Raw genomic sequence first — 57,052 nt, forward strand, 5'->3', positions numbered from 1 at the left:
CATAAGTCCCGCGATAATTCAAGAACGCCGGTTCAGTGGAATAGAGAAGAAAATGCAGGATTTACGAAAGGCACTCCTTGGATTGGAGTGGCAAATAACTACAAAGAAATCAACGCTGAGACAGCTTTGAATGACGAAGATTCCGTTTTCTATCATTATAAAAAGTTAATTGAATTACGCAAGAACTATGATGTTATCACACATGGAGATTTTAAATTGATTTCAGGAGATCATCCGCAAATCTTTGCCTATATCCGTAATAGTGAAAATGAAAAACTTCTTGTGGTAAGCAATTATTATGGGAAGGAAAGTTCGTTTGTGCTACCAGAGGATGTTGATGTAGATGGCTACAAATCAGAAGTGCTGTTAAGCAACTATGAGGACTCTAGCAATCAATATAGTGAGTTGACTTTACGTCCATACGAATCCATCGTTTATCACCTGAAAAAGTAATGCTACAATAGCTGTAGGTGGTAGAAAATGAAAAATAACAAATATCATGCAATTTATCAGCAGCTGGTAATGAAAATAGAAAGACAAGACATCATGGCTGGAAGTAAGCTTCCGTCGGAGCATGATTTGATGGAACTTTTCGATACTTCAAGAGAAACGGTAAGAAAAGCTTTAAATCAACTTGCTCAGAACGGTTATATTCAAAAAGTCCGTGGAAAAGGCTCGATTGTGCTAGCACGTGATAAATTTGATTTTCCCATTTCAGGCTTGGTCAGCTTCAAGGAATTAGCAGAGAAAATGGGTAGACCTTGGGAAACAGTAGTGCACGAACTAGAATGCGTTGTTGGCTCCTCTGACTTAGAGTCTAAATTAGGAGAGAGGGACTTGTGGAAAGTGGTACGTTCTCGCAAGGTGGATAATGAAAGTATCATCTTGGATAAAGATTACTTCATCAAAAGCCAAGTGCCTTATCTAGACACAGAAATTTGCAGTTACTCCATCTATGATTACTTGGAATCGGAAAGAGGAATGCAAATAGCTTTTGCCGATAAAGAGGTAACAGTAGAGGAAGCAACGGATGAGGACAGACAGCTGTTGGACTTGAATGGTTTAACTCATGTCGTTGTGGTAAAAAGTATCGTCCACTTGGATGATGCAAGTCCTTTTCAATTTACGGAATCGCGTCACCGTTTGGACAAATTCCGATTTGTTGATTTTGCTAGAAGAATGAAGTAAGAACATGGAAAGGCACTCTTATTTAGTCGAGAGTGTCTTTTTTATTTCTGTAAATATTTTAATTTTCAAATATATCATTTAAATTCCTCCTTTCTTCTTATATAATGGGTATATAAAAGATTCGATTATCGAAATAAATGGAGGGGAAGTACATGGCACAGGTATTGAATAAAGCATTAAAAAGAGAGGAAGTTCCGGTAGAGCAAACTTGGAATCTTGAAGATTTGTTTGTTTCCACAGAAGAGTGGGAGCAGGAGTTGCAAGGGGTCCAAGAGGATCTTTCGACTGTCACTCGTTATAAAGGGAAAGTTGTGGAAGATGCGAAAACATTACTTATGTGTTTGAAGGATAAGGATTCATTGACAGAAAGAGTTGTGAGGGTGATGACATACGCATCCCTGAAGCAATCCGAAGATGGAACGAACCCTGTAAACCAAGCGAATTCGACTCGTGTTGGGGGCATGCTTTCCAAATTCAGCGCCAGTATATCATTTTTTGAATCTGAAATTCTTCAATTGGATGAAGATGCGTTAAATGCATACATAGTAGAAGAGCCGGAGTTGGAAGAATATAAAAAAACCTTGATGGACGTACTGGAAACAAAGCCACACAAACTTTCACCTGAGGCAGAAGAAGTACTTTCTGCCTTTGGAGAAGTGCATAATGCACCATATACTATCTATCAGAGAAGTTTAATTTCGGATATGAGATTTCCTTCATTTTTTACTAATGATGGACAGGAGCATCCGTTATCTTTTAATTCTTTTCCTAATTACGAAGGTTCTTCCAATACAGAATTACGTAGAAAAGCCTACCAAACTTTTATCGATACACTTAAACAATACAAGCATACGTATGCCGCTACTTATGCAACAGAAGTTAAAAAACAGGTGGTAGAAGCACGTCTGCGAAACTATGATTCTGTAACGGATATGCTTCTTCATGACCAACAGGTGACAAAAGAGATGTATCATAATCAGTTGGATACCATCCAAAATGAGTTGGCCCCACATATGCGCAGATATGCTGAATTGAAAAAGCGAGTGTTAGGTTTAGAGACTATGCATTTCTGTGACTTAAAGGCTCCACTAGATCCTGATTTTAACCCTGAGATCACCTATGAGGAAGCATCTAAATTAATTTTAGAGTCATTGGAAGTGATGGGACCTGAATATATGGAGATCATGGAAGAAGGGGTAAACAATCGTTGGGTTGACTTGGCTGATAACGTAGGGAAGGGTTCTGGTGCTTTTTGTTCTAGTCCGTATGGTGTTCATCCATACATTTTAATGACATGGAGTGACTCTATGAGGAATGCCTATACACTTGCCCATGAATTGGGTCATGCAGGGCACTTTCGCTTAGCGGGCAGATACCAGAAGCTTTCTAACACCCGTCCATCAAGGTATTTTGTAGAAGCGCCTTCCACTATGAATGAAATGCTCTTAAGTCAACACATTCTATCTCAGCCGAATGATGAAAGAATGCGCAGATGGGTAATCCTACAATCTTTAGGGACGTATTATCATAACTTTGTGACACATATTCTTGAAGGGGAACTTCAGCGCAGAGTATACGATCTAGCAGACAAAGGAACTCCTATCACCGCCAATGTTCTATGTGAACAAAAGACCGCTTTGCTTTCTGAATTCTGGGGAGATGCAGTGGAAATGGATGAAGGAGCTGGTTTGACCTGGATGCGACAGCCTCACTATTATATGGGGCTCTATCCTTACACCTACTCAGCGGGACTTACTGCTTCTACAGCTGCAGCCAAACAAATTCAGGAAGAAGGCCACACGGCTGTAGAACGTTGGCTATCGGCATTAAAAGCAGGAGGCACATTGAAACCACTAGAATTAATGCAATTGGGTGGAGTTGATATGACAACACCTGAACCAATTAAGACAGCTGTCGCTTATGTCGGTTCATTGATTGACGAACTAGAAAAGAGCTTTTCCTAAACCACTTCAACACCCTATCTCATTGCGGATAGGGTGTTTTTAGCCTTTTGCGAAATGACGAAGCTTTGTCTATCAACATTCCCGCTTTTAACCCGATAAAAAAAGAAGAGAAAAAATAGTTAAGAACGGAAGGGCGTATTATTTATGGAAAAAACAAGTGGTATACTATTAGACTCTGGTACAAATGAAGTGGAATTTCTTGAATTTCTTCTCGGAAGTACCAGCTTTGGCATAAATGTCTTAAAAGTAAGGGAAATCATTAAGCCTGTAGCAGTGACCAAAATCCCTCATTCCCATAATAACGTTGAAGGGATTATCGAACTGAGGGGAGAAGTTCTGCCAATCATAAATCTAAGAAGGGCATTACATATAAAAGAGAAAAACGAGTTTTTAGAAGAAAAATTCATTGTTACAGAATTCAATGGCATGAAAGTCATTTTACGAGTAGATCATGTAACTCAGATTCACCGTTTATCATGGGCTGAGATGGAGAAACCGGCTTCCTTACAGCATGGATTTGAAGATCATATCACTGGAATCATCAAACAACCGTCTCAGATGATCCTTCTGTTGGATGTGGAAAAGATTATGTTTGATATATATCCTAATCTGGATAAAGAAGCGTCCCGACTTCATGAAAATCTTAACCCTGCTCGGAGTGAAAAACGTATTATCATTGCTGAAGATTCCCCGATGTTGAGAAAACTTCTAGAAGAGACTTTGCTAAGTGCAGGATTTGAACATATTCAATTCTTTGAAAATGGCAAAAGTGCATGGGATTTCATGGAGACCGTAGTGAAAAGTGGAGAGCAAATCGTAGACTTGTTAATTACGGATATAGAGATGCCTCAAATGGATGGTCATCACCTCACGAAGAAAATCAAGGAAGATAGCGTTCTTTCAAAGATACCCGTTATCATATTCTCTTCCCTGATAACAAATCATCTCCGACATAAAGGGGATCAAGTAGGAGCGAATGCTCAAATCAGCAAACCTCAATTGACAAAGTTAGTTGAATTACTAGATGAGCAGCTATTAATTAACTGAGCTTTTTAAAGGAATGAAAAGCCCAATCTACTAAAAGATTGGGCTTTTGTCGTTCTTTGTTATAAGTAGCTCTCACCAAGCTTTTTAAATACAGGCTTTTGATACTGCCTCTTTGTATGATTTTTTTGTCCATCTGTCGGTTGGAAATTTGTGTACCGTTGAAGTAAACTTTTCGCTACAGATAAGGACATGTTAGCTTTGGGATTACGATAATGATCATTTAGCTCTCCAAGATGCGGCAATTCTGAGAAGTCTTCTTTTGTAGGTGGAAGATGAAAGTAATATTCCCCTGCCAATACAAGGACGTCAGATTGTTGGCGGCTGTTCTTTGGGTTTCTTGAAAAATGCAATCCTTTTTTAGTAGCTTTGCCTTCGGTGATAAGTTTCTCTAAGGCTTTTCTTTTTAAGGTATAGAGAAACTTTGGATCCGGCGCGGTTTTTGCATGCCGATTTACAGTAAAGATGGCACGTGAGAGGTTTTCGATAGAAGATTCAAGAGGGGAATCGGTTTTTCTTTGGTTTGAATAACTTTTATTATGCATAATAGGCTCCTTTCCTTTTCCTTATTATACTGTGCCTTCACGTAAAATGGAAGGGTTGCTCCAACTTCATCCATTATTGGGCTGAAGCTAGAGCATGTTCTGTGTCTTTTTTCATAAGTGAGGTGAAGATATCAACAAACTCCGGGTCCCATTGGGTGCCTCTTCCACTTTGCAAAATAGCCAAAGCTTTTTCTTTTTTCATCCCCAACCGATATGGACGATCTGATGTCATGGCGTCATAGGCGTCGGCGACCGCGATGATTCTGCCGAAAAGAGGAATCTCGTGACCAATTAATCTATCAGGGTACCCATTTCCATCAAAGCGTTCATGATGGTTTCTGACACCTGGTATTAATGGAGACATTGCCTCTTTAGGTTGTACTTGATCTAAGATTGTCGCCCCAAGCAAAGGGTGTCGTTTTATTTCTTCGAATTCTAATTCTGTAAGCTTTCCATCCTTTAATAATACCTCATCCTTCACTCCGATTTTGCCGATGTCATGAAGAAGGGCGGCGTTTTTTAGCAGCTCAAGTTGATGTGGAGGCATTCCCGCCTTTTGGCCAATTAATACAGAGTATCTGCTTACCCTTAATGAATGTCCTGCCGTATATGGGTCGCGTGCGTCAAGGGTGGTTGAAAGGGTTTGATAGAAACTTTCCATCAACAGCCTATTGGTTTCATTTCTCTCCTCAAGTCCTTGCACCATGGAGTTAAAGCCTTGAATTACTTGGGAAAATTCATCTGAATACAATTCCTTAGCGGGTGATAGATTGTTATTTTTTACGTTTTGCATTCCTTTTAACAGTTGAGTAATGGGTTGGATGATGTCTTTAAATAACAAAAAAGCACCAAAAGAAGAAAACGCGGCAGCAATGAGAAGAATCAATACTCCCCAATTCCAAAAATCTATTTCCAAAGTAAGGGTTTCAAAGCGAACTTCGGTTGCTAAACTAAATAAAAGTACGGGGAAAATTCCGATAAATAAGGTGCTTACTAAAAATTTTGTACGCAAGGAAACTATTATATCCCCATGTATGGATAAAGATAGGCGGTATAAATCCTGTGTAGTTTCCTGTAGATAATCCAAAACAGGCCTTATTGCTTTAACTGTAAGGAAATACTCTATAAACGCATGCATTCCAGCGATTAACACAGCACCAAGTGAAGCAAGAAGTACATACCGATATGGCATGTTTAAGAACCCGAACCGTATGCAGATTATCGCAAGGATGATGGCGGGAATGGAAAGTCCAAGCAGGTGGGGACCTATGATTCTTTTAACTGTTATTATAGGAAAACGCTGAATATGTAAAAAAGCTTTCTGGTAATCAGTATATGTATTATCTGTATTAGTAAGGATAACTTTGATGGGGTGCAGTTGCTTGTGAAAAGCATAAGATTCACAAAGGACCATGTTAAATGCAGAAGTTAGTAAAATGCTAATCATTATATTTATTTCAGAAAGGGATAGGTTTAAAGTAGAAAAGATAAGTATGCCCCCTACCCCGAGAACTGCAATGGAAGAACCAAGAATATAATTTATGATAAGTTGTTTAACAAAACGAGTATATGTTTGCTGATGCAAGAAATCCCTTCCTTTATCACTAAATATTTCTAGTACAATTATAATCAATCTTACCGGCATGTTCTAGTATATTTGTTGGATATGAAAAGGAAATATTATTGAGGGCGAATTAGAACTCTGGTCCCATTAGGTACTATTGAAGCAAGTTGAAGGACATCTTGGTTATTCATCCGAACACATCCGCGAGATACAGCTTTGCCAATAGAGCTTGGATCGTTCGTTCCATGAATTCCATAAGATAATTTGGACAGGGAGAGCCACATTGCACCAAAAGGGCCACCAGGGTTTGGTTGTCGGTTTACGATAATATAATTGCCAACAGGGGTTTCAAAGAGCATCCTGCCGACTGCAATTGGATATGTTTTGATGATGGTCCCATTTTCTTTCAGAACCAACTTCCTATTCGCGATGGATATTTCAATGGAATAGGGGATGGTATTTGCATCAGGCAGACCGGGGATGATAATTTGTTGACCCGGAAATATTACATTAGGGTTTGATATGGAATTTACAGCCAAAATTTCAGTTAATGGCCTTCGATAATCCAACGAAATAGAACTAAGCGTTTCTCCCGGCCTCACAACATGTACAGCCAACATACTAACCTCTTTCATAATAAATTTGTTGTTAAAAAGGTCGTTTAGCATGAAGAGTTTTATAGCTGTGGATTGGAGCAAAAGGTGAAGAATCCAGTGGGGGAGTAGCGACAATGTTGAGACCCCGCAGGCGAAGGCCGAGGAGGCTCAAGGTCGCCCCACGGAAAGCGAAGCCATTTGCGGAAATCAACAGCGGTGTGTAACAATCATTCTAAAAAGCCGATGCAGAGTGTGCAGCGGCTTTAGGTTCGACAATCCATTATCTATAATAAGGATAAGGTGGATACGGTCTTGGGTAAGGTCCATAATAAGGGTATGGTGGGTAAGGTGGATAATAAGGTCTAGGAGCTAAAAGAGTACCTACCGCCAATCCCCCTAAAAACGGAAAAAAAGGAAACCCGAAACCTAATCCTCCTATAAATCTGTTATTCGGGTAGTTTCGATACATAGACATATGCCTCCTTTATAGGGTCTCTATAAGGTATGGCAATGTTAAAGGGTGTGCGCTTGTCTAGGTTAGCCCATTTATTGACGTTCTAAAGTGAAAAATGTAATTTCAGGCGGCGCCAAAAAGCGGTAAGGCTCTCTGGTAGTACCTAAACCTTTATTCACATATAAAGTCAAATCATCCAATTGATAAAAACCTTCATAAAACTTAGATCCAAGAGGAGGAGTAATAAGCGGACCTAAGAAGGGAATCTGTACTTGTCCTCCATGGGAGTGTCCGGAAAGTTGAAGATTTACATGAAACTGCTCTGCTATAGAGTCAGCTGCGTCCCCTTCATGGGCCAATAATATTGTATAAGCGTCTTCAGGGATATCACGCAGGGTTTCATTAAAATCAGGTCTCCCCAGCATCAAATCATCCACACCAGCAATGAATATTTGACTTTTGTCTATTAACTCTATAGTCGTATTCTCATTTTTTAACACGGTGAAATCGGATGACTCCATAATTTCCTCATAGGTCTCTGTTCCATATCCTCCATGATCGTGGTTTCCGTAAATAGCAAATTTCCCAAGTGGAGCCTTAATTTGTTTCAAAATATTTATCAGGTTGTAGGAACCATCATACTCTAGCGGATTATCCATTAGATCTCCAGTAAAAAAGACAATATCAGGTTCCTCTTCATTGATTAAGCGTACTACTTTTTCTAATTCTGCCTGCCCGAAATGATGGCCAACATGCGTATCAGAAAATTGAGCAATCTTTATTCCGGAAAAACTTTTAGGAATACTAGGGTGCTTAACCGTATGCTTTAATAAGTTCATTTGTTTTGGTTCTATATATCTAGCATAAAAATAGCCTGCACCAGTTGTCAGCAAAGCGGTGAAGACTATTGTAAAGATGCGTTTAAAAAAGCCACGTCTCGTCATTTTACTCATATATATACCAACCTTACCTATTATAATATCAATCATTATAGCACCTTTTAGAGGTGAATTTCTCTTTCTATCTTTCTACTTTTATATGGAAACTTTTTGTATAAAATCAATAAAACATTTTAATTATTTTGAATATTAGGTTAGAATAGTATAGAGACATAGGATTGGGGGAGAATTTATGGGAGAAAAGAAAGTTGCCATCGTAACAGGTGGCTCTAGCGGTATGGGGAAATATATGGCTTTGAAGTTCGCTCAAGAAGGTTATAATGTGGTGATTACCGGTCGTGATCTTGATCGTCTTGAACAAGCTAAAGAGGAGATTGAGGGACATGATGGTGAAGTCTTGACCGTACAGATGGATGTAAGAGAGCCTGAGCATGTAGAGAGAATGGTGAAGTTGACGGACGAAGCATTTGGTAGAATTGATGTGCTGATCAACAATGCAGCAGGAAACTTTATCTGCCCAGCTGAAAAGTTATCTGTTAACGGGTGGAAGTCTGTCATTGACATCGTCTTGAATGGAACGTTTTATTGTAGCTCTGCCGTGGGCAATTATTGGATGCAAAGAAATTTTAAGGGCAGCATGATTAACATGGTAGCTACTTATGCTTGGAATGCCGGAGCAGGTGTGGTCCACTCTGCCGCAGCGAAAGCAGGGGTTCTATCTCTTACAAGAACCCTTGCGGTAGAGTGGGGAACAAAATACGGAATCCGCGTGAACGCAATTGCTCCAGGACCTATCGAAAGAACTGGTGGGGCAGACAAGTTGATGCAATCGGAAGAAGAAGCTAAAAAAGTTGCGGAAAGTGTCCCATTGAAGCGTTTTGGAACACCTGAAGAAATTGCAGAATTAGCATTTTTCCTTAGCTCCGAAAAAGCCGCCTACATAAATGGAGAATGCGTAACAATGGACGGCGGCCAATGGCTACAACCATTCCCGTTTTAAATAATAGAGATTTATAGTCGTCCCGTGGAAAGCGGAGCCGTTTGCGGAAATTAACAGCGGTTGTAAGAGAGAAGCTCGAGTAAAGCATTTTATTGCTTTACCGGGCTTTTTTTCATACTTGTATACATGTTTTGCTCATACTAAGCAAAAACAACAAGGAGGAAACCAATGAGCATCTATTACAAGTATGACTGGGACGAACAAAACAAAGAACTGACCGTCTATATAAACCCAACAGAAGCATTCTATGAATTTTCTGTTGAATACGCTGGTACCCATGAAAAATTATCTAAAAGAAAAAACCTTCTAGATGCAGCAAGAAAGTTGGCATCAGAAGTATTACCTAAAGGGAAAGAAGTCAAAAGTTACCGCGTGAAATTTCAACAGTTTCTCATAGCTGTACTCGATGAAAAGAATGGAGCTACAAGAGAATTTTTGGAAGGACCTGCTTGCGGAAGTTACAAAGTGAAGCAAAATGAAACGTTAAAAGATTTATCGCAAATGTTTTCGGTTGATGAAAATAGCTTAAGAAAGGTAAATCAGCTTGATCGTGATACCTTATTTGTTGGGATGAATCTAAAGGTGCCTTGTTATCTCCATACAGTGGTCACTTCCGACAGTTTAATGAAAATAGCTCAAAGATATGATATTTCACGTGAATCTATCCGGCAGTTAAACGACCTTCATACTGATTGTTTAAAAATCGGACAAGAACTTAAGGTCCCTAAAAGATTGCAATAAAATCCTTTCTCTTATATTTTCGCGTCATAAATTGCCCTATATCATGATATAATCGTTCCAAACAAGGCAAAGGGGAGAACGAGATGGATCCACTTGATATTATGACAAATATCGAAAAGGTCACCCCTTATTATCAAGCTATTTTCAGTGCCGATTCACAAGAAGTTATTGGGTATGAAGTGCTTGGAAGGTTCCAGATGGAAAACGGTGATGTAAAAAGTTTAGGGGCATTTTTTCTTGACAATACAGTGCCTGGGGAATACCAGCTTGAAGTGGATAAGGTTATCATAAATAAAGCTCTAAGCTATTATACCGAGCAAAATTGCTCGTTGAAGTTATTCTTTAATCAAAATGCAGAACTTCTCTTGGAAGATCAGGGTGAAACCTTGCTTGAACTCTTTTTGTCATATGTTCCAAAAGGGTTAGATCTTGAGAATATTGTTATTGAAGTAGATGAACATTCTTCTAAAGAAGGTGAAGAATTTCTTCAGCATCTTTTCAATTATTATAAGACATACGGAATCCAACTTTCTGTAGCAAATATCGGGGATGCCGGTACAAATATGGATCGAATTGGACGCTTGAACCCTAATATTCTAAAGGTTAATTTAGAAATTCTTCGTCAGTCACATGAAGTCACAGCTCATCAAGATATCTTGCATTCTTTATCCATCCTATCTAGAAAAATAGGAGCCGCATTGATGTATGAGAATATGGAGGCATCTTTTCAATTACAGTATGCTTGGAGAAATGGTGGAAGGTACTATCAAGGTTACTATTTGCACAAACCTGGACCGAGTTTTATTGACATTAACCATGCTAAAAAAATTCTTGTAGAAAAGTTTCAACAGTTTATTCGTTATGAAAAAAGGAAATTACATGCTATTCACCAATTTACCGGAATGCTTCAAACTAGACTTCAGCCACTTATTTTGAAAGGGCATAACCTTGAAGAATATGATGAATGGTTGCACTCTATTGCAGACGAACTTACAAAGATTAGCTTTCGTATGTATGTTTGTGATGAAGATGGATTCCAACTTTCCTCCAATCTATTAAAAAATAATGGAAAGTGGAGAGCAGATGGCAGTTATAAAGGGAAGAACTGGAGTTGGAGACCTTATTTTCTTGAGCATGTCATGAAAATGACCATGGAGAAAAAAGGGATAATATCGGATTTGTATAGTGATATCGAATCTGGCGAAAATGTTCGGACCTATTCTTGTCTGATTACTCAAAATCGGTTCCTGTATGTGGATATTTCTTATGAGTATCTATATGAAAACCAGGATCTTTTATAAGCAATGAATAGAATTTATCTGTTTGTTTACCTTAAGAGTATAATTTGCTCGGTGAGGTGATTGAAATGGGTTCTTTTGATTTTATTTTGGCAATTTTAGCATTAATTATTGTTGCTGGTGCGATGGTCTATACGTATAAAATTGGACGTCAAGCAGATACACAGGCAACAACCCAAGATTCTTCCATTAGTGGAAAAGTTCAAGATCATTATGTGATGAAAAACCCTGTTTTTGTAGCTTTGTTTATCGCAACGATATTGATACTGTTGTATATAGTATATGCTGCACTTCGGTCTAGCTGGTAACTACGCAAGCCCTTACAGAAATTGTAAGGGTTTTTTGTGTTTGGAGTTAAGCCAGGAGGGTAGTGGTAAAGAGAGTGAATAATTTGTCAGTTTTCAACGTAATTTTACGAACGGTTACAAACCCTTGTCCACTCTGTTCTTGATACAATTAGAACACATCATCTGAGGAGGAGAATGGATTGCTTAAAAATATGACAGGAATTATTGCCATCATAACTATACTATTTTTCGGTTCAAGCTATGCGAGTGCAGAACAATCCCCTTTAGACCAAGAAGTTTATTCCTTTTTGAAAGATGCGTTTCAATCTCAACTTTCCCTGGGAGAAACACATCATTCGTTAGAGGAAATTGATCAAATACTAGATCCATATTTTACAAAAGAGTATCAGGAATCCTTTCTTAAAGAGCACTTATTTAAGGAAGATGCAGGCTATATAACGTATGGAACCGACTTTCCCGCCTATTATATTCCATTCTTTACTTATGATGAAGAAACGAAGGTGATAGAAGGCGAAGTTGGTGAGAAGATCGTTTATGAATTTTTTGCTTCAGATGAGGATATGCCAAGCCTTTATGATGACCACTATGAGTATGTAAAGCTACGAGAAACCTCATCAGGCTGGATAGTGAAGGATTATGGGTTTGAATATGAGATTCCCGATTTTGTGAAAAGCAGTGAAAAAAAACAAGTGGAAACCATTATCAATACAACCACCAAAAATGAGGATAGTCTGAATAGAATTTTTCCATTTGGAATGTTTGCATATCCCTTTTTTCATACATTCCCAGTAACCATACCTATGTTGACATCTCATTTACTTCTTGATTTCAATCAGAATAGTTTCTTTGTGTCAAGATAACCCCACCAAAAAAGAGCGTCATTAAATACGCTCTTTTTTTGTTGGAGCAAATAAAAAGCTTTCTTCTACCATCCTATTAATGGTATGATGAATTCTCTTGCGATTGAAGCGTTGGACTTTATTCCTCTATGCCTAACAAATTTTGCAGCTTTGACAGGTCAAATCCTTTTACAACCTGCTCATCGACTGTTACAGTAGGAGTGGAATATGACTGTAATTCATGTACTAAATAATCTCTTGCTTCTAGATCCTCAGAGATGTCAATCACCTTATAGGAGATATTATGGTGTGTTAAAAATTGTTTTACCACCTGACACGGGGGACAATCTGGTTGAGTATAGACGGTTATATTCATGGATACAGCTCCTCGTAAGAAAAAATTCACAACTTCGCATGTTTTATTCGTCAATTTAGACTACAATAAAAGGGAAGTTATGTTCGAACACTATTATAAAATTGTATTCCTAGCTTTATTTTACCGGATATTGAAAGGTTTTGTAAAAAAAACGAATGGCCTTACAAAACAAGGTGAATGATATAGGTAGGAAGGAATAGAAGGAGAGTTGTTACATGTCACTATTAGTAGGGATTGTAAAAAGATTGAATGATTTAAAGGAAACATCAGAAGCAGGAAATGAACCAGCACAGCGTTTTTTTGAAGTAAACGGAGAAAAAGTGTGCAGCGTGAAATTCTTCGACAAGACCAATACATATGAATTAGAAGTATTTCTAAAAGGGGAAAGCCCTAAAACATATCAATTTGACAATATTGATATGATCGCTATTGAGATATTTGACCTAATCCACTAAGAATTCCAGGGAAACCCGGCATTTCAAAATGGAGGGAAGTTACATGGGGAAAAACATTGATGATTATATAGACAAAGGACTTAAGGGGACACCTGAAACAAAGCCAAGTGAGAGAAGGGAATATCTTTCACAACTCCGTGAGCGAATTATTCTTGCCTTGACAAATGGCCAAGTAATCCAGCAAAAACCTTATAAGCCTATTGCAGAGTTAATGAAAAGATACCCTTCTTCCAAACTGTATCTGGATGGGGATTTGGATTATATGCATCTATCCAAATATATTCGGATTGCTAATGAAAACAATATCCCATTTACCATTGTCGACGATAAAGCATCCTCTACCAATATCGGACTAGTCCTATCTAGTCCTACAGCAATTGATAAAGAAGATATCTTTGTTACAAAGGAAGAGTTTCAACGACATTCTTAATAGGAGTGGTTTACATGATGCCAACGGTTCACTGTCCAAAGTGCAATCGCGAAGAAGAAATGGATAAAGTACTTACTGCCCATTCAAATCAAAATGTCATGTATCGATGCCCACATTGTGCGTATTCGAAGTCACAAATCCAAACGAGTAAAGGTTAACCAGGCTGTGTCTCCGCAGCCTGGTTTTTTTAAATACCATGATTTCCGTTCCAGGCGCTTCGCTTGCCTGCGGGCGGTCCGTGAGCCTCCTCACAACGCTTCAGGGGTCTCACCACTCCATTCCTCCCGCGGACGTCGCGTCTTCCACTCCAATCAACTAGGGACTTCATTCATTTAAGGGTATATGAAAAAGCATCTAACTCAGTTAACTGGATAAGCATAAACGTAACATCTACCATTTACCCAATTTTCAGCTGTGTATTGGAGCAAATGGCGAAGACTCCAGCGGGGAAGTAACGGTAGGTTGAGACCCCGCAACGAAGTGAGGAGTCTCAAGGCACCGTCCCGCGGAAAGCGAAGCCCTTTGCGGAAAGGAACAGCGGTTGATCAATCAATAACCCCAGGAGGATTTTTTACCTGTTTTTTTGCGTTTATCTATTCTATTTTTTGCTGAAAATTCATTGGAATTCACGTATAAACTTCTGATAATCGCGACAATAATGTAGATATATTTGTCATCCAAACAGCATGAATGAAGAAAACACTACTTTTTTGGGAGAAAGGAACATATAAGTATAAGGGAAAGTACGGAAAAGGAAGTGGATAAATGGATAACCCCAGCAAGTTTATTAATATTACCCACGGCTACCTTACTTTTGAACAAGCTTATGAAAAGATCCTTTTGTTTATCCAAAAAGACGTGAGGGCCCCATACTTATTATCTATCGGTACCGATTCTCATGTTCATCAACAGGAAACGAAGTTCATGACAGCGGTGCATCTGCATCGGGTCGGTAAGGGTGCATGGGGTTGTGTAAGGCCATACATCGTCAATAGAGCCATTAGAAGCCTGCATGAAAAAATTTCGCTTGAGACTGCTTTAAGTCAGGAAATCGCGATGTTATTTACAATGGAAAAATTGGAAAAGATACAAAATCTTTTACTGCCGCATTTGGAGCACGGCGCGGATTTCCATTTTGAAATTCATCTCGATATTGGACAAAAAGGTGCTACAAAAGATTTCATTCAGGAAATGACAGGCAGGATTACTGCCATGGGCTTGGATGCCAAAATAAAGCCGGACGCATATACAGCTTTTTGTTATGCAAACCGCTATACAAAGTAAAACCAATCATGGAAAGGAGTGTACATGTTGCAATGGTGACTTTAACGCAAGAAGAAAAGGATTTGCTGGTAACTTTATTGATATCTACTGACGTGGCCAAAGAATTGGTAATCAGTGAAATAAATGATATAGAGGTAGGGCAAAAGGAACTTGAAACTAGAACCTATCAAAAACTGATTGAATTGTATGACAAAATTTCATAATGAGTTATCTACCTGTAGCTGCCTAATCTAGGGCAGTTTTTTTGTTGATTAGTTTTCAGTATCCGGGAGGAAGGTCCTCATCGCTGTAATGAGGACCTTAGTGAGGAGGAATTAAGTAGAGAGAAGTCTTCATCACTATGAGGACCTTAGTGGGGAGGGATTAGGTAGAGAGAAGTCTTCATAAGCGTTATGAAGACCTTAGTGGGAAGGAATTAGGTAGAAAGAAGTCTTCATAAGCGTTATGAAGACCTTAGTGGGTAGAAATTAGGTAGAAGAAAGTCTTCATAACCGTTATGAAGACCTTAGTGGAGAGGAATTAAGTAGAGAGAAGTCTTCATCGTTGTGGCCCGTCCAATATGGAAAGCGAACTCCACAAGCTGTATGTTTCTATAATTGTATATTTCTAATCTATCCTTTGTCGAAGGAAGACGATAATTTTATTTGGGTTAAAATTCGAGTCCAAGTCATATTTGTGCTACAATGATATTGGTCAATTACACAAAGTAGCATATAGTATTAGAGAGTAAATAAAGAGAGGAAGAACATTTATGATCAGCCTCCAAAGTAGTAAAGTATTAGGAGCAACTATTAAAGATTTGATTATTCCAGCCGAACGGGTGGCGCATGTACAAATAAAGAATAATTTGGAACACGCCTTACTAGTTCTAACTAAAACAGGTTATACTGCTGTACCTGTCCTAGATCCTAAATATAGGTTACATGGTCTTGTAAGTACTACCCACATTATGGATTCTATACTTGGTTTAGAGCGAATCGAATTTGATAAACTTGAGCATATGATTGTTGAAGATGTAATGAATAGAGAACTTCCTTGTTTAAAGGTATCGGATACCGTGGAAAAGGGCTTGGAACTTTTAATTGATCATCCTTTTGTCTGTGTGCAAGATGAGGAAGATGTATTTGAAGGTATACTGACCCGACGTACAATTTTAGACAGATTGAATACACATTTTCAAACGAATGAAACGGAAAAAGACCCGGAAGCATAGGGTCTTTTTTTATTACAGGAGTTTTGTCATGGAACGAGGCGAACGATGCCAGATTTGTTCAATAAAGTGTGGTTTTGTCATGGGACGAGGAGAACGATGCCAAAGTTGTTCAATAAAAAGTTGAAGGTTGCATTAATTCAGTTAAAAGGTACAATTTACATAGAGTCACGAAATATATGCAAGCATACAAAGGACTAGTGTTAAACAATTGAGAGAGAAGGGGAAGAAATGGGAACTGCTACGCTCGAGAGGCATGAAGTGAAACAAGCCTCACCAAACAAAACGAAGAAGCCATTGGTGTTAGCGGCAATTATGCTTGCAATGTTCATGGCTGCCATTGAAGCGACGATTGTATCCACAGCCATGCCGGCAATTGCTGCGGACCTTGGGGGATTCTCTTTATACAGTTGGGTATTCTCTTCCTACTTATTAATGAATGCTGTGACGGTTTTAATATATGGCAAACTCTCAGATTTGTTTGGTAGAAAACCAATACTTACATTTGGAATCATTGTCTTTTTAATTGGATCTTTACTATGCGGAATGGCGACTTCCATTGAAATGCTAATCGTGTTCAGGTTTATTCAAGGTTTCGGTGCAGGAGCAGTTATGCCAATTGCCTCCACTATTGTGGGAGATATGTATACAAAAGAGGAACGGGCAAAAATACAAGGGTATTTATCGAGTGTATGGGGCATCTCTGCAATCTTAGGACCTGCTATAGGTGGATTGCTTGTGCAGTATGTTAGCTGGAGATTTGTATTCTGGGTAAATATCCCATTAGGCATATTAGCTATTATTGGTCTGTATCTTTTTCTACATGAAGGGGTGGAAAAGAAGAAGCACTCCATTGATTATGCAGGTGCCGGCTTGTTATTTGTATCTGTGAGTTCATTTATGCTTGTTATGGTAGAGGGCGGTGTAAGGTGGGAGTGGATATCAGCTCCTGTATTTAGTCTTATTGCCTTATCTGTTATAACTTTTATCTTTTTTATCTTGCAAGAAAAGAGAGCGAAAGACCCAATGATGCCTTTTGATATCTGGCAGGAACGGTCTATCCTGATTGCCAATAGCACATCATTGACAACAGGTGTCATGTTGATAGGTATTTCCAGTTTCTTACCGGCCTTTGTACAAGGTGTCATGGAAAGGCCGCCGATTGTTGCCGGCTTCACATTAACTACCATGTCCATTGGGTGGCCGATCGCTGCCATGATAGCAGGAAGGCTTTTGTTAAAAATAGGTTTCAGGACCACTTCCATAATTGGGGGAGTTGCGCTGATACTTGGTAGCATCATTTTTATGACCTTGAGTCCTGATGATGGGCCAGTCTGGGCTGCATTTGGTTCGTTCATGATTGGGGTCGGAATGGGCTTTTCCACAACAGCGTTCATCGTCTCTATACAAAGCACGGTTCCTTGGCAAAAAAGAGGAGTCGCAACAGCTTCCAATATGTTTATGAGGACGTTGGGAAGCACTATAGGAGCAGCGTTGCTTGGTGGGATATTGAACTCAAGAATCCAGGAGCATTTACGGGAAAATGGAGCTTTGGATCAATTCTCTTTGGATTCGACGACACTACTTCTTAACGAGGAACAGCGCAATCAACTTTCAGAATCCATGAGAGTATTGCTTCAGGATGGACTAACCTCCGCACTACAGACAGTTTACCTTGTAGTAGCAGGATTTGCGGTCATCAGCTTTTTATTAATATTGCTCTTACCTAAGAAAAATGAAGAAAGCGGCAACTCTTAAGATAACTAACTTAAGAGCTGCCGTTTTTTATTTTATTACAAAAGAATTTTTACAGACAAATAGATTATGAGGAAAATAGAAAACCCGCTAAGTAACTTTTGCCACGGAAGAAATGCCAGTGTGTTAGCCAACCTTATCGCAGTTTGAGCACCTAGGAAAGAGCCTATCCCAAGCGTCACCCCAACCCTCCAATCGAAATAGCCCATGGAGAAGTAAACCCAAAATGAGACCGTGCAGCTTGCAAACGTTTGGAGCCTTGTAAGTCCGATGCTGGTTATAAAAGAATGTCCTGCATTTAAGAAAGAATGCATAAGTAGAGTGGCTTGCCCGGGACCAAACAATCCATCGAAGGCACCAATTCCTATATAAGTTGGATAAAAGAGCGGAATAGGATTTCCGGTATTTTCTTTTTTCTTTAATTTCGATTTTACGATATTAAGAATCGTTGCAATAATCAACAACACCAAAGCAATTTTAAGTAAAATTTCCTCTGTAAGAAAGGCTGCCAGTAATGCACCACTGATCCCTCCAACGATAGTAAAAGGCACAATGGATAAACCAAGCTTCAGCTGAACTTGTTGCTTCTTCCGTATCGTGTAAAAGCTAGTAAATGAACTAAAAGAATTTGAAAACTTGTTTGCGGCAATAGCGGTATGAATGGGGACTCCTAAAAGGAGCATAGAAGGTAAATTAATAAGACCGCCGCCGCCTCCAAGGGTTCCGACAAATGTAGCGATAAAACCAATCAATGTAAGATAGTAGTATGGTGTTTCCATTTTTGTCGCCTTCTTTCAACATTACGTCATGTTGCTACTTCATTTTATGCTTTTAAAAGCCATAATGAAATGACATTAAAATTAAGATATACTATAAGAAAAACTTATATTGAGGGTAGTTTATGAACACTTCAGAATTTCAAATTTTATCGGTAATGGCAAAAGAAAAAAATATGAGAAAGGCTTCTGAACGCTTATTTGTTTCCCAGCCTGCTTTATCCCAAAGACTGCAATCCATTGAGAAAAACTGGAATACCAAAATATTCATCCGAACGCAAAAGGGATTATTAATTACACCTGCTGGTGAGAAAATTGTGGAATTTGCTGAAGAAGTACTTACAAAAGAAGCAAAGGTAAGAGAAGAAATTACTTCACTGGATAAAGAAATATATGGGACCCTAAAGATTGCAGTGGCAACGATTATAGGGCAATATTGGCTTCCTAAAGTATTGAAGAGGTTCATTCAAAAATATCCGAATGCGAAAGTCTCTCTTGTAACAGGGTGGAGCAGTGATATTGTAAAAAGTTTATATGAAGATGAAGTTCACTTGGGGATTATCCGAGGAAATCCGGAATGGAAAGGGGTAAAGAAACACTTACTCAGAGACAAACTTTACCTGGTAGATACGGAAATAAAAGAGCTTTCTGAACTGGAGTTTACAGAACGCCCATTTATCCAATTTAAGAGTGACTCGACATATTATCAAGAAATCCAAGTCTGGTGGCATAAGAAATTTCAGGCACCGCCAAAGCGCACAATTGTAGTAGATCAAATTGAGACATGTAAGCAGATGGCGTTGAATGGAATCGGTTATGCAATTCTGCCGTCTATTACTTTGCAGGATGATTATGACAACATCAAAAAAATTCCGCTCGAAGAAGATGAAGTAACCAATTTGCACCGTGATACTTGGTTAATCGGATATGAGTCCTCCTTTAATTTAAAGCAGGTAGAGGCGTTTCTAGAAGTATTAGATGAATATCATCATGGAGGAAATTGATAATACTATTAAGATAATATTGGATTATATTTAAAAGAAATAGTAATATAAAGCTTTGAGGTACTAGACTGTATGCTAAGGTGGCACGATTTTATATGGAATGGAAAAATATTTTTCGCGGAATGTTAATGGGTATCAGTGATGTGATACCTGGTGTAAGTGGTGGAACGATTGCGTTTATTCTTGGAATATATGACCGTCTAATTGAGTCGATAAGTGGGATTTTCAGCAGAGATTGGTTAAAGCATCTTAAGTTTCTTATTCCTTTAGGTATTGGTATTGTAGGTGCATTATTAATTTTCAGTCATCTACTTGATTACTTGTTACATACCTATCCGCAACCGACCATGTTCTTGTTTTTAGGATTGATAATTGGAGTTTTACCTTTATTAGCAAAAGAATCGAATATGATACAGACATTTAAAGCGCAACATTATTTTGCACTTTTACTATCCCTCGCTTTGGTAGGGTCCATGGCATTCTTGCAGGAGTCCACGAGACCGGTTATCGAAACTTTAACTCTTGGGTCAGCAATCAGTTTGTTTTTTGCCGGCTGGATTGCTAGTATGACGATGCTTTTACCTGGTATAAGTGGCTCCATGGTATTATTGATTCTTGGTTTTTACACTACTGCAATTGCAGCACTGAAAGATATCAACATCCCGATTATTCTTACTATTGGTGCGGGTGTTATTGTCGGTTTTATCATTTCAAGTAAATTGATCAAATACGTTCTAGAGCATTTTCCGAAAATAACATTTGCAGCTATCATTGGACTTGTGATGGGGTCTACTCTAATTGTTTTTCCAGGCTTTTCCGAAAGTATACTTGCAAATGTGATTAGCATCATTACATTCATCATTGGTTTGATAGTTGTTCAATTTATCGCACGCACAAACGATAAAATGGTTGCCAAAAGAGAGACGGAATAAGTCTCTCTTTTTTTTAAGATAAGAAAGTATATAATTTCGGTGATCTTTATTCCAGCAGCTTCGCTTGCCTGCAGGCGGTCCGTGAGCCTCCTCAGGCTACGCCTTCCGGGGTCTCACCTGTCCCTTCTTCCCGCGGGCGTCTACGCTCCTTCCACTCCAATCACCAAGGGTACTTCATTCACCTTAAGTATAATGAAGTTTTTCTAATAGAATAACTGATCATCCAATAAGATTTCTATACCGTAACTTCTAGCTGTGGATTGAAGCAAATGGCGAAGACTCCTGAGGGAGATAGCGCTAGGTGGAGACCCCGCAGGCTTACCGAGGAGACTCCAACAGGGCCCCTAGGAAAGCGAAGCCATTTGCGGAAAAAAACAGCGGCGACCCACAAAATACTGAAGTTCTATGTAAACGAAGACCGGACGGTTTTTGCCAGGTACTTCTTACATGAAAAATGTATAATTTTTTTACTTGTCACACTTTTCTTTGTTTGATAGAGTAAAGGGATAAAGACTTATTGTTTTAGGAGGAATTACATAATGAAAATGATGGATGCAAACGAGATTATTTCTTTTATTCAAAACAGTACAAAATCCACACCTGTAAAGGTTTATGTGAAAGGTGATGTGGAAGGCATCGACTTTGGTGCTTCCTCAAAAACTTTCTTAAATGGCAATAGCGGAGTTGTATTTGGGGAGTGGGCTGAAATCGAAGTGGCTCTTAAAGAAAACGAAGCGAAAATTGAAGACTATGTGGTAGAAAACGACCGTCGCAATTCTGCCATTCCTCTTCTAGATATGAAGGGTGTGAAAGCTCGTATCGAGCCAGGCGCAATTATCCGTGACCAAGTGGAAATCGGGGACAATGCTGTCATCATGATGGGAGCTTCCATCAATATTGGATCTGTAGTTGGAGAAGGTACAATGATTGATATGAATGTTGTACTTGGTGGACGCGCTACAGTAGGTAAAAACTGCCACATTGGTGCGGGAACTGTTCTTGCTGGTGTTATCGAGCCACCTTCTGCTAAGCCTGTTGTGATCGAAGACGATGTAGTAATTGGTGCAAATGCAGTAGTTCTAGAAGGCGTTACTGTTGGGAAAGGTGCGGTTGTAGCAGCTGGAGCTATCGTTATCGATGATGTGGCACCATACACAGTGGTTGCTGGAACACCTGCAAGAAAAATTAAAGATATTGATGAAAAAACGAAGTCCAAAACGGAAATTAAGCAAGAACTTCGTCAATTATAATAAAGATGAAAAGAAAAGGCGTGGGTGCTTAACTCCACGTCTTTTTCTTAGAAAGAGAGGAATTGTCGTGTCAAACTTAATCAATCCCTTTATTCAAATAAGAAGAGACCTACATCAAATTCCGGAAAAGGGATTCAAAGAATCAAAAACTCAAGGATATTTGCTTCATTATATACAAAGCCTTCCTCAGGATCATATAGAAATTAAAACTTGGGAAACTGGTATTTTTGTAAGAGTCCAGGGGAGCAATCCCACTAAAACAATTGGTTACAGAGCGGACATAGACGGACTGCCTATCACGGAGGAAACAGATCTTGCTTTTCATTCTTTACATGAAGGAATGATGCATGCATGCGGTCATGATATGCATATGAGTATTGCCCTGGGAATCCTAACACATTTTTCTCAGCATCCTCCCAAAGACAATTTATTATTTATGTTTCAACCGGCTGAAGAGGGACCGGGCGGAGCGCTGCCTATGATTCGATCTGATATTTTTAAAGCCTGGAAACCGGATATGATAGTGGCTTTGCATATCGCTCCTGAGTATCCAGTAGGGACGATTGCTACCAAGCAGGGACTTCTATTTGCCAATACTTCTGAGTTATTCATCGATCTTAAAGGCCGTGGAGGTCATGCAGCGTACCCACATCAGACAAATGATATGGTAGTTGCTGCATGTTCGTTGGTAACACAATTACAGACGGTTATTGCCCGTAATGTGGATCCACTCGACAGCGCGGTAATTACGGTTGGGAAGATTACAGGTGGTACCGTTCAAAATATCATAGCAGAGCGAGCGCGGCTTGAAGGGACCATTCGTACTCTTTCTGTAGAAAGTATGAAAAAAGTGAAAGAGCGTATAGAAGCACTTGTTCATGGTGTGGAAGTGGGTTATAACTGCCAAACAACCATCGATTACGGCAGCATGTATCATCAGGTGGATAATGATTCTGCACTGACAGAAGAGTTCATGCAATATGTATCGGAAAACACGAATGTTCGTGTAGTGGAATGTAAAGAGGCAATGACAGGGGAGGATTATGGATACATGATTCAGAACATCCCTGGGTTCATGTTCTGGCTCGGGGCAGAGTCCCCATATGGGTTGCATCATTCGAAATTGAACCCTAACGAAGATGCTATTGGTGTAGCGATTAGTACCATCATTTCTTATATCAATTTTAAAGCAAACTAACATTTTTATTTTCCTCCATTGTATAATTTGGCGCTTGAAAGCCAAATTAACAAAGAGGAGGTGGATTACATATGCCAAAAATCGGTGTAGAACAATCCTTAACAGATGTTCAACAAGCGTTGCAACAAAAAGGTTACGATGTTGTTCAATTAACGAATGAAAACGACGCAAAAGGCTGTGACTGTTGCGTTGTTACGGGAATCGACAATAATGTAATGGGTATCTCCAATAGTGTCACTGCTGGGTCTGTAATTGAAGCTAGCGGAATGACTGCTGATCAGATTTGCCAACAGGTGGAAAGCAGAATCAACCATTAAAAAAAGAGCCGCGATGGCTCTTTTTTTTGATGGAGAAACCGTTGATTTCCGTTCCAGGCGCTTCGCTTGCCTGCGGGCGGTCCGTGAGCCTCCTCAGGCTTCGCCTTCCACTTCAATCAACAAGGTAGTTTCATTTCAATTAAGTAGTTTAATTCTTTTTCTCAATATACACTTGATGAGGAAACGGGATTTCGATTCCATTTGCATCAAGTGCTTCTTTAAGGGTTTTGCGTAACTTACGCTCGACTGCCCATTGTTGCATGTTTTCGGTTTTTGCGATGATGCGGATCACAACATCCGAAGCACCAAGGCCTTGAACACCGATTACATTTGGACCTTCAATAATTGTTTCATCTTCAACTGCAACCTGTTCGCATACTTTTTGCAACACTTCAATTGCCTGATCGATATTATCATCATAGGAGATGCCGATATCAACCAACGCTCTCATGTTTCCACGAGAATGGTTGGTTAAATTGGAGATTTCACGGTTTGGTACATAATGCAAGGAACCATCGAAATCCCTGATTTTTGTGGTTCGGAGCCCAACTTCTTCTACAATTCCAGAAAAACCGGCAGTTGTAACATAATCATCTACATCGACTTGTTTTTCTAATAGAAGAAAGAAGCCAGTAACAACATCGCTGACAATTCCCTGCGCCCCAAAGCCAATGGCAAGGCCAACTACCCCTGCACCTGCTAAAATTGCCGTAGTTTCCACGGCAAATACATTTTCAAGTACCATGATGACGAGGAAAAAGATTAAAGCATATGTAAAAATGTTTACAGTCAGCTTCTCAAGTGTCTTTGCCCTTCCAGGCGAAATTCCTTGTTTGTCTGTAGCTCTAGCAAATGCACGTGTAATTATTTTGGTCCCGATGGATTTTACAATTGCGTATACGATCAGTATAACAACAAGCTTAAGAACAAGAATGCCTAGAGCTGTTAATATTGCGTAGAAATCAATATCTGATAAGTCAAATACCATTTAATTATTACTCCCTTCTTATTAAGTTATGTATGCTCTAATAAGGCATTATAAAGGATTCGCTTACGAAAACCAAATGATTTACGTAAAACGAATGATTAAGCTTATTATTTTGTTCTCTAAGGAAAGAATGGTAGTATAAGATGTGAGAAAAAATTCCCATTTATCATCATGCTTTAGAAAGGGAATACCAAAAAGGTGAAATTTGATAAATGTACATTTTATTAAATCCTTATTTAAATTAATTATCATTTAATATTGACTAAAAATATAGAGTGATTTATAATAGTTGATGTTGATTAAATAACTAAATGAGAATTATTTATTAATATTCTCATTTGAAATTACAACTTGGAGGGATTTACAAATGGCAGAACGCATGGTAGGTAAACAAGCTCCACGTTTTGAAATGGACGCTGTATTACCAAACAAAGAATTTGGAAAAGTAAGCTTAGAAGAAAATATGAAAAACGATAAGTGGACAGTACTTTTCTTCTACCCAATGGATTTCACGTTTGTTTGCCCGACTGAAATCACTGCAATGTCTGATCGTTACGAAGAGTTCGAAGACTTAGATGCAGAAATCATTGGAGTATCTACTGATACTATCCACACTCACTTAGCATGGATCAATACAGATCGCAAAGACAACGGTCTTGGCGAATTAAGATATCCTTTAGCTGCTGACACTAATCACGTTGTATCTCGCGACTATGGTGTTCTTATCGAAGACGAAGGTATCGCACTACGTGGATTATACATCATCAGCCCTGAAGGCGAACTACAATACCAAACAGTATTCCACAACAACATCGGCCGTGATGTAGAAGAAACACTTCGTGTACTTCAAGCATTACAAACTGGTGGACTTTGCCCAGCTAACTGGAAGCCTGGACAAGCTACATTATAATTTGATCCAACGTAGAATAAGGTCTAACGTTTTCGTTAGGCCTTTTCTTTGCACTATATACCTATAATAGGAGGTTGTTACGATGAAATTACGCTCCCCAATGCCTGAATTGACAGGCGCAACAGAATGGTTAAACGGACAGGTAACGAGAGAAGATCTAATTGGAGAAAAGCCAACTCTAATTCATTTTTGGTCTGTTAGCTGCCACTTATGTAAAGAGGCAATGCCGCAAGTGAATGAGTTTCGCGACAATTACAAGGATAAGTTAAATGTAATAGCTGTTCACATGCCACGTTCTGAGGACGATTTAAACCTTGATTCTATTAAGAAAACGGCTAGTGAGCATGATATCACTCAACCCATTTTTGTAGACAGTGAACATAAACTAACAGATGCATTTGAAAATCAGTATGTTCCAGCATACTATGTATTTGATGCAGAAGGTAATCTTCGTCACTTCCAAGCTGGAGGCAGTGGAATGAAGATGCTAGAGAAACGTGTAAACCGGGTATTAGGTGAAATGGAAAAATAGGATAGTGAGAATGTAACAAAGGATTGCCTTTCCGGGCGATTCTTTTTTTATGTCTGCAGATTATATTCTCGGTTACATGTTCATATACTCTAAAGTTGTTCACTTTTCTCCGACTAAAGACGTAGAAAACATCCGTCTTCCTGTCACTTACCATGTCTTAAGTAACCTAATAAAATAATAGTATAAATAATTTAAATTTTTCCAAAAAAGACTGGATAAATATTTCGAAACTCGATATATTAGATACTATCTTATATTTTCCAGCATGAGTTAACAAAGGGAGGGAATAAATGTGGAGACTTTTAAGAAGCTTAAAGAGTTTTATTGGCCTTATCGCAAAAATTTCTATATTTCATTGATATTTTTGCTTTTAGTAACGGTTATCACCGTCATTTATCCTGTTATTTTACAGGTGACTATCGATGAAGTTATTGAAAAACGACAATTCCAATACGTACCATATATTGCACTTGGATTCATTGGAATCATGGCATTAAAGGGGTTATTTACGTATTTCAATCAGTTCTTGGGTGATTTGTTCGGTATACGTTCGGTGTATCGCTTAAGAAATGAACTATACGAAAAACTGCAATTCCTGCCGTTTCGTTATTATGATAACGCGAAAACAGGTGACTTGATGTCAAGGCTGACAGCGGATGTGGAAGGGTTCAGGTTTTTCCTATCATTTGGATTTGCCGAATTGATTCGATTCGTGTTGTTAGTAACGATTAGTTTAGGTTTAATGTTCTATTATTCCGTAGCTTTAACTTTTGTCACATTGCTGGCTATGCCTTTTCTGGCGTTTGTCACGTATCGTTTCGATAAGAGAGTTCACCCGGCATTCCGTGGAATACGAAAATCATTCGGTAAACTCAACACGAATGTACAAGAGAACATCAGCGGAATCAATACGGTAAAATCTTTATCTCGTGAAGATTACCAAATTAATAAGTTCAATGATTCCAATGTGGACTATAAGGATAAATATATATCTACTTCAAATGTTTGGGCAAAGTTCTTCCCGCTAATGGAGTTTATCGGGAATGCCTGTGTGGTGGGGCTTCTTGGGTTTGGAGGATATTTAGTAATCAATGGTCAATTATCTGAAGGTTCACTTGTAGCGTTCTTCAGCTTGGTCTGGTATATTGTTTGGCCGATTGCGAATTTAGGATTTGTCATCAATCAGTTCTCCCAAGCTAAAGCATCAGGAGAACGTTTATTAGAGATTTTAGAAGCAGAAGAGGACATTCAAGATTCACCAGATGCAAAAGATGTCCCGAATTTAAAAGGACATGTAACGTTTGAGGATGTTACATTCAGTTATCCAAATGAGGATAAAACGGCACTTGAAAATGTATCTTTTGACGCGCCTCCAGGAAAGCAGATTGGACTGATTGGTGCGACAGGGTCCGGGAAAACAAGTATCACACAACTTATCACAAGGTTTTATGAACCGCAGTCCGGCCGTATTTTAATTGATGGGGAAGAAGTAAATAAGTACTCATTGTACTCCCTTCGAAATCAAATCGGATTTGTGCTTCAGGAATCCTTTTTATTTTCTTCTTCTATTAAATCTAATATTGCTTACGGTCGACCGAATGCTTCTATGGAAGAAATCGTTCGAGCGGCTAAAATGGCGCAGGCTCATGATTTTATCATGGAACTTCCTGACGGCTATGACACAATGCTTGGAGAACGTGGAATGGGGCTTTCTGGCGGTCAGAAACAACGTATTGCAATTGCTCGTGCGTTGATCCTAGATCCGAGTATCCTAGTGTTGGATGATGCAACAAGTGCAGTAGATATGCAAACCGAGTTTAATATACAAAGAGAATTAAAGGCAGCATTGGCTGGCAGAACAACGTTTATCATTGCGCACCGTATTTCCTCACTTAAACACGCTGATGAAATTCTCGTGTTAGACGAAGGAAAAGTAGTGGAGCGCGGTACACATGACGAGCTTGTCCAAAAGAATGGTGCATATCGTAGAATCTATGATATCCAATACAAGGACCAAAAAACGGTTTTGGAAGCTCAGACTAACTGAAGGCAGGTGAAACAGAATGCGTAAAAAGCAGAAAATTGAATTGAATGATAATGTGAAAAAGAGATTCTACTACTCTACTGATAATGCGATAGAGAAGCCTTTTAACTGGCAGCAGATGTGGCGGCTATTTTCTTATATGAAACCTTACTCCAAAACTTTGCTTCCTTTAGCTGTGATTACCATGCTAATTGCAACAGCAGTAAGGTTAGCCATTCCAATCATCATTGGTAAATACTTATATGATGTTGCTATTAAGCAAAAAGATATGGATATGCTTGTCCAGCTAGCAGTGATTGTTTCCGTATTATATGTTGTATCCTATGTGGCTAATGCATTGAGGATACGATGGATGAACATGCTTGGACAGAACGTCATTTATGATCTAAGGAAGCATCTATTCACACATGTACAAGGACTTTCCCACCGCTTCTTTGATCAACGTTCGGCTGGGTCCATACTGGTTCGAATCATGAATGACATAAACTCCTTGCAAGAATTGTTTACAAACGGTGTTATCAACTTGTTAATGGACTTTATTTTACTAATTGGTATCGTAGTAATCCTCTTTTCATTAAGTCCAGAGTTGGCTACCGCCATTTTAATTATCTTGCCGATTATGTTCTTCATTTCCACAAGCTTGCGCAGAAAGATCAGAAGAGCATGGCAGGATGTACGTATAAAGCAGTCCATGTTGAATTCTCATTTAAATGAAAGTATTCAAGGTGTCCGTGTTACTCAATCTTTTACACAAGAAAGAGAAAACATGGGATTCTTTGACCGTATCAATACAGAAAACTTTGAGTCTTGGAAAAATGCAACTAGACAGAATGCCATTTTCCGTCCATTTGTTGAGATGACCAATGCTGTTGGTACCGCCATTCTTATTTGGTATGGAGCTTACCTTATTCAACAAAGTTTGACTGGTGGCACAAGTACATTAACTGTCGGTATTTTCATTTCCTTTGCTTTTTACTTAGGAATGTTTTGGGAGCCAATCTCAAGACTAGGCCAGTTATATAATATGCTGTTAGTCGGTATGGCTTCTTCTGAACGTATCTTTGAATTTCTGGATGAAAAGCCAATTGTGGATGAGAAGGACAACGCCATACAATTGGATTCCATTCGAGGGGAAATTGAGTTTAAGGATGTAGAGTTCTCCTATGACAGCAAACGTACCGCATTAAACCGTATTTCATTGAAAATGGAAGCAGGTCAAACGGTGGCACTGGTTGGTCATACCGGATCCGGGAAAACGACGATAGCCAATTTGATTTCTCGTTTCTATGATGCAACAGGAGGAGAAGTAAAGATTGACGGACATAATATCCGTGACATCTCTCTTCAAAGCCTGCGTTCTCAAATCAGTGTGGTATTGCAGGATACCTTTATTTTCTCTGGAACTATTAATGATAATATCCGCTTCGGCAGACCTACTGCCACTGACGAAGAAGTTAGAGCCGCTGCTGAGGCGGTTGGTGCGAATGAGTTCATTGAACGTCTGAAAAACGGCTATGAAACGGAAGTAGAGGAGAGAGGTAATGTCCTTTCTGTCGGGGAAAGACAATTGATTTCCTTTGCCAGAGCATTGTTAGCAGACCCTAGCATCATCATTTTAGATGAAGCAACTGCCAGCATAGATACGGAAACGGAAGTGAAGATCCAGACTGCTCTTAAACAGCTTCTGAAAGGTCGTACGGCTATCATTATCGCTCACCGTCTATCTACTATTCGGGAAGCAGATAACATCATTGTCCTTGACCATGGGAATATTATGGAGCAAGGCAATCATGATAAACTGATGGAGCATGGTGGCATCTATTATCATTTGGTAAAAGCGCAGTTTACGATGCAGGATGTAAGCTGATAATAAGAAAAGACATCGGTTGTTGGCCGATGTCTTTTTGTGTCAATGATACTCTAGTTTTTCAGTAATATAGCAAGCAGCCAGAAAAATAGGGCAGAGGACAGCAATCAGAACAACAATATTGACATCCATTCACTCATTCTCCTTTCTTTTGTGCTGATAGCTCATTCAATCTGTGTAGCGCATCCTCTTTTTCAAAAGAGCTGTACCAGCGAAAGTCCATTTCATCAAGAATTCTATAATGCTGACTGATGACATTTTGCTGAAGACGGAATTGCCCTAGCATTTTTATTTCTTTCCACCAAACTTTTCCGCCCATTGTCTTGTCTATTGGGGTATCTATTTTCTGGTGAGCAATTGTTTCCATAACTTCTAATGGATCAGCTCCAAGCACAGAGGATAATACTTGGCTTTCCCTGAATAGAGCGCAAGTAGCTGCACAAACGGTCCAGCCGGCTGTAGTACGGCCTTTTTCGATTTGTACTAGTGTCTTCTTGGATATCCCTAAAATTTCCGCCATCTTATCTTGTGTGTAGTTATGTTCCGTTCGAATGAGCTTGAGTTTATTTGATATTAAAGTGATAGCTTCGTCTTGAGTCATCATAGGTTTCAGAATGCTCCTTTTTATATTATAAGTGTAATTTTACACTTTGTTGGCGGGGAGTTCAATAATTTTCTGAAAACTTTTTTTCAGAGGAATCATATTCACCTCAAGAAAATGTGGGATTATGGTACAATAGTATCTATACATACCAGAGTAAATGGGGGAAACTAGGTTGAAAAGAAAAGAGTTTGCCGTTATTGGATTAGGGCGTTTTGGAGGAAGTATGGTTCAGGCATTGAGTGACGAGGGAGTAGAGGTCCTTGCGATTGATAATGATGAAGAGAAAGTGAACCAGTTTGCAAATATAGCATCACATGCCGTTGTCGGCGATACGACGGATGAGGCTGTGCTCAAAAGTATCGGGATCCGTAATTTTGATCATGTAATCGTTGCCATTGGTGATAATATTCAAGCAAGTATTTTGACCACCTTGATTCTAAAAGAACTGGGAGTTAAACATATAACGGTCAAGGCGACTAATGATTATCATGAAAAAGTATTGAGTCGCATTGGTGCCGATCAAGTAGTGCATCCTGAGCGTGACATGGGAAGACGTATTGCCCATAATATTGTCTCTAATAACGTTCTGGATTATCTGGAGCTTTCGGATGAGCATAGTATCGTAGAGATAGTTGCTAGTCGGCGTTTGGATGGAAACTCGTTGATTGATCTGGATATTCGTGCTAAATACGGAATTAACATTGTTGCGATTAAGCGTGGGAGAGATATCATTGTCTCACCTCAGGCAACTGATGCCATTAGGCAAGGGGATATTCTCATTGTAATCGGAGCAGATACGGATATAACACGTTTTGAGAAGAATGTGGTGGAAGAATAGTTTAGTTAGGACCAGTGAGGGGAGGAGACCTTGCTGGTTTTTTGTTGTTCCTATTAGAGATTGTGTTTAGATTTCCGAAATGTCACAATAACCTCTAAAAAAGTCACAATAAACCTTCAAAAAGTTACAATCACCTCCACTGTGCCTCAAAATCGCATCATCAGGTTTATGAAATCCCTAAATTAGCCCCATACCTACCCCCTGAATAACGATATACAACGAAAAAACTCCCCCAGACCACAAAGGTCTGGGGGAGTTCCAACTATTTCACCTTATAATTAAACTTCCATAATGATAGGAAGGATCATTGGACGGCGTTTTGTTTTTTCGTATAAGAACGGAGCAAGTGTGTCCGTAATTTCATTCTTGATTTCAGACCATTGTGTTGTGCGGCGTTCCATGATTTTATTCAGGTGTTTGGAAATTAAGGACTGTGCGTCATTGATCAAGTCACCGGATTCTCTCATATAAACGAAACCGCGTGAAATGATGTCTGGGCCTGAAGCAATACGGAAGTCTTTCATGTTAATGCTAACTACGACAACCACTAGACCTTCTTCAGAAAGGATGCGGCGGTCACGTAGAACGATGTTACCGATATCTCCGATACCATTTCCGTCAATGTAGACATTACCGGATGGTATCTTACCAGCTACAGAAGCCTCATCTTCGCTAAGTGCAAGAACTTCACCATTGTCCATGATAAAGCAGTTCTCTTCCGGTACTCCACAATCAATCGCAAGCTGTTTGTGTGTAATTTGCATGCGGTATTCACCGTGAATAGGCATGAAATATTTTGGTTTGATCAAGCGAAGCATAAGTTTTTGTTCTTGCTGTCCACCATGACCAGAAGTATGAATGTCGCTTAATGAACCGTGGATTACATCAGCACCTGCGCGGAACAACATGTTGATGGTACGGTTTACACTTAATGTGTTTCCTGGGATAGGAGAGGATGAGAATACAACCGTGTCTCCAGGAATGATTTGAATTTGACGGTGAGTACCGTTGGCAATTCTTGAAAGAGCGGCCATTGGTTCCCCTTGGCTTCCGGTACAAAGGATAGTGACTTTGTTTGCCGGCATGCGGTTAATTTGGTTTGTTTCGATAAATGTATCTTTAGGTGCTTGGATATAACCAAGTTCCTGACCTATATTGATTGCTGCTTCCATGCTGCGTCCGAAGACAGCGACTTTTCTGCCGTGAGCTACAGCAGCTTCCACTACTTGTTGCAGACGGTGGATGTTAGATGCGAATGTAGCGAAAATCACACGACCATCTACTTTGCGGAAGATGTCCTGGATGCTCTCACCAACGCGGCGCTCTGACATAGTGAAGTCAGGGATCTCACTGTTTGTACTGTCGGATAATAAGCAAAGGACGCCTTCTTTTCCGATTTCGGCCATTTTCGTTAAGTTTGCAGGCTCTCCAACTGGAGTGAAGTCAAACTTGAAGTCACCAGTATGAACAATATTCCCTTGAGGAGTTTTCACAACAACTCCGTATGAGTCTGGGATACTGTGAGTGGTGCGGAAGAATGTTACCGAAGTTTTACGGAACTTGATGATATCATCTTCTTGGATTTCAATAAGTTTTGCCTTACGAAGAAGACCATGCTCTTCTAATTTGTTTTTAATCAGGCCAAGAGCAAGTTTGCCGCCATATACCGGAATGTCTACTTCACGAAGCAGGTAAGGAATTCCACCGATGTGGTCTTCGTGCCCGTGAGTGACGAAAAGGCCTTTAATTTTCTCTTGGTTCTTTACTAAATACGTATAATCTGGAATAACATAATCGATTCCTAGTAGTTCGTCTTCAGGAAATTTAATACCGGCATCAATTAAGATGATTTCATCTTGAAATTGGACTGCATAGGTGTTTTTCCCGATCTCACCTAGCCCGCCTAAAGCGAAAACCGCTGCTTGATTGTTCTTTACAAATTTCATTGTCTATCAGATCTCCAATACTTTAAAGTTTTCGGATTGCTTTTCATACTCATAGAAATCTCCTGATACAGGCTGGATAAACTCTATGTTATATGGCTTGTCCTTAAGTTTTCTACGGACTTCAAACACTGCAGATGCTTCCACATAAAGAGATTCCGTCTTTTCTCTCACTGGTGCTTCAGCTACATCTTCTTGATAATACACTTTAAATAACATTGCTATCTCTCCTTAAAAAAATCTTCCAGCCCTTCGCCTCTCCTTAGTCAGTAAGGGAAGGAACCAGTATATATAGTTATTTTATGTAAGGGAAAAAGGCGGAAGTGTCCGTCGACCCACTATCTTGCGTCAAGCTACAATGCTTTTTTCCTTACAAAAAGACAACGCGAATTTTAATAATGCTTCCTAGTAATATCCATATAGCATAACCGGTCATTGGCCAAAAAGCCATTATTACCCTATATTATATACGATACATGATGAAATTTCATGTTTTTCCCTAAAAGAAGTGCTTTTCTATTTTCTCCAATAGCTAAAGATTAAAAACAGAGGGAGGGAAATTCATGGATAAATAATATGTAAGAGTCCTCCAATAAAGAAGGACTCATTAATAACATGTACTAGGCAATAGTTTTTCGTTTAAGAATATTGTTCATTCTACGCAGTATTTTCTTTCTTAGCCTTCTTAGCATAAGCGTTTCACTCCTTGTACTTAAGGTACGTTCTGTTTGTTAGTAGTTAATATGCGTCAAACAGAGTAATTAGTTGCTGGTAAATATACGAAATTTCAGTACATGAGGAAATGGCTTTAACATCTAAACAATATACGTAGAATTTAGTATGGTTATCCTCAGAGTAACATATAAATGGTCTATTGGGAATAAGGCCTTTGGTTGACTTTTATTACATATGAAATGATGAACAAATTTTCATTGACAGCAAACGTTTTCTTCGTGTAGGTTAAAATAAATATTTATTTCGTTACCCTAAAAGTTAAGGTGGTAAGTTGAATGAAGCGACTGTATGCAGCATTATTTACATTAAGTTTGATTTGGGGCATGTCCTTTCTATTTATAAAGTTGCTTGTAGTGGATTTAGGTGTTTGGGGAGTTGTGTTTTGGAGATGTATGTTTGGGGCAGGAACACTATTTATTCTGCTTCTTATTCAAAATAAATTAAAGTTACTCCGGAACCTCCCACTACTTCCTATTGTCTTGATAGCAATATTAAATAATGCCCTTCCTTGGGCGCTTATTGCAGTTAGTGTAACATCGATCAGCAGCAGTCTTGCTTCGGTTGTCAATGCTACGACACCGATCTGGACAATCTTGATTGGCTTTTCCATCTTCTCGAGTAAAATGGAAAAGATGCAGTGGATTGGTGTCAGTGTCGGATTTCTTGGGATCATTGTTTTACTGGAATTAAATATTCTCCAATTGTTTCAGGATAATCTTCTCGGTGTAGGGACGATGTTGGGAGCGACCATTTGTTATGGTTTCGGTGCGCACCTTAGCAAGAGACATTTACAGAATACCCCAATTACTGTTATTTCTTTTAGTACGTTAGCAGTCGCTGGGATTTTGTCCGGGATAATGCTGGCATTTGTGCAACCAACGGGGTTTTTAGCAGTAGGAAGTTTGTCTATTTTGGTATCTTTGATTGGTTTAGGGGTCTTTGGGTCCGGTGTTGCGTATCTTCTTTACTATTACATGGTAAAGGAAGGGAGCGCGGAATTTGCCTCCCTTGTCACGTATATTGTACCGATTACAGCCATGTTATGGGGAAGTATATTATTAGGTGAAAAAATTACACCTCATATGCTTTTTGGTTTGATTCTTATCTTTAGTGGTGTATATTTATCTTCGTATAAAACTAAGGAAAAAAAACAAAAAGTGATAAAAAATGTCACAGTCTAAAGAAGTAAGGTGATTAAAATGGAAAAGAAGATAGTATTTTTCGATATAGACGGAACGTTGCTCAATCATCAAAAAGAACTGCCTGCCTCTACAAAGCAGGCTATTAAAGAACTTAAGGAACAAGGGGTTTATGTAGCAATTGCAACAGGAAGGGCTCCGTTCATGTTTGAAGATTTACGCAAGGAATTGGAGATAGATACCTTTGTGAGCTTTAACGGTCAGTATGTCGTTTTTGAAGGGGAAGTAATTTATAAAAACCCTTTAAATGCAGAAAAATTACATTTGCTTCGTGAATATTCCGAAAAAGTTTCTCATCCACTGGTTTATTTAAACCACCAAACAATGAAGGCGAACGTTGAAAATCATCCATTTATTAATGAAAGTATGGGAAGCCTCAAGTTTGTCCATCCAGAGTATGGTCCAAGCTTTCTTGATGAGACGGAGATCTATCAAGCATTATTGTTCATAGAGGATGAGCACCAGCAAAGTTATGTGGAAGCATATGAAGATTTCGATTTCATCCGCTGGCATCAGTACTCCACAGATATCCTTCCGAAAGGCGGTTCGAAAGCAATCGGGATTCAAAGGATGCTAGAAAGATTACCATTTAAGAAAGAGAACGTATTCGCTTTTGGAGATGGGTTGAATGATATTGAAATGATTGATTTTGTCGGAACAGGTGTTGCGATGGGAAATGCGCATCCGGAATTATTAAAAGTAGCCAACCATGTTACAAAAGATGTGGGGGAAGATGGAATTCTTCATGGGCTCGAGCAAGTTGGATTATTAAAACAGAAAATACGTTAAGGAAAAACAAGAAGCCTGATCGACACACAATCGATCAGGCTTTCTTGTTTTTAAAATAATAAGATCCGGTTGATTTCCGTTACTTATGTTTTTAAAATTAAAAAATCATCTCTCTACCGGTATCGCTCCTTCTGGAGGTTGGAAAGGATTTTCTTTGTTTATGTGGTCATAGAACATGATGCCGTTCAGGTGGTCAATTTCATGTTGAAATACAATGGCTACTAGCCCTTTTAATCTTAGTTTAACTTCTTCACCTTGCAGTGTGGTGGCTTTAACCGTTACCCGAGCATATCTCGGTACAAGACCTGGAACGTCCCTATCTACAGAAAGACAACCTTCACCTGAGGTTAGAAAACTTTTTTCAACAGAATGGCTAACAATCCTCGGGTTGAAAAGTGCATAGCTATGTAGTGTCCCGTTTTCATCTCTAATATGAACGGCAATCATCTTTTTAGGAACATTGATCTGTGGAGCTGCCAATCCCACTCCTGGGCGTAAATTGTATTGTTGAGAAATATCAGGGTTTTGACTGTTCTGAAGGTACTCCATCATCTTTTGTAGAATAGTGGAATCTTCCTGAGATGGGGGAAGGGATACGTCACTTGCTTCTGCGCGTAATGTTGGATGCCCTTCTTTAATGATGTCTTTCGCTGTAAGCATGATTTCACTCCTATCTTTTATACTTTTATACTATACTCCAATTTAATGTAAATAGGGTAGTGACAAACTATCTCATTATATAGTACCAAAAGCTAGATGGTACTTGAAACAATTCGTTTTGCTTTATTTATTTTTATGCTTAACACATGAATTTAATATTGTAAAAATTAGCAATAAAATTTATAGTTAAAGAGAAGATACGTTAGGGGGATTTAAATTGCGTTTTTGGAAAAGGACTGTATATACGGGTACTCTGGCTATTTCCCTATTACTGACAGGTTGTGTGAATGGAGAATCACCTGAACAGGAGATATTTCAGACATTAGAGGAAGTAGTAGAACTTGAAGCCAGCTTTGAAGAGCAACAAGGACCTTTGTTGGAATTAGAAAAAGAGGAATCTGCTATTTATGAAGAGATTCTTACTCTTGGGATGAAAGAGTTTGATCAGATTGTTAAACTTTCTCAAGAAGGGCTGGCTTTAGTGGAACAAAAAGAAACTGCCATGAAAAGTGAAAAAGAGAGCATTGAAGCAGCACGTAAGCAATTTGAAGAAGTAAAAACTTCAATCGAATCATTAGAAGATGAAGAACTTAAAAAAGAGGCACAAGCGTTATATCAACTAATGGAACAACGTTATGAAGCCTATATGACTTTATCGAATCATTATATGAAGTCAATGGAAGTCGAAAAAGAAATGTACGAGCTTTTTCAAACGGAAGATTTGACATTGGAGCAACTCCAAGTGCAGATAAATGATTTGAATGAGAAGTATGAAAAAATCAATGAAGCAAACAAAGCTTTCAATGAATATACGGACCAGTATAATAAAGCTAAATTGGATTTTTATAAAAAAGCTGGACTTAATGTCAGCTATGATAATTAAGTGGAAAAAGACACGTTGGAGGTAGCCTCCTCGGGTCTTTTTTTGTGTGGGAATATGTATTTTTCTTATCGCAAAATAGTCAATATACAGCCGATGATTAAGATTGAGATATATCGGGAATGGAAACTATAGCGTTTTTTTATTATTACAACATAACAAGAAGTCGACCTGTTCTGTATTGTAATACAGTTTTTGAAGTTGTGTTAGTACAGTAAGAGATTCAGAATAATTTTTTTACTTTTTTTGGTTTTGAAATCCAATACAAGCAAAGAGATTGACGGGATTGCGGAGTGTGTTGTAAACTTGACCTTGGTGAAAAGTTGTATTAATATTTTCTTCGGAAAGATTAATACAGTATAAATTTGAGTGTTTATCATGCATATTGCAGAAGACACTAAAAGAGGAAAGATACGTTTTTGCATCACAAACAGAAAAATGTCTTTTAAAACACGTTTTTGGGTAACCTATTTTTGTATGTAATGATGTATTAAATAGTTCTCTTAATAGAAAGGAAGAGGTGACGTAGATGGCTGCAAAAACTAAAAATGCTAAATTTGATCCAAAGCAGCAGAAAGCAAAAGTGGAAGAACAATTCCAAACGTTCCAAATCTTAAATGAAGAAGGCGAAGTAGTAAATGAAGCTGCAATGCCTGAACTTAGCGATGACCAATTAAAAGAATTAATGCGCCGTATGGTATATACACGCGTACTTGATCAACGTTCCATCAGCTTAAACAGACAAGGACGCCTAGGGTTCTATGCTCCAACAGCTGGACAGGAAGCTTCCCAATTGGCTTCTCAGTTTGCACTAGAAGCAGATGATTTCATTTTACCAGGATACCGTGATGTGCCACAGATGATCTGGCATGGTCTTCCTTTATATCAAGCATTCTTATTCTCTCGTGGTCACTTCCACGGCAACCAGATGCCGGAGGGTGTTAACTTATTGCCACCTCAAATCATCATTGGAGCACAAATCATCCAAACTGCAGGTGTTGCACTTGGACTGAAGAAAAAAGGGAAAAAGACGGTAGCAATTACATACACTGGAGACGGTGGAGCTTCCCAAGGTGACTTCTACGAGGGTATCAACTTCGCAGGGGCTTACCAAGCACCAGCAATCTTTGTTGTACAAAACAACCGTTTTGCTATTTCTACGCCTGTTGAAAAGCAATCTGCAGCAGGTACAATTGCTCAAAAAGCAGTAGCAGCAGGTATTCCTGGTATCCAGGTAGACGGAATGGACGCACTAGCAGTTTACGCAGCAACTCGTGACGCTCGTGAGCGTGCAGTGAATGGTGAAGGTCCTACTTTAATCGAGACATTAACATATCGTTATGGTCCACATACAATGGCTGGAGACGACCCAACTCGTTACCGTACTTCTGAACTTGATGATGAGTGGGAAAAGAAAGATCCGTTAGTACGCTTCCGTAAATTCCTTGAAAACAAAGGGATCTGGAGCGAAGACGAAGAGAATAAAGTAATTGAAGAAGCGAAAGAAGATATCAAGGTTGCTATCAAGAAAGCAGATGACCAACCTAAACAGAAAGTCACAGACTTAATCTCTTTCATGTATGAAGAGCTTCCTCATAACCTTAAAGAGCAAAATGAAATCTACAAAGAGAAGGAGTCGAAGTAAGCCATGGCGCAAATGACAATGATTCAAGCGATCACTGATGCGTTACGCACAGAATTGAAAAATGACGAAAACGTCTTACTTTTCGGTGAAGACGTTGGTCAAAACGGTGGGGTTTTCCGTGCAACTGAAGGCCTTCAAGCTGAGTTCGGGGAAGATCGCGTGTTTGATACACCACTTGCAGAATCAGGAATCGGTGGACTTGCTGTCGGCTTCGGTGTAACCGGCTTCCGTCCTGTAATGGAAATCCAATTCTTCGGTTTCGTTTACGAAGTAATGGACTCTGTTAGTGGACAACTTGCTCGTATGCGTTACCGTACAGGTGGACGCTGGAACGCTCCAGTAACAATCCGTTCCCCGTTTGGTGGAGGGGTTCACACACCTGAACTTCATGCAGACAGCCTAGAAGGACTAGTTGCACAGCAACCAGGACTTAAAGTAGTTATCCCTGCAACACCTTATGATGCGAAAGGTCTTCTAATTTCTGCAATCCGTGATAACGATCCTGTTATTTTCTTGGAGCACATGAAATTATACCGTTCTTTCCGTCAAGAGGTTCCAGAAGAAGAGTACACAATTGAGATCGGTAAAGCAGACGTTAAACGTGAAGGTACCGACATCACAATGGTTACTTACGGAGCAATGGTACATGAGTGCTTAAAAGCAGCTGACCAACTTGAAAAAGACGGAGTATCTGCAGAAGTAATCGACTTGCGTACAATCAGCCCATTGGATATCGAAACAATCATTTCATCTGTTGAAAAAACAGGCCGTGCAATTGTTGTCCAAGAAGCACAAAAACAAGCTGGTATCGGAGCAAACATCGTAGCAGAAATCAATGACCGTGCAATTCTAAGCCTAGAAGCACCGGTATTACGTGTTGCTGCACCAGATACGGTATTCCCATTCTCTCAAGCAGAGAGCGTATGGTTGCCAAATCATAAAGATGTTCTAGAAACAGCGAAAAAAGTTCTGAACTTCTAATATAAAAGTTCTTCAACAGAACTACCATACGGAAGTCCATTCTTCGCCTAGCCAAGAGTGGGCTCTCCATTTTATACAAAAGTAAGCAGAAGAAGGCAATCTCGTATACTAATTCATCTGTAGATTGTAGTGCAAGGTGTGAGACTCCTGCGGGAAGTACCGGTATGTTGAGACCCCTGAAGCGTTGTGAGGAGGCTCAAGCACCGACCCGCGGAAAGCGAACACCTAGAACGGAAATCTACAGACGTAAACAGATTCCTTAAAAGCTATCTATCATAGGAGGTTGAATACTGTGGCATTCGAATTTAAACTGCCAGATATCGGTGAAGGTATCCATGAAGGTGAAATCGTAAAGTGGTTCGTAAAACCAGGTGACGAAATCGAAGAAGATGACGTACTTTGTGAAGTACAAAACGATAAAGCAGTCGTAGAAATTCCATCTCCTGTTAAAGGGAAAGTTACGGAATTGAAAGTGGAAGAAGGTACTGTCTGTACTGTTGGACAAACCATCATCACACTAGACGCACCAGGTTATGAAGACCTTAAATTTAAAGGTGACGACCACGGAAGCGACGATTCAAAAGCGGAAGAAAAAACAGAAGGACAAGTTCAAGCAACAGCTGAAGCTGGTCAAGATGTGAAAAAAGAAGAAGCTCCAAAAGAAGAGCCAAAAGCTGAAACAGGCGCTGGCGCTCAAGAACAAGCAGAAGTAGATCCAAACAGACGCGTAATCGCAATGCCTTCCGTACGTAAATATGCTCGTGAAAAAGGCGTTGAAATCCGTCAAGTTGCTGGTTCCGGCGACAATGGCCGTGTGTTAAAAAGCGATATCGATGCATTCTTAAGCGGAGGAGGCGCTAAAGCAGAAGAAACTACTACTGAAACGGCTCCTGCAGCTAAAGAAGAAACAAAAACAGAAGCAAAACAAGAAAAACAAGCAATTCCTGCTGGTCAATACCCAGAGACTCGTGAGAAAATGAGTGGTATGCGCCGTGCAATCTCAAAAGCGATGGTTAACTCCAAGCACACTGCACCACACGTAACATTGATGGACGAGATTGATGTGACAGAGCTTGTTGCACACCGCAAGAAATTCAAATCAGTTGCAGCGGATAAAGGTATTAAGTTAACATTCTTACCATACGTAGTTAAAGCACTTACATCTGCGTTACGTGAGTACCCTGTACTTAACACATCTCTTGATGATGCAACAGATGAGATTGTTCACAAGCACTATTACAACATCGGAATCGCTGCTGATACAGAAAAAGGCTTGTTAGTTCCTGTTGTGAAAGATGCAGATAGAAAGTCTATCTTCTCTATTTCCAATGAGATCAACGAACTTGCTGGAAAAGCACGTGACGGTAAATTGGCATCTGATGAAATGAAAGGCGCTTCTTGCACAATCACAAACATCGGTTCTGCTGGTGGACAATGGTTCACACCGGTTATTAACCATCCAGAAGTTGCGATTCTAGGTATCGGCCGTATCGCAGAAAAACCTGTAGTGAAAGATGGAGAAATTGTAGTGGCTCCAGTTCTTGCATTATCACTAAGCTTTGACCATCGTATGATTGATGGCGCTACTGCTCAAAATGCGCTTAACCATATCAAGCGCCTATTGAACGATCCACAATTATTGTTAATGGAGGGTTAATAAATGGTAGTAGGAGATTTCGCAATTGATGTAGATACGCTTGTCATCGGTTCGGGCCCTGGCGGATATGTTGCTGCAATCCGCGCGGCTCAACTGGGACAAAAGGTAACAATCGTAGAAAAGAATACGCTTGGTGGAGTATGTTTAAACGTTGGATGTATCCCTTCCAAAGCGTTAATTTCTGCAGGTCACCGCTTTGAAACAGCACAACATTCTGAAGACATGGGAATCAAAGCTGAGAACGTAACAGTTGATTTCTCAAAAGTTCAAGAATGGAAAGCAGGAGTTGTGAAGAAATTGACTGGCGGAGTAGAAGGTCTACTTAAGGGGAATAAAGTAGACATCGTTTCTGGAGAAGCATACTTCGTAGACGGAAACACAGTTCGTATCATGGACGAAAACTCAGCGCAAACATACAAGTTCAATAACTGTATCATTGCAACAGGTTCTCGCCCAATCGAAATTCCGACTTTCAAGTACTCTAAACGTGTTCTTGATTCTACAGGTGCATTGGCACTTAAAGAAATTCCAAAGAAACTAGTTGTTATCGGTGGAGGTTACATCGGTACGGAGCTAGGTACAGCTTATGCAAACTTTGGAACAGAAGTTGTTATTGTGGAAGCTGCAGATGAGATCTTGGCTGGATTTGAAAAGCAAATGAGCTCACTTGTAAAACGTAACCTAAAGAAAAAAGGTAACGTAGAAATCTTCACAAAAGCAATGGCTAAAGGTGTAGAAGAAACAGAAGATGGTGTCAAAGTAACAATTGAAGTAAAAGGCGAGGAGCAAACAATCGACGCTGATTACGTATTGGTTACTGTAGGTCGCCGTCCTAACACAGATGAGCTTGGCCTTGAGCAAGTTGGTGTGGAAATGACAGATCGTGGCGTTGTCAAAATTGATAAGCAGTGCCGCACTAGCGTTTCTAACATCTATGCAATCGGAGACATCGTTGATGGACCACCACTTGCACATAAAGCTTCTTACGAAGGTAAGATTGCTGCAGAAGCAATTGCTGGTGAGCCAGCTGAGATTGACTACTTAGGTATTCCAGCGGTAGTATTCTCTGAGCCAGAACTTGCGTCTGTAGGTTACACAGAAGCTCAAGCAAAAGAAGAAGGAATCGAAGTAACAGCTGCTAAATTCCCTTTTGCTGCGAACGGCCGTGCATTGGCATTGAACGCAACAGACGGATTCTTAAAGCTTGTAACTCGTAAAGAAGATGGACTAATCATCGGTGCTCAAATTGCTGGTTCTAGTGCATCTGACATGATCGCTGAACTTGGTCTTGCTATTGAAGCTGGTATGACAGCTGAAGATATCGCCATGACAATCCACGCGCACCCAACATTGGGAGAAATCACAATGGAAGCTGCAGAAGTGGCAATGGGAAGCCCTATTCATATCGTGAAGTAATAGAACAAACTAAGGAGCCTCCGCTAATGTGGAGGCTCTTACTTTTGCTTATATCACACAAAAAAGGGATTCCTCCTACTAATAGGTGGAATCCCCAACTTGATTTAATGCTTGTTCAATGGAAACAACAATATCTTTTTTTGGCTTTGAGCCTTCTATCTGCGTGACTACTTCATTGTCATGAACCACAATTAAAGAAGGGGTTGCTTTCACATTAAACTGCTTATATAAGAGTTTTTCATTTTCAGAATGGACAACTTTTAAATTTGCAACTTCATCCGGAAATGAATTTTTCAAATCAATGATCGCATCATAATATGTACTCTCATCCTGTAAATTAGATTCGTCCGTAAAGAAAACAAGCGTACGAGAATCATCAGGAAATTGAATGTGAGTTATCGATTGATTTTCTTGACAGGAAGATAAAATGAAAAAAGACAACATGAAAAAGATAACAGCGCCTCTAATCATGGCAATCCTCACTTTCTAACAACATATATTATCATGAATAGTTACTTTTTTATTCTACTATTTGGTGCTATTCTACCATTAAATTTTATGTAAAAAGGCCTTGTCACGTAAATGTTACATAATTGAAAAATAGATAGCTCCTTTCTGGCATATTAATTATAAAGGTTTCCAATCATGAAAAATCGGTTAAATAATTAGAAATATGCAGTAAGGAGCTGCTTTTATGAAAAATTATGTGGTATTTTTAATACAAAATATTTTTTGGGGGACATATAGTCTGATAGAATGGTTTTCGGTCAGAGATAAAATGCAGGCCAAAGTTATTTTGTTAGGTATATTTATCTATCTCTGTTATACCCTCGCCATGTCAATCATTCATAAAAAGAAGCATGCGGCGATGACAACTGCCATCAGTTTTATTTTCTATTTTAGTTTCCAGAGTCTATTTTACTATTTTGTCTTTGGTGGCTGATTTTTCTTGTTAAAATTTAATAACTGGAAAAAGATTGCCTTCATATAGTAAATGCTAGTATGATAAAAGGTGAAACTTACGTATGGAGGAAAGAATATGAAAAAATGGATACTATCAGCATCATTATTGCTCCTCCTTGTAGCTTGCGGGCAAAATGGACAAGTTGAAAATAATGAGCAAGAAACCTCTGCTTCAGAAAACCAGACCGAAGAAAATGATTCTGTAGTGGAAGAGGAAGAAAAAGATGTCCCTGCATCAAAAACAGAAGACATGAGTGAAGAACCTGCAGAAGATGAAGTAGTGAACTCCGACGAAGGTGAGAATGAAGAAGAACAAGAATCAGATAACGAGGACCAAGTAGAAGTAACTTCCCCTCCAGAACCCCAATATATCGTAAACCCTACTACTTCTGCTATAGAACCCTCAGATGATGCAAACTCCGAGGTGGTTCTATTAACAATAGATGACGCTCCTGATAGGTATGCATTAGAAATGGCTACGGTTTTAAAAGAATTGGGAGTAAAAGCTATTTTCTTTGTAAATGGTCATTTTCTTGAGACGGATGAAGAGCAGCAAGTACTAAAAAACATATATGAGATGGGCTTTCCAATTGGAAATCATACCATGACGCATAAGTCCTTAAGGCAGCTTACTGAAGAAGAACAGTATGAAGAAATTGTATTGCTTAGTGATCGAGTAGAAGAAATTACAGGAGAACGCCCACGCTTTTTTCGTGCCCCATTTGGTACTAATACAGATTATGCAATAGAACTGGTAAAGCAAGAGGGAATGATTCCTATGAATTGGACATATGGTTATGATTGGGAAACAGAATATATGGATGCTGATGCACTTGCAGATATAATGGTTAATACGGAATATCTGAACAGTGGAGCCAATCTGTTAATGCATGACCGGGAATGGACCAAAGATGCGTTAGCCGATATTGTAAAAGGGCTTCAAGAAAAGGGATACGAGATACTTGACCCAGAGCTAATTGGGACTGAAGATGCTAGCGTAGAAACGGAATGAAAAAAGAAAGCCCGCTCGGTTGTGAGCGGGCTTTTTCTATTTAACGTTTATAATAGTACATGATGCTGCCTGTAAATAGCTTAAGCTCTGCTTCTAGCTTCTTTGCGAGAAATTTACATAGTTCATTAGCTTTTGCTTTATCACCGTGGGTGCTTTGGTCGTGTAAAGTAACTTGTATGTAGGAGAGAGGTTCAGTCGCGTCTGAAGTGGCTAGCTGTGTGCCAACACCGATAAGGATCATCTTATACCGATCCTCCGTACCCTTTAAGTAAAACCACTGTCCTTTTCCTTCAGGCTTTTCTTTTAACTCATAGGGAAAAGCGGCCTGGCTGTATTCCCAGCCTAATTGTTTTCCGGTTTTAGATGTAATGTCTTTATAGTAGTTTAATAACTCTTTTACATGTTCAACGGTAAGCGTTTTCTCTTTTGATTTGGGAACTAAATTAATGTAAGCGCTACTGGCCATCGAATTCACTCCTAAGATTACTATTCCATTATATATATTCTAGCATTATAGGAAATCTGCTGACAATCACTAAGTGAAAATTCTTGCAAATCAAGCAATTTATAAGTTATAATAATATTCTGAATAACCAAAAAATAAAAAGGAGGTACCTTATGAACTTATTTGACAAGCTTTATGATAACAATGAGAATGTTCCTGTTCGCTTTGTTGGTTTTACAACTAAAGATGTTAGATATGATTTTGGTATCGTGTACACGAATATGTTTTTTGGTAAGCCCCTTGTCATCTGTATGCAAACCGGCCGTTCCACCCTCCTCGACCCTAAAGACATTACCGACCTTAACCACCTTCAGCATGTATTCCGAATTGATTCACAAGAGCAAGCAGAAGATCTCGCTGAGTTTTTCACTGAGGCTATACCTGTAAGTCCGTTTCAAGAACAATACGAATAAAAGTTAATCTCTTTCGAGGCCAGTGTCCTGTTTTTAGGGCATTGGCCTTTCGAATTGAAAGTGAATTAGAACCTATACACCAGAGTTGAAGGAAATCCTGGTGAACGGTCTAATGGAATGGAGTAAATGGAAACTATAAGCCCAAACAGACCGTAAATTGATGAGAACGGTCATATAGAAGCGTCCTATAATCCCGATCAAAAGACAAGTCGGCTTTTATTGTCCAATAGCAGGAAAAAATGGAACAGCCTAAATACTAAAATCTAATGTGTTATACAATTTAGTTATTGACATAACACATTAGAGGCTTTATGATGTAAGTAAGACAACATAAAGCGCTTTCATTAAAGGCGGCTTTGCAAAAAAAATTTCTTTTAGGAAAGAGGTTGAAGGGTATGGGTACAATCATTTGTCAAACTTGTAACAGCGCGGTGGATCACTTTGAGGATGAAAAAGTTACGACTTATTATGCAAAATGTGCAGATTGTCAGTGCTCTGAAAAAAGCGAAGATCTAGCCTAGAATCATATATTAATAGAAAGAGCAGGTCCCCTGATTTTGAGGGAACCTGCTCTTTGTTCATTTTATCGAATTGCTTTATGTTCTTTTATGACTCTTAATGTCTTTAGTTCATAATCTTCCGGACCTTGTACAGGAAGTCCTACTTCTAGTGTTTTGGTAATGTAGGACAAGTTTTCTTCCGTTATAATCTCACCAGGAGTGAAAATAGGAATACCTGGAGGATACACCATGATAAACTCTGCGATAATTCGGCCAGCGGATTTTTCAAATGGAACAACTTCCGTCTCAGAGTAGAAGGCATCCCGTGGTGCGATAGCTAACACTGGAATGTCTGGAAGTAGAACCTTTACTTTTTCGCCAGAATCTCCAGCCTGGTGATGAAACTCTGCTGATAAGTCTTTAAGGGCTTCTAGTAACGTTCCTGTTTCCACTTCCGAGTCACCAGGTGTGATAATACAAAGAATGTTATAGAGATCGGAAAGCTCCACTTCAATGTTATATTTTTGACGTAGCCATTTCTCGACATCATATCCTGTAAGGTTTAAGTTTTTAACAGAAATAATCAGTTTTGTCGGGTCATAGTCAAAAGTTGCTTTTCTGCCTAAAATTTCAGGTCCTACACAATGTAAATGCTCAATTTCATTAATAGCATCCCGTGTTTTATTAGCAAGTTGGATTGTCTTTTCTATTAGCAAGTGTCCTTCGGTGGCAAGGCGTTTTCTTGCAACATCCAATGAAGCTAATAACAGGTAAGAAGTGGATGTAGTGGTTAGCATACTTAAAATGCTTTGGATGCGATTTACATTCACCAATCCTTCTCGTACATTCAATATAGAACTTTGTGTCATAGAACCTCCAAGCTTATGGACACTCGTCGCAGCCATATCAGCTCCGGCTTGCATAGCTGATAAAGGAAGTTCTTCATGGAAATGTATATGAACCCCGTGCGCTTCATCTACAAGTACAGGCACGTTAAATGAATGAGCAATTTCAACAATCTGACTTAAATCAGCTGAAAAACCAAAATAAGTAGGGTTTATAACCAGAACGCCTTTTGCATCAGGATGTTGCTGAAGCGCCTTTTCAACAGAGTCTGTCGTGATGCCGTGAGAGATTCCTAGGTCTTTGTCCACTTCTGGGTGAATAAAGATTGGTACAGCTCCTGAAAAAACAATGGCAGACATGACGGACTTATGAACATTCCTAGGCACGATGATTTTCTCTCCAGGCCCGCAAACTGCCATCACCATTGTCATGATGGCTCCACTTGTACCCTGTACTGAGAAAAATGTGTGGTCAGCTCCAAAAGCTTTTGCTGCAAGGTCTTGTGCTTCTTTGATCATTCCCTTTGGCTGATGAAGATCATCAAGTGGACCAATGTTAATTAGATCTATGGAAAGAGCATTTTCACCGATAAATTCTCGGAATTCAGGGTCAATGCCGGCTCCTTTTTTATGTCCGGGAATATGGAATTGAACGGGGTTCCCTTTGGCATGATTTAAAAGTCCAGTAAATAATGGCGTATCGTTTTGAGAATATGTCAACTTACTTATGCACCTCTTTAATTTAACTTAGTTTCGGTTTCGTTTATCTTAACGCATCTAATTACGCAGAACAAACATTCACATAAAACAAATGAAATTATAGCATTTATCCCCTACATTGCATAGCAGGAATTTGTCATATTATAAAGAAACATATAAAGAGAGATAGAAAGGGGAAGATGAACATGAAATGGGAGACAAGAGTATCGAAACTATTAGATATTAAATATCCGATTATACAAGGTGGACTTGCATATTTAGCGTACGCAGATCTGGCTGCAGCGGTTTCAAATGCAGGAGGTCTTGGCCAGATAACGGCCATGAGTTTAGAAAGTCCAGAATTATTAAGAGAAGAGATTCGGAAAGTTAGAAAAATGACAGATAAGCCATTTGGAGTGAACTATGCAATTGGCCAACATGGGAGACCTTTTGAGCATATGTTGGATATTGCTTTAGAAGAAGATGTTCCAGTCATCTCCATGACAGGTGGTAATCCTTCACCAATTTTCAAAAGGCTGGAGGGTTCAACATGCAAAAAATTAGTTCTTGTTGCTGCTCGCAGACAAGCAGAAAAAGCTGAAGAACTAGGTGCTGATGCCGTAATGGTCGTAGGACAGGAGGGAGGCGGTCATCTAGGTAAAAACGACCTGGGTACCATGGTATTAGTCCCTAAAGTTGTAGACGCCTTAAACATCCCTGTAATCGCTTCAGGAGGCATTGGTGATGGGAGAGGCTTGATGGCGGCATTAGCACTTGGTGCGGAAGGGATAGAAATGGGGACAAGGTTTATCGCAACCAAGGAGTGCATGCATGCTCATCCTACATATAAAGAAAGACTTGTAGACGGAACGGAAAATGATACAGTGGTCATAAAAAGAAGTCTTGGTGCACCTGCAAGAGCCATTCAAAACAAATGGACCGATCAAATATTGCAGCTAGAACAGGAAGCAAAAGGTTATGAAGGATTAAGAGACTATATTAGTGGCACAGCGAACAAACGGTATATCTATAATGGCGATACGAGTACTGGTTATGCGTGGGCTGGCCAGGTAATGGGCTTGATTGAGGATGTGCCCACTGTGGAGCAGCTCTTGTCGAGAATGGTGAAGGAAGCGGAAAATATTAGAGAGAAGTGGACAAACTAGAGAAGGAAAATGATATACTTTACTTTTCCACTATACATATAATGAGGTGAAATTATGGATTTCTCTTATCCCATTTCCTATGATTGGTCTACAGACGAGATTGTAGATGTTATTGCACTTTATGAAGCGGTTGAACTCACTTATAGCAAAGGTGTAGAACGTGACCAGCTTTTATCCTTATATCGCAGGTTTAAAGAGATCGTGCCAGGCAAGGCAGAAGAACGTAACCTTGCAAATGAATATGAGGAACTTAGTGGTTTCTCTGTCTATCGTACAATTAAAAAAGCAAAAGACATGAAACCAGGCGAACAGGTGAAAATGTCAAAGTAAAAAATCTCAGAACCTTGATGGTTCTGAGATTTTTTTGTTTAAGCTTCCACCGTCTGCTTCGTTAAGTTGTACAACCCTTTAACTGTTTGAACAGCTTCTTCGATACGCGCAACAGTTTCATCTCCAGAAAGTTTAACTGCCTCTTCTTTAGGAATTTGAATACCGCAAAGTATTTCCGCTTTTTTAACATTAATCAAACGTTCGAAGAGCTCCTTGTGAGCTTCCTCATTCATATCAGATTGACGGATAACCTCAGGCTTTGTATGATCCTTGGACCAGACATAGTCAGAAGGAATCTTCTCTCGGATAGAGGATACATTCTTAAGCAGAACTTCGCCAAATGCTTCTTTCATCGGTGCTTCGTAAATAACCGCAAACCAGACAAATATATGTGTCTCCCATAAACCAATTTGGAAATGTGGTAACATCTTGTATCCTCGTGCATTGTTTGCAAAAGCAACCCAGGAATCTTTAGGAGGGTTCTTGGTTCTTCTTGCATGCTTGGCCACATGATAGTGCATTTCATCACCAGTCATGGCGGTTAGGGAAGGTGAGAAATACTGGCCTAGCTGTTCAAATTTAGGCTGTATTTGAGCTTTTAAAGCTTCCATTCTTTCTTCAAGACCATCTATTGTAAATACTTCAAAATCTTCCTTCTTAAAACCATTGAAAGTTTTGTTTGTCATGTAGTCGCCCCGTTTCTAACTATTGCTTTTTTATATTACTCATTTTATCATAGCCATTTTTCTCTGCCAAAAGATTAGATTTTTCAACCTTTTACTTTCTTTTTAGGTAACTGCACATTTTAGTTACCAACTTTCATTCCCTTCATATGATATAGCAACCATTAGAAAATTGAATCCTTTGGAACCTAGAAACTTTTATGAAGGAGGGAATTATTGTGAAACAAGTGGCGACACCTTGGAAAAAGAAAAAAGAGGAAAATCAGCGTGCGGTCTTACGAATGGAAATCGATTATGAATTGGCAGTTTTGTTTGAAGCAATACAAGAGAGTGATAAGGAAAAAATGAAGAAAACGAAATCTAAATTAGAGCAGTTAAGAAAAGAAATGTTAAGTCTAGAGGTTTAGTGGCATAGGCTACTTTGACGAACCTGTATGAGGTTCGTTTTTCTGTGTGACCTATTACTTGATTTTACCCATCTGTTTCAGTAAGCTAAAACATACATAATTTGATTGCATCGAATATGGTAACAGAAGGGCAGGAGAACATATGAAGTGGACTGAAATTGATGAGAATGCAAAAAAATGGACAAGAGAAGCGGGAGAACGTATTCGAACTTCTTTCAGCAAGGAATTGATGATACATACAAAATCTTCTCCTGATGATCTGGTAACTAATATTGACCGGGAAACGGAACAATTTTTTATAGAACGTATTAGAAAAACCTATCCAGACCACCAAATTCTTGGAGAAGAAGGATTTGGAGATGAATTGGATAAGCTTGATGGAACGGTTTGGATTATCGACCCAATCGATGGAACGATGAACTTTGTCCATCAGCAACGAAATTTCGCCATCTCGGTTGCCGTATATGAAGATGGTGTCGGAAAGATTGGGCTAATTTATGATGTGGTTCATGACGAGCTTTACCATGCAAAAGCAGGGGAAGGGGCTTATTTAAACGATACACAACTTCCACAGCTTGAAGAAGTGGCTGTAGAGAAAGCTGTTATCGGATTAAATGCCACATGGATCACGGAAAATAAACGGATCGACCCCACTATTCTCGCTCCGCTTGTAAAAAAAGTAAGAGGTACAAGGTCTTATGGGTCGGCAGCGCTTGAAATGGCGTATGTAGCAACAGGGCGAATTGATGCATATATTACGTTGAGACTTTCCCCTTGGGATTTTGCAGCGGGACTAATTCTTGTAAACGAGCTCGGTGGTAAAGTGACCACACTTCATGGTGAACCTCTTAACATGCTTGGACAAAACAGTGTCTTTGTAAGTAAACCGGGATTGCATGAAGTGATCAGCAAGGATTACTTGTATAAATTGAAGAAGTAAATGAAAACCCACGGTCGCAAATTCGCGCCGTGGGTTTTCAATTTTTTGATAAATTATAGTAGGAACATATTGTAAACTTTATAATTGTCCGTTTTCGCGCATTTTTCTCTTTGTTTTGAATCCAAGTCCCATGACCACACCGAATAATACAAACGCTCCAACGATTCCAAGCGTGTTTCTCTCTCCGATTGCAATTCCGACCATGCCTAAAGAAACCGCTGCCAAAACAGCATAAAGCATGAAAATCCACTTAATATCCTTCATAAAATCAACTCCTTTGGATAACGCTAAATATATATAACATATATTTTACATAAGTCTCTTTCTCTTTTCTACCATGTTTGTGGTATAATACTAAAGTTATTAAGTTGTAAAATTAGGGAGATGAAATAGTGAACATCCGCAATGATATCAGAAACATCGCAATTATCGCTCACGTAGACCATGGTAAAACAACGTTAGTGGACAAATTGCTACATCAAGCTGGGACGTTTAGAACGAACGAGCAGGTAGCAGAACGTGCCATGGACTCTAATGATTTAGAAAGAGAACGTGGGATTACTATATTAGCTAAAAATACGGCAATTAACTATAAAGATACGCGCATTAACATCATGGACACACCAGGACATGCCGACTTTGGTGGAGAAGTGGAACGTATTATGAAAATGGTTGATGGGGTACTTTTAGTAGTAGACGCTTATGAAGGCTGTATGCCTCAAACTCGCTTTGTATTGAAAAAAGCGTTAGAGCAGAACCTGACACCAATCGTAGTTGTAAACAAAATTGACCGTGACTTTGCTCGTCCGACAGAAGTGGTGGACGAAGTAATCGATCTATTCATCGAATTGGGTGCAAATGAAGAACAATTGGAATTCCCAGTTGTATATGCTTCTGCAATCAATGGTACAGCTAGTACAAATCCAGAGAAGCAAGATGAAAACATGGAAGCAATCTATGAGTCCATTGTTGAACATATCCCAGCTCCAGTTGATAACAGTGCCGAGCCACTTCAATTCCAAGTAGCGCTTCTTGACTACAATGACTATGTTGGACGTATCGGAGTTGGTCGTATTTTCCGTGGAACGATGAAAGTTGGCCAACAAGTTGCATTAATGAAGCTTGACGGCTCTGTAAAACAATTCCGTGTAACCAAGCTATTTGGTTTCATCGGTCTTAAACGTGTGGAAATCGAAGAAGCGAAAGCGGGGGACCTTGTTGCCGTTTCCGGAATGGAAGATATCAACGTAGGGGAAACTGTTTGTCCCGTTGACCACCAAGATGCACTTCCTGTTCTTCGTATTGACGAGCCAACTCTTCAAATGACTTTCTTAGTAAACAACAGTCCGTTTGCTGGTAAAGAAGGGAAATTTGTTACATCTCGTAAAATTGAAGAGCGTCTAGAAGCTCAACTGGAGACAGATGTAAGTTTACGTGTAGATCCAACTGACTCTCCGGATGCATGGGTTGTTTCCGGGCGTGGAGAGCTTCACCTTTCCATCTTGATTGAAAACATGCGCCGTGAAGGATTTGAGCTTCAAGTATCAAAACCTGAAGTAATCATTAAAAATATTGATGGTGTTAAATCTGAGCCGGTTGAGCGTGTACAAATCGATGTACCGGAAGATTACACTGGTTCTATCATGGAATCCATTGGTGCCCGTAAAGGTGAAATGGTTGACATGATCAATAACGGTAACGGTCAAGTTCGTCTGATTTTCATGGTACCTTCTCGTGGATTAATCGGGTATACGACGGAATTCCTTTCCCTTACTCGTGGATACGGAATCATCAACCACACATTTGACAGCTACCAGCCTATGGCAGCAGGTCAAGTAGGTGGACGTCGCCAAGGTGTTCTTGTTTCTATGGAATCAGGTAAAGCATCTACTTATGGTATCATGGGTATTGAAGACCGCGGAGTTATCTTTGTTGAGCCTGGAACGGAGGTTTACGAAGGAATGATCGTGGGAGAGCATAACCGTGAAAATGACCTTGTCGTGAACGTTTGTAAGATGAAGCAAGCAACTAACGTACGTTCTGCAACGAAGGATCAAACAGTTAGTATGAAAAAACCTCGTCTTATGACATTAGAGGAGTCTTTAGAATACTTGAATGACGATGAGTACTGTGAGATTACTCCACAATCCATCCGTTTACGTAAAAAGCTTCTTGATAAGAACGAACGTGAAAGAGCAGCGAAAAAGAAAAAGTACGCTGAAGCATAAAAATTAGAAGAGGGATGCAGGGGTGCTTAAAGAAGGACCCTTGTCATCCCTTTTTCTAAATATCTATCTAAAACTGTTAGAAATGGGGAAAAGGCAATGGATGTAACACAGAGGTTATCCTTTTTTGCGAGTCTATTCCGTGTGGATGAAAATCCTGATTTAGGCATGTGGCTTTTGTATTTTACCATTTTAGGATTGTCAATCTTAGTTTATAAGCTTGGATTCGCCTTGAAGCTTCCTGTATTAAAGTCAGTGGTAATTTACTTATTCCTTGCTTTAGGAAGTACAGTTCTTACGTTTCTTGGAATCTTTCTTCCTGTTGGAGAAGGGTTGGTTGTGGCGGCTTTAATATTGATTATCTATAAGATTCGACTTCACCGTTCAAAGCAAGCGGAAAGCACAGAATCGTAGGAGGTCAGTATATGAGGTCTTTACAAGACACGCTGTATAATTGGCTGACCATTAAAGTGGTAGCAGAAGCAAGACCAGATGATAAATCCGCACATGATACAATGAAGCTGTTTGAAGGAATTCTTTTGGACGATCATAAAATTACGAATATTGTTGTTTCCAAACAGGAGCCAATGTATTACGTGGAATATGATAAGGATGCAGAACGGCATAAAGTTAGATTTCCAATCGAATTAATTGACGTGATGTTAGAGCAAATTCAAAACGAGCCTGATAAGTACCATAATTATGAGTAAATTAGAAAAAGGATAGCTCCTTCTCGAGTGATTGTCACTTGCGAGGGATCTATCCTTTTTGCTTCTTTTTGTAAAATATAGGGAGAAATACTGCGAAGGCCAAATGCCCGATCGACCATAATAGTATCGCAATGACATCCGTAGGTGCAGGCGTCTCTTTTATAGCCAGTATCGTTAATGGGAAATACAATAGAATCGTAGGGAAAGTGATACCTATGGCAACCAGGTACTGCCTTCTTTTATCAAACAAGTGGAAGTGTTCCACTAAAAAAGCAAATATGATTCCAATCACCACAGCCACAATCAAGTGGAGGGAGAACTCGGCAGGTTCCGAAAGGTTTGCATTCTTCAAACCTGGAATAAAATCGACATTCAATAAAAGCACATATACCTTTTTTCCTGATAGGACTTCAAGCGCTTTAATGAACACGCCCATCAGGATTCCACTTATTAAACCCGTAAAAGCGCCTCTTCGTATCAAGGTCTACCACTCATCCTGATTTTGTTTTTGTTCATACAGCTTAAAATTGCCTGTAGCTTTTCTTTCATTGGTTCTTTTTTCAATACGTTCACTGCATTCGTCGCACATATATGTATGAATAGGTCGATTGCGAAGTCTTTTCGCAACTAACGTTTCGTCATTGATGCTTTCAATTTTATCGCAAATTACACACTTGACTCTCATGGTCCACCTCTTTATTCAATCTTACTCATTAGTATAGCATAAAGGGTGAAAATTAAGAATTAATTGCTAACAAGAGCAGTTTCGTAACCTGTTGAATCTTCCTATGGAAATGTTGATATGGTACTATTAATAAAAATAAAGTGGGGGGATGGACTATGCCAAACCTAGTAGAAAATGTTCTTGTAGAACCACTCATAGAAGCATTGCAAAAAGAAACTCTTGTGACAATTAGTACTGTGGACCATGAAACAGGTGGTCCAAATGTGAGTGCAATCTCCTGGATATATGCCCCAGACGAAGAATCCATACTACTTGCTGTGAATGCAGAATCACGGATCGTGAAAAATGTGTTATATAAAAGCGAGCTAGTAGTAAATCTGATGGCCAATGATTCCGTTTACTCCATTCACACTAAAGCAACTGTTAAAGTGGAGAGAATGGAAGGTGTTCCATTGAAATTGGCGTTGTTGCATCTAGATGTAAAAGAAGTGAGGGATGTCATGTTTTATGGTGCGAAGATAAGCGTTGAGCCTAAGTTTGAGAAGACCTATGATGTGGAAGCTGCTAAGAAATTGGATTATCAGGTGATGACGGCGATTCATCGGTATAGCTAAGAGCGGGTGATTGGGGAACCAGGTGTAAGCCTGGTTTTTTTTGTTTGTGTCGGTGCGCTTGGGTGGCGGGTCGAATATTGTTGTGTTATGGCGATTTCTTGATATAATCCAATTTTTCTTGATATAACTCGGAATTTCTTGATATACTCTTCAAATTTCTTGATATATCCGAAAATTTCTTGATATATTGCTTTTTTTCTTGTTATCCATACCTAACCAGTACCTGCGCTATATAAAAAACTGCCCCAAGTGGTATTTCCATTTGGGGCAGCAATCAACTTTCTAATCCTGCTTTACTTCCTTATATCGTTCCTCGTCTTTCATGTTATTAGACTGATTTTGTTGTTTCTGTTCCAACTGTTTTTCTTGATCCTTTGGAAGTTTGGAATTATTTTGTTCTGTTGGATTTGGTGCTACTGGTTCTTTCAGGTCAATCGGAATTTCCGGCATAACCCTTCCAACAATCTCTGCCAGCTCTTCCATCACACCTGTGACAGGTCTTCCGTTTTGAATGTCCCGTCCCATTTCTTGCAAACGTACAAAGGAGTCTGCATCTGCAAGGATAATAGCTGTTGCGCCATAAGGGTCGTTCTTAAGACTTTCTGCTACAGAATACTTAATGGTGCTGACTCTTTCGCGATCTAAATCGGAGTTTACATCGATTCCAACCACCGCATATGGGCCAAGTACAACCGCTGTCGCATCATTCACATTTGGAACTCTTGTAGCAAGTTCCACCAGATGAGCGGACACTTCCTGTCCTGTTTTTCTATCCACCTGCACATCTGCAGAATCTTTTACATGAATAATTCGAGAGTTTTCATCTTCGCTGGAGATATTTTTTGGTTGATTGTTCATACAACCTGTAAGAGACAATGTAACGATTGCGGTAACTAATAAATATCTTTTCACCTATTTCACTCCTTCTTTAGGATGGTTCCATTTTCATCTGTCTTGATTTTATTGTTTATTTGTTCTTCTATCTTTATTCATTCCGACATATATTTTAACAACGGTCCGTCCCTCTTTTATGGTCAAGTAGTAACACACTAATTGTATTGGGGCCATATAATAAGAGGGAGGATGCCTTGATTCACTCCAGAAAGACAAAAGAAGGGCTGAGAGTAGGAGGCGGCAGGTTGGGTAAAATTTATGTATTAGATACAAACGTACTGTTACAGGATCCATATGCAATCTATTCCTTTGCGGATAATGAGGTGGTAATTCCTGCGGTGGTATT

At 39.3% G+C, this 57,052-nt stretch carries 65 protein-coding genes (2 of these 65 cut by a window edge); 46 read left to right on the plus strand and 19 right to left on the minus strand.

Features of this window, described 5'->3' with window-relative positions:
- The 4 genes from treC to LC091_RS05695 all read left to right on the plus strand — a co-directional run.
- Window positions 1–453 carry the 3' portion of an alpha,alpha-phosphotrehalase gene (gene treC, locus LC091_RS05680; RefSeq protein WP_226680998.1) on the plus strand. 1,248 nt of this gene lie to the left of the window's left edge, so the window shows 453 of its 1,701 coding nt (coding positions 1,249–1,701); its start codon lies beyond the left edge, outside the window; its stop codon occupies window positions 451–453.
- A 27-nt stretch (window positions 454–480) separates the two neighbouring features.
- On the plus strand, window positions 481–1,188 hold the full coding sequence (gene treR / locus LC091_RS05685; RefSeq protein WP_226681000.1) for a trehalose operon repressor: 708 nt from the start codon (window positions 481–483) through the stop codon (window positions 1,186–1,188).
- A 152-nt stretch (window positions 1,189–1,340) separates the two neighbouring features.
- Entirely contained in the window at window positions 1,341–3,152 is a 1,812-nt protein-coding gene (gene pepF, locus LC091_RS05690) for an oligoendopeptidase F (RefSeq protein WP_226681002.1), read from the plus strand.
- 144 nt (window positions 3,153–3,296) lie between these two features.
- Window positions 3,297–4,199, plus strand: a complete 903-nt coding sequence (locus LC091_RS05695; RefSeq protein WP_226681003.1) for a chemotaxis protein — start codon at window positions 3,297–3,299, stop codon at window positions 4,197–4,199.
- Between the two features lie 59 nt (window positions 4,200–4,258).
- Here LC091_RS05695 and LC091_RS05700 read toward each other — a convergent pair whose 3' ends face one another.
- The 4 genes from LC091_RS05700 to LC091_RS05715 form a co-directional block, all read right to left on the minus strand.
- Window positions 4,259–4,741 carry a YkyB family protein gene (locus tag LC091_RS05700; RefSeq protein ID WP_226681005.1) on the minus strand — a complete coding sequence of 161 codons (483 nt, stop codon included), beginning with the start codon at window positions 4,739–4,741 and terminating at the stop codon, window positions 4,259–4,261.
- Between the two features lie 73 nt (window positions 4,742–4,814).
- Window positions 4,815–6,326, minus strand: a complete 1,512-nt coding sequence (locus LC091_RS05705; RefSeq protein ID WP_226681008.1) for an HD-GYP domain-containing protein — start codon at window positions 6,324–6,326, stop codon at window positions 4,815–4,817.
- Window positions 6,327–6,421: 95 nt separating this feature from the next.
- The gene (locus LC091_RS05710) at window positions 6,422–6,922 is read right to left on the minus strand and encodes a L,D-transpeptidase family protein (protein ID WP_226681326.1); all 501 of its coding nucleotides are present in this window, start codon (window positions 6,920–6,922) and stop codon (window positions 6,422–6,424) included.
- A 525-nt stretch (window positions 6,923–7,447) separates the two neighbouring features.
- Window positions 7,448–8,344: a metallophosphoesterase gene (locus LC091_RS05715; protein WP_226681009.1), complete on the minus strand. Its 897-nt coding sequence runs from the start codon at window positions 8,342–8,344 to the stop codon at window positions 7,448–7,450.
- A 142-nt stretch (window positions 8,345–8,486) separates the two neighbouring features.
- Between LC091_RS05715 and fadH the strand changes: the two genes are divergently transcribed.
- From fadH to LC091_RS05740, 5 genes are all read left to right on the plus strand, one after another.
- Window positions 8,487–9,254 carry a 2,4-dienoyl-CoA reductase gene (fadH, locus tag LC091_RS05720; RefSeq protein WP_226681011.1) on the plus strand — a complete coding sequence of 256 codons (768 nt, stop codon included), beginning with the start codon at window positions 8,487–8,489 and terminating at the stop codon, window positions 9,252–9,254.
- 168 nt (window positions 9,255–9,422) lie between these two features.
- Window positions 9,423–9,995 (plus strand): LysM peptidoglycan-binding domain-containing protein, encoded by a 573-nt coding sequence (locus LC091_RS05725; protein ID WP_226681012.1) that lies wholly within the window; start codon window positions 9,423–9,425, stop codon window positions 9,993–9,995.
- An 83-nt stretch (window positions 9,996–10,078) separates the two neighbouring features.
- Window positions 10,079–11,296, plus strand: a complete 1,218-nt coding sequence (locus LC091_RS05730; RefSeq protein ID WP_226681014.1) for an EAL domain-containing protein — start codon at window positions 10,079–10,081, stop codon at window positions 11,294–11,296.
- A 65-nt stretch (window positions 11,297–11,361) separates the two neighbouring features.
- Window positions 11,362–11,601 (plus strand): hypothetical protein, encoded by a 240-nt coding sequence (locus LC091_RS05735; RefSeq protein WP_226681016.1) that lies wholly within the window; start codon window positions 11,362–11,364, stop codon window positions 11,599–11,601.
- A 179-nt stretch (window positions 11,602–11,780) separates the two neighbouring features.
- Window positions 11,781–12,461 carry a DUF3993 domain-containing protein gene (locus LC091_RS05740; RefSeq protein ID WP_226681017.1) on the plus strand — a complete coding sequence of 227 codons (681 nt, stop codon included), beginning with the start codon at window positions 11,781–11,783 and terminating at the stop codon, window positions 12,459–12,461.
- A gap of 118 nt (window positions 12,462–12,579) precedes the next feature.
- Here the strand turns inward: LC091_RS05740 and LC091_RS05745 are convergent, their stop codons facing one another.
- On the minus strand, window positions 12,580–12,816 hold the full coding sequence (locus tag LC091_RS05745; RefSeq protein WP_226681018.1) for a glutaredoxin domain-containing protein: 237 nt from the start codon (window positions 12,814–12,816) through the stop codon (window positions 12,580–12,582).
- A gap of 215 nt (window positions 12,817–13,031) precedes the next feature.
- Here LC091_RS05745 and LC091_RS05750 point away from each other — a divergent pair, with 215 nt between their 5' ends.
- The 7 genes from LC091_RS05750 (at window position 13,032) to LC091_RS05780 (ending at window position 17,953) form a co-directional block, all read left to right on the plus strand.
- Window positions 13,032–13,271, plus strand: coding sequence for a YkuJ family protein (locus tag LC091_RS05750; RefSeq protein ID WP_148964985.1), 240 nt, complete (start codon window positions 13,032–13,034; stop codon window positions 13,269–13,271).
- Between the two features lie 43 nt (window positions 13,272–13,314).
- Window positions 13,315–13,701 (plus strand): YueI family protein, encoded by a 387-nt coding sequence (locus tag LC091_RS05755; protein ID WP_226681020.1) that lies wholly within the window; start codon window positions 13,315–13,317, stop codon window positions 13,699–13,701.
- A gap of 14 nt (window positions 13,702–13,715) precedes the next feature.
- The gene (locus LC091_RS05760) at window positions 13,716–13,859 is read left to right on the plus strand and encodes a hypothetical protein (protein ID WP_168864073.1); all 144 of its coding nucleotides are present in this window, start codon (window positions 13,716–13,718) and stop codon (window positions 13,857–13,859) included.
- A 607-nt stretch (window positions 13,860–14,466) separates the two neighbouring features.
- Entirely contained in the window at window positions 14,467–14,985 is a 519-nt protein-coding gene (locus tag LC091_RS05765; protein WP_010192720.1) for a ribonuclease H-like YkuK family protein, read from the plus strand.
- Between the two features lie 32 nt (window positions 14,986–15,017).
- Entirely contained in the window at window positions 15,018–15,188 is a 171-nt protein-coding gene (gene abbA / locus LC091_RS05770) for an antirepressor AbbA (protein WP_226681022.1), read from the plus strand.
- Window positions 15,189–15,736: 548 nt separating this feature from the next.
- A complete protein-coding gene (gene cbpB / locus LC091_RS05775) occupies window positions 15,737–16,198 on the plus strand; it encodes a cyclic-di-AMP-binding protein CbpB (RefSeq protein WP_226681024.1) in 462 nt (153 codons plus the stop codon).
- A gap of 228 nt (window positions 16,199–16,426) precedes the next feature.
- Window positions 16,427–17,953, plus strand: coding sequence for an MDR family MFS transporter (locus tag LC091_RS05780; protein WP_226681026.1), 1,527 nt, complete (start codon window positions 16,427–16,429; stop codon window positions 17,951–17,953).
- Between the two features lie 35 nt (window positions 17,954–17,988).
- Here the strand turns inward: LC091_RS05780 and LC091_RS05785 are convergent, their stop codons facing one another.
- Window positions 17,989–18,729, minus strand: coding sequence for a sulfite exporter TauE/SafE family protein (locus LC091_RS05785; RefSeq protein WP_226681028.1), 741 nt, complete (start codon window positions 18,727–18,729; stop codon window positions 17,989–17,991).
- 122 nt (window positions 18,730–18,851) lie between these two features.
- On the opposite strand from LC091_RS05785, the gene LC091_RS05790 reads away from it, so the two are divergent.
- The 5 genes from LC091_RS05790 (at window position 18,852) to LC091_RS05810 (ending at window position 23,427) form a co-directional block, all read left to right on the plus strand.
- The gene (locus tag LC091_RS05790) at window positions 18,852–19,730 is read left to right on the plus strand and encodes a LysR family transcriptional regulator (protein ID WP_226681029.1); all 879 of its coding nucleotides are present in this window, start codon (window positions 18,852–18,854) and stop codon (window positions 19,728–19,730) included.
- 95 nt (window positions 19,731–19,825) lie between these two features.
- The gene (locus LC091_RS05795; RefSeq protein WP_226681031.1) at window positions 19,826–20,662 is read left to right on the plus strand and encodes a DUF368 domain-containing protein; all 837 of its coding nucleotides are present in this window, start codon (window positions 19,826–19,828) and stop codon (window positions 20,660–20,662) included.
- Window positions 20,663–21,201: 539 nt separating this feature from the next.
- Window positions 21,202–21,912 carry a 2,3,4,5-tetrahydropyridine-2,6-dicarboxylate N-acetyltransferase gene (dapD, locus tag LC091_RS05800; protein ID WP_226681033.1) on the plus strand — a complete coding sequence of 237 codons (711 nt, stop codon included), beginning with the start codon at window positions 21,202–21,204 and terminating at the stop codon, window positions 21,910–21,912.
- Between the two features lie 67 nt (window positions 21,913–21,979).
- Window positions 21,980–23,110 carry an N-acetyldiaminopimelate deacetylase gene (locus LC091_RS05805; protein WP_226681035.1) on the plus strand — a complete coding sequence of 377 codons (1,131 nt, stop codon included), beginning with the start codon at window positions 21,980–21,982 and terminating at the stop codon, window positions 23,108–23,110.
- A 71-nt stretch (window positions 23,111–23,181) separates the two neighbouring features.
- A complete protein-coding gene (locus LC091_RS05810) occupies window positions 23,182–23,427 on the plus strand; it encodes a YkuS family protein (protein WP_010192741.1) in 246 nt (81 codons plus the stop codon).
- 148 nt (window positions 23,428–23,575) lie between these two features.
- Here LC091_RS05810 and LC091_RS05815 read toward each other — a convergent pair whose 3' ends face one another.
- Window positions 23,576–24,415 carry a mechanosensitive ion channel family protein gene (locus tag LC091_RS05815; protein ID WP_226681037.1) on the minus strand — a complete coding sequence of 280 codons (840 nt, stop codon included), beginning with the start codon at window positions 24,413–24,415 and terminating at the stop codon, window positions 23,576–23,578.
- Between the two features lie 367 nt (window positions 24,416–24,782).
- Between LC091_RS05815 and LC091_RS05820 the strand changes: the two genes are divergently transcribed.
- The 4 genes from LC091_RS05820 to LC091_RS05835 all read left to right on the plus strand — a co-directional run bounded on the left by LC091_RS05820 (window position 24,783) and on the right by LC091_RS05835 (window position 29,768).
- Window positions 24,783–25,325 (plus strand): peroxiredoxin, encoded by a 543-nt coding sequence (locus tag LC091_RS05820; RefSeq protein ID WP_010192747.1) that lies wholly within the window; start codon window positions 24,783–24,785, stop codon window positions 25,323–25,325.
- Between the two features lie 82 nt (window positions 25,326–25,407).
- Complete coding sequence (locus LC091_RS05825) at window positions 25,408–25,857, plus strand: redoxin domain-containing protein (RefSeq protein WP_226681038.1); 450 nt, start codon at window positions 25,408–25,410, stop codon at window positions 25,855–25,857.
- A gap of 292 nt (window positions 25,858–26,149) precedes the next feature.
- Window positions 26,150–27,904: an ABC transporter ATP-binding protein gene (locus LC091_RS05830; RefSeq protein ID WP_226681039.1), complete on the plus strand. Its 1,755-nt coding sequence runs from the start codon at window positions 26,150–26,152 to the stop codon at window positions 27,902–27,904.
- A 16-nt stretch (window positions 27,905–27,920) separates the two neighbouring features.
- Window positions 27,921–29,768 carry an ABC transporter ATP-binding protein gene (locus tag LC091_RS05835; protein ID WP_226681040.1) on the plus strand — a complete coding sequence of 616 codons (1,848 nt, stop codon included), beginning with the start codon at window positions 27,921–27,923 and terminating at the stop codon, window positions 29,766–29,768.
- A gap of 136 nt (window positions 29,769–29,904) precedes the next feature.
- On the opposite strand, the gene LC091_RS05840 is transcribed toward LC091_RS05835, so the two are convergent.
- A complete protein-coding gene (locus LC091_RS05840; protein ID WP_226681327.1) occupies window positions 29,905–30,369 on the minus strand; it encodes a helix-turn-helix transcriptional regulator in 465 nt (154 codons plus the stop codon).
- A gap of 160 nt (window positions 30,370–30,529) precedes the next feature.
- Between LC091_RS05840 and LC091_RS05845 the strand changes: the two genes are divergently transcribed.
- Window positions 30,530–31,210 carry a potassium channel family protein gene (locus LC091_RS05845; protein WP_226681041.1) on the plus strand — a complete coding sequence of 227 codons (681 nt, stop codon included), beginning with the start codon at window positions 30,530–30,532 and terminating at the stop codon, window positions 31,208–31,210.
- Between the two features lie 278 nt (window positions 31,211–31,488).
- On the opposite strand, the gene rnjA is transcribed toward LC091_RS05845, so the two are convergent.
- Window positions 31,489–33,156 (minus strand): ribonuclease J1, encoded by a 1,668-nt coding sequence (gene rnjA / locus LC091_RS05850; RefSeq protein WP_010192757.1) that lies wholly within the window; start codon window positions 33,154–33,156, stop codon window positions 31,489–31,491.
- A gap of 6 nt (window positions 33,157–33,162) precedes the next feature.
- Window positions 33,163–33,372: a DNA-dependent RNA polymerase subunit epsilon gene (locus LC091_RS05855; protein WP_148986676.1), complete on the minus strand. Its 210-nt coding sequence runs from the start codon at window positions 33,370–33,372 to the stop codon at window positions 33,163–33,165.
- A gap of 791 nt (window positions 33,373–34,163) precedes the next feature.
- Between LC091_RS05855 and LC091_RS05860 the strand changes: the two genes are divergently transcribed.
- Both LC091_RS05860 and LC091_RS05865 read left to right on the plus strand, forming a co-directional pair.
- Window positions 34,164–35,069, plus strand: a complete 906-nt coding sequence (locus LC091_RS05860; protein ID WP_226681042.1) for a DMT family transporter — start codon at window positions 34,164–34,166, stop codon at window positions 35,067–35,069.
- 18 nt (window positions 35,070–35,087) lie between these two features.
- Complete coding sequence (locus tag LC091_RS05865; protein WP_226681043.1) at window positions 35,088–35,876, plus strand: Cof-type HAD-IIB family hydrolase; 789 nt, start codon at window positions 35,088–35,090, stop codon at window positions 35,874–35,876.
- Between the two features lie 105 nt (window positions 35,877–35,981).
- Here LC091_RS05865 and def read toward each other — a convergent pair whose 3' ends face one another.
- Window positions 35,982–36,536, minus strand: coding sequence for a peptide deformylase (def, locus tag LC091_RS05870; protein ID WP_226681044.1), 555 nt, complete (start codon window positions 36,534–36,536; stop codon window positions 35,982–35,984).
- Window positions 36,537–36,753: 217 nt separating this feature from the next.
- Between def and LC091_RS05875 the strand changes: the two genes are divergently transcribed.
- From LC091_RS05875 to lpdA, 5 genes are all read left to right on the plus strand, one after another.
- Window positions 36,754–37,419 carry a YkyA family protein gene (locus LC091_RS05875; protein WP_226681045.1) on the plus strand — a complete coding sequence of 222 codons (666 nt, stop codon included), beginning with the start codon at window positions 36,754–36,756 and terminating at the stop codon, window positions 37,417–37,419.
- Between the two features lie 526 nt (window positions 37,420–37,945).
- Window positions 37,946–39,061 carry a pyruvate dehydrogenase (acetyl-transferring) E1 component subunit alpha gene (gene pdhA, locus LC091_RS05880; protein WP_226681047.1) on the plus strand — a complete coding sequence of 372 codons (1,116 nt, stop codon included), beginning with the start codon at window positions 37,946–37,948 and terminating at the stop codon, window positions 39,059–39,061.
- Window positions 39,062–39,064: 3 nt separating this feature from the next.
- On the plus strand, window positions 39,065–40,042 hold the full coding sequence (locus LC091_RS05885; protein ID WP_226681048.1) for an alpha-ketoacid dehydrogenase subunit beta: 978 nt from the start codon (window positions 39,065–39,067) through the stop codon (window positions 40,040–40,042).
- A gap of 292 nt (window positions 40,043–40,334) precedes the next feature.
- Window positions 40,335–41,699, plus strand: coding sequence for a dihydrolipoamide acetyltransferase family protein (locus tag LC091_RS05890; protein ID WP_226681050.1), 1,365 nt, complete (start codon window positions 40,335–40,337; stop codon window positions 41,697–41,699).
- 3 nt (window positions 41,700–41,702) lie between these two features.
- A complete protein-coding gene (gene lpdA / locus LC091_RS05895; protein ID WP_223493194.1) occupies window positions 41,703–43,115 on the plus strand; it encodes a dihydrolipoyl dehydrogenase in 1,413 nt (470 codons plus the stop codon).
- A gap of 78 nt (window positions 43,116–43,193) precedes the next feature.
- Here lpdA and LC091_RS05900 read toward each other — a convergent pair whose 3' ends face one another.
- A complete protein-coding gene (locus tag LC091_RS05900; protein WP_226681052.1) occupies window positions 43,194–43,598 on the minus strand; it encodes a thioredoxin domain-containing protein in 405 nt (134 codons plus the stop codon).
- Between the two features lie 211 nt (window positions 43,599–43,809).
- On the opposite strand from LC091_RS05900, the gene LC091_RS05905 reads away from it, so the two are divergent.
- Complete coding sequence (locus LC091_RS05905) at window positions 43,810–44,058, plus strand: hypothetical protein (RefSeq protein WP_226681054.1); 249 nt, start codon at window positions 43,810–43,812, stop codon at window positions 44,056–44,058.
- Between the two features lie 96 nt (window positions 44,059–44,154).
- The gene (locus tag LC091_RS05910) at window positions 44,155–45,090 is read left to right on the plus strand and encodes a polysaccharide deacetylase family protein (RefSeq protein WP_226681055.1); all 936 of its coding nucleotides are present in this window, start codon (window positions 44,155–44,157) and stop codon (window positions 45,088–45,090) included.
- A 40-nt stretch (window positions 45,091–45,130) separates the two neighbouring features.
- Here LC091_RS05910 and LC091_RS05915 read toward each other — a convergent pair whose 3' ends face one another.
- Complete coding sequence (locus tag LC091_RS05915) at window positions 45,131–45,556, minus strand: DUF1885 family protein (protein ID WP_226681057.1); 426 nt, start codon at window positions 45,554–45,556, stop codon at window positions 45,131–45,133.
- Window positions 45,557–45,708: 152 nt separating this feature from the next.
- Between LC091_RS05915 and LC091_RS05920 the strand changes: the two genes are divergently transcribed.
- Both LC091_RS05920 and LC091_RS05925 read left to right on the plus strand, forming a co-directional pair.
- Complete coding sequence (locus LC091_RS05920; protein WP_226681059.1) at window positions 45,709–46,008, plus strand: DUF3055 domain-containing protein; 300 nt, start codon at window positions 45,709–45,711, stop codon at window positions 46,006–46,008.
- A gap of 395 nt (window positions 46,009–46,403) precedes the next feature.
- Window positions 46,404–46,529 carry a GapA-binding peptide SR1P gene (locus tag LC091_RS05925; RefSeq protein WP_082380950.1) on the plus strand — a complete coding sequence of 42 codons (126 nt, stop codon included), beginning with the start codon at window positions 46,404–46,406 and terminating at the stop codon, window positions 46,527–46,529.
- A gap of 62 nt (window positions 46,530–46,591) precedes the next feature.
- Here LC091_RS05925 and LC091_RS05930 read toward each other — a convergent pair whose 3' ends face one another.
- Window positions 46,592–48,073, minus strand: coding sequence for an aminotransferase class I/II-fold pyridoxal phosphate-dependent enzyme (locus tag LC091_RS05930; RefSeq protein WP_226681061.1), 1,482 nt, complete (start codon window positions 48,071–48,073; stop codon window positions 46,592–46,594).
- A gap of 185 nt (window positions 48,074–48,258) precedes the next feature.
- Here LC091_RS05930 and LC091_RS05935 point away from each other — a divergent pair, with 185 nt between their 5' ends.
- Window positions 48,259–49,218, plus strand: coding sequence for an NAD(P)H-dependent flavin oxidoreductase (locus tag LC091_RS05935; RefSeq protein ID WP_226681063.1), 960 nt, complete (start codon window positions 48,259–48,261; stop codon window positions 49,216–49,218).
- 54 nt (window positions 49,219–49,272) lie between these two features.
- Window positions 49,273–49,548, plus strand: a complete 276-nt coding sequence (locus LC091_RS05940) for a UPF0223 family protein (RefSeq protein WP_226681064.1) — start codon at window positions 49,273–49,275, stop codon at window positions 49,546–49,548.
- Between the two features lie 38 nt (window positions 49,549–49,586).
- On the opposite strand, the gene LC091_RS05945 is transcribed toward LC091_RS05940, so the two are convergent.
- On the minus strand, window positions 49,587–50,234 hold the full coding sequence (locus tag LC091_RS05945) for a YktB family protein (protein ID WP_226681066.1): 648 nt from the start codon (window positions 50,232–50,234) through the stop codon (window positions 49,587–49,589).
- Window positions 50,235–50,449: 215 nt separating this feature from the next.
- Between LC091_RS05945 and LC091_RS05950 the strand changes: the two genes are divergently transcribed.
- Both LC091_RS05950 and LC091_RS05955 read left to right on the plus strand, forming a co-directional pair.
- Complete coding sequence (locus LC091_RS05950) at window positions 50,450–50,638, plus strand: hypothetical protein (RefSeq protein WP_010192786.1); 189 nt, start codon at window positions 50,450–50,452, stop codon at window positions 50,636–50,638.
- 142 nt (window positions 50,639–50,780) lie between these two features.
- Window positions 50,781–51,578 (plus strand): inositol monophosphatase family protein, encoded by a 798-nt coding sequence (locus tag LC091_RS05955; protein ID WP_226681068.1) that lies wholly within the window; start codon window positions 50,781–50,783, stop codon window positions 51,576–51,578.
- A 78-nt stretch (window positions 51,579–51,656) separates the two neighbouring features.
- Here LC091_RS05955 and LC091_RS05960 read toward each other — a convergent pair whose 3' ends face one another.
- On the minus strand, window positions 51,657–51,842 hold the full coding sequence (locus tag LC091_RS05960; RefSeq protein WP_010192789.1) for a YlaF family protein: 186 nt from the start codon (window positions 51,840–51,842) through the stop codon (window positions 51,657–51,659).
- 128 nt (window positions 51,843–51,970) lie between these two features.
- Here LC091_RS05960 and typA point away from each other — a divergent pair, with 128 nt between their 5' ends.
- From typA to LC091_RS05975, 3 genes are all read left to right on the plus strand, one after another.
- Entirely contained in the window at window positions 51,971–53,806 is a 1,836-nt protein-coding gene (gene typA / locus LC091_RS05965; protein WP_226681069.1) for a translational GTPase TypA, read from the plus strand.
- Between the two features lie 96 nt (window positions 53,807–53,902).
- Window positions 53,903–54,217, plus strand: a complete 315-nt coding sequence (locus tag LC091_RS05970) for a YlaH-like family protein (protein ID WP_226681071.1) — start codon at window positions 53,903–53,905, stop codon at window positions 54,215–54,217.
- 11 nt (window positions 54,218–54,228) lie between these two features.
- Window positions 54,229–54,513 (plus strand): hypothetical protein, encoded by a 285-nt coding sequence (locus LC091_RS05975; protein ID WP_226681073.1) that lies wholly within the window; start codon window positions 54,229–54,231, stop codon window positions 54,511–54,513.
- A gap of 49 nt (window positions 54,514–54,562) precedes the next feature.
- Here the strand turns inward: LC091_RS05975 and LC091_RS05980 are convergent, their stop codons facing one another.
- Both LC091_RS05980 and LC091_RS05985 read right to left on the minus strand, forming a co-directional pair.
- Complete coding sequence (locus tag LC091_RS05980; RefSeq protein WP_226681075.1) at window positions 54,563–54,994, minus strand: hypothetical protein; 432 nt, start codon at window positions 54,992–54,994, stop codon at window positions 54,563–54,565.
- Window positions 54,995–54,997: 3 nt separating this feature from the next.
- Window positions 54,998–55,198 carry a YlaI family protein gene (locus LC091_RS05985; RefSeq protein ID WP_064101248.1) on the minus strand — a complete coding sequence of 67 codons (201 nt, stop codon included), beginning with the start codon at window positions 55,196–55,198 and terminating at the stop codon, window positions 54,998–55,000.
- 155 nt (window positions 55,199–55,353) lie between these two features.
- Between LC091_RS05985 and LC091_RS05990 the strand changes: the two genes are divergently transcribed.
- A complete protein-coding gene (locus LC091_RS05990; protein ID WP_226681078.1) occupies window positions 55,354–55,812 on the plus strand; it encodes a pyridoxamine 5'-phosphate oxidase family protein in 459 nt (152 codons plus the stop codon).
- Between the two features lie 282 nt (window positions 55,813–56,094).
- Here the strand turns inward: LC091_RS05990 and LC091_RS05995 are convergent, their stop codons facing one another.
- Window positions 56,095–56,724 (minus strand): YhcN/YlaJ family sporulation lipoprotein, encoded by a 630-nt coding sequence (locus tag LC091_RS05995; RefSeq protein ID WP_226681079.1) that lies wholly within the window; start codon window positions 56,722–56,724, stop codon window positions 56,095–56,097.
- 227 nt (window positions 56,725–56,951) lie between these two features.
- Between LC091_RS05995 and LC091_RS06000 the strand changes: the two genes are divergently transcribed.
- Window positions 56,952–57,052: the start of a PhoH family protein gene (locus LC091_RS06000; protein WP_226681081.1), read on the plus strand. It continues 1,228 nt past the right edge of the window; the window shows 101 of its 1,329 coding nt (coding positions 1–101); the start codon lies at window positions 56,952–56,954; its stop codon lies beyond the right edge, outside the window.

It is taken from the genome of Sutcliffiella horikoshii, assembly GCF_020524325.1.
GTDB lineage: Bacteria > Bacillota > Bacilli > Bacillales > Bacillaceae_I > Sutcliffiella_A > Sutcliffiella_A horikoshii_D.

Coding starts and splice junctions, on each gene's coding strand:
- treR (WP_226681000.1), top strand. CDS start 481: ATGAAAAATAACAAATATCATGCAATTTATCAGCAGCTGGTAATGAAA.
- pepF (WP_226681002.1), top strand. CDS start 1,341: ATGGCACAGGTATTGAATAAAGCATTAAAAAGAGAGGAAGTTCCGGTA.
- LC091_RS05695 (WP_226681003.1), top strand. CDS start 3,297: ATGGAAAAAACAAGTGGTATACTATTAGACTCTGGTACAAATGAAGTG.
- LC091_RS05700 (WP_226681005.1), bottom strand. CDS start 4,741: ATGCATAATAAAAGTTATTCAAACCAAAGAAAAACCGATTCCCCTCTT.
- LC091_RS05715 (WP_226681009.1), bottom strand. CDS start 8,344: ATGATTGATATTATAATAGGTAAGGTTGGTATATATATGAGTAAAATG.
- fadH (WP_226681011.1), top strand. CDS start 8,487: ATGGGAGAAAAGAAAGTTGCCATCGTAACAGGTGGCTCTAGCGGTATG.
- LC091_RS05725 (WP_226681012.1), top strand. CDS start 9,423: ATGAGCATCTATTACAAGTATGACTGGGACGAACAAAACAAAGAACTG.
- LC091_RS05730 (WP_226681014.1), top strand. CDS start 10,079: ATGGATCCACTTGATATTATGACAAATATCGAAAAGGTCACCCCTTAT.
- LC091_RS05735 (WP_226681016.1), top strand. CDS start 11,362: ATGGGTTCTTTTGATTTTATTTTGGCAATTTTAGCATTAATTATTGTT.
- LC091_RS05745 (WP_226681018.1), bottom strand. CDS start 12,816: ATGAATATAACCGTCTATACTCAACCAGATTGTCCCCCGTGTCAGGTG.
- LC091_RS05750 (WP_148964985.1), top strand. CDS start 13,032: ATGTCACTATTAGTAGGGATTGTAAAAAGATTGAATGATTTAAAGGAA.
- LC091_RS05755 (WP_226681020.1), top strand. CDS start 13,315: ATGGGGAAAAACATTGATGATTATATAGACAAAGGACTTAAGGGGACA.
- LC091_RS05760 (WP_168864073.1), top strand. CDS start 13,716: ATGATGCCAACGGTTCACTGTCCAAAGTGCAATCGCGAAGAAGAAATG.
- LC091_RS05765 (WP_010192720.1), top strand. CDS start 14,467: ATGGATAACCCCAGCAAGTTTATTAATATTACCCACGGCTACCTTACT.
- abbA (WP_226681022.1), top strand. CDS start 15,018: ATGGTGACTTTAACGCAAGAAGAAAAGGATTTGCTGGTAACTTTATTG.
- cbpB (WP_226681024.1), top strand. CDS start 15,737: ATGATCAGCCTCCAAAGTAGTAAAGTATTAGGAGCAACTATTAAAGAT.
- LC091_RS05780 (WP_226681026.1), top strand. CDS start 16,427: ATGGGAACTGCTACGCTCGAGAGGCATGAAGTGAAACAAGCCTCACCA.
- LC091_RS05785 (WP_226681028.1), bottom strand. CDS start 18,729: ATGGAAACACCATACTACTATCTTACATTGATTGGTTTTATCGCTACA.
- LC091_RS05790 (WP_226681029.1), top strand. CDS start 18,852: ATGAACACTTCAGAATTTCAAATTTTATCGGTAATGGCAAAAGAAAAA.
- LC091_RS05795 (WP_226681031.1), top strand. CDS start 19,826: ATGGAATGGAAAAATATTTTTCGCGGAATGTTAATGGGTATCAGTGAT.
- dapD (WP_226681033.1), top strand. CDS start 21,202: ATGAAAATGATGGATGCAAACGAGATTATTTCTTTTATTCAAAACAGT.
- LC091_RS05810 (WP_010192741.1), top strand. CDS start 23,182: ATGCCAAAAATCGGTGTAGAACAATCCTTAACAGATGTTCAACAAGCG.
- LC091_RS05815 (WP_226681037.1), bottom strand. CDS start 24,415: ATGGTATTTGACTTATCAGATATTGATTTCTACGCAATATTAACAGCT.
- LC091_RS05820 (WP_010192747.1), top strand. CDS start 24,783: ATGGCAGAACGCATGGTAGGTAAACAAGCTCCACGTTTTGAAATGGAC.
- LC091_RS05825 (WP_226681038.1), top strand. CDS start 25,408: ATGAAATTACGCTCCCCAATGCCTGAATTGACAGGCGCAACAGAATGG.
- LC091_RS05835 (WP_226681040.1), top strand. CDS start 27,921: ATGCGTAAAAAGCAGAAAATTGAATTGAATGATAATGTGAAAAAGAGA.
- LC091_RS05840 (WP_226681327.1), bottom strand. CDS start 30,369: ATGACTCAAGACGAAGCTATCACTTTAATATCAAATAAACTCAAGCTC.
- LC091_RS05845 (WP_226681041.1), top strand. CDS start 30,530: ATGGGGGAAACTAGGTTGAAAAGAAAAGAGTTTGCCGTTATTGGATTA.
- rnjA (WP_010192757.1), bottom strand. CDS start 33,156: ATGAAATTTGTAAAGAACAATCAAGCAGCGGTTTTCGCTTTAGGCGGG.
- LC091_RS05855 (WP_148986676.1), bottom strand. CDS start 33,372: ATGTTATTTAAAGTGTATTATCAAGAAGATGTAGCTGAAGCACCAGTG.
- LC091_RS05860 (WP_226681042.1), top strand. CDS start 34,164: ATGAAGCGACTGTATGCAGCATTATTTACATTAAGTTTGATTTGGGGC.
- LC091_RS05865 (WP_226681043.1), top strand. CDS start 35,088: ATGGAAAAGAAGATAGTATTTTTCGATATAGACGGAACGTTGCTCAAT.
- def (WP_226681044.1), bottom strand. CDS start 36,536: ATGCTTACAGCGAAAGACATCATTAAAGAAGGGCATCCAACATTACGC.
- pdhA (WP_226681047.1), top strand. CDS start 37,946: ATGGCTGCAAAAACTAAAAATGCTAAATTTGATCCAAAGCAGCAGAAA.
- LC091_RS05885 (WP_226681048.1), top strand. CDS start 39,065: ATGGCGCAAATGACAATGATTCAAGCGATCACTGATGCGTTACGCACA.
- lpdA (WP_223493194.1), top strand. CDS start 41,703: ATGGTAGTAGGAGATTTCGCAATTGATGTAGATACGCTTGTCATCGGT.
- LC091_RS05905 (WP_226681054.1), top strand. CDS start 43,810: ATGAAAAATTATGTGGTATTTTTAATACAAAATATTTTTTGGGGGACA.
- LC091_RS05910 (WP_226681055.1), top strand. CDS start 44,155: ATGAAAAAATGGATACTATCAGCATCATTATTGCTCCTCCTTGTAGCT.
- LC091_RS05915 (WP_226681057.1), bottom strand. CDS start 45,556: ATGGCCAGTAGCGCTTACATTAATTTAGTTCCCAAATCAAAAGAGAAA.
- LC091_RS05920 (WP_226681059.1), top strand. CDS start 45,709: ATGAACTTATTTGACAAGCTTTATGATAACAATGAGAATGTTCCTGTT.
- LC091_RS05925 (WP_082380950.1), top strand. CDS start 46,404: ATGGGTACAATCATTTGTCAAACTTGTAACAGCGCGGTGGATCACTTT.
- LC091_RS05935 (WP_226681063.1), top strand. CDS start 48,259: ATGAAATGGGAGACAAGAGTATCGAAACTATTAGATATTAAATATCCG.
- LC091_RS05940 (WP_226681064.1), top strand. CDS start 49,273: ATGGATTTCTCTTATCCCATTTCCTATGATTGGTCTACAGACGAGATT.
- LC091_RS05945 (WP_226681066.1), bottom strand. CDS start 50,234: ATGACAAACAAAACTTTCAATGGTTTTAAGAAGGAAGATTTTGAAGTA.
- LC091_RS05955 (WP_226681068.1), top strand. CDS start 50,781: ATGAAGTGGACTGAAATTGATGAGAATGCAAAAAAATGGACAAGAGAA.
- LC091_RS05960 (WP_010192789.1), bottom strand. CDS start 51,842: ATGAAGGATATTAAGTGGATTTTCATGCTTTATGCTGTTTTGGCAGCG.
- LC091_RS05970 (WP_226681071.1), top strand. CDS start 53,903: ATGGATGTAACACAGAGGTTATCCTTTTTTGCGAGTCTATTCCGTGTG.
- LC091_RS05975 (WP_226681073.1), top strand. CDS start 54,229: ATGAGGTCTTTACAAGACACGCTGTATAATTGGCTGACCATTAAAGTG.
- LC091_RS05985 (WP_064101248.1), bottom strand. CDS start 55,198: ATGAGAGTCAAGTGTGTAATTTGCGATAAAATTGAAAGCATCAATGAC.
- LC091_RS05990 (WP_226681078.1), top strand. CDS start 55,354: ATGCCAAACCTAGTAGAAAATGTTCTTGTAGAACCACTCATAGAAGCA.